The organism is Microbispora sp. CA-102843 (assembly GCF_050936215.1).
GTDB lineage: Bacteria > Actinomycetota > Actinomycetes > Streptosporangiales > Streptosporangiaceae > Microbispora.
The window spans coordinates 1,192,778-1,249,495 of sequence record NZ_JBNJNF010000001.1; the positions used below are offsets into that span (position 1 = coordinate 1,192,778).

Genomic DNA, 56,718 nt, shown 5'->3' on the forward strand with positions numbered 1-56,718 from the left:
CAACGGCGCCAGTCCGTGAGCCGGAGTCGGAGACCTTGTGGGAGGTCTTCCAGATCCGTCACCTTCTCGGAGCGGCGCGATCGTCTCGCAGGAGCCGCTGGACCTGCCTTGTCAGTTCACGCGGTCGTTGTCGTTGCGGTTCCACCAGTTGTTGTCGTTGTTGTTGTTCCAGCAGTTGTTGTTCCACCAGTTGTTGTTGAACCAGGTGTTGTCCTTGTTCGTCTTGTCCTGGAAGCCGATCGCGACGTCCTTGGCGACGAGGCCGAAGCCGGAGAAGTCGTCCCGCTTGTCGGAGAACGCCCCCTGGTTCCAGAAGTTCTGGTTGTTCCACCAGTTGCGGTTGTTGTTCTGGTTGAAGTTGTGGTTGCGGTCGTTCCGATCGAAGTTGTTGTTGTTGTTCGGGTTGAAGAAGACGGGGAAGACGTTCTCCCGCTCACCGCGCTCGCCGATGCCCCTGTTGCCCTGGGCGATGCCGCCCGTGCTGTCGTCGACGCCGTTGGCCAGGCCATCCCGGACGATGGGACGGTCGACGTCGCCGCGCCTGCCGTCGGCACTGGCGGCGCCGGCGCCGAGGGCGAGCGCGCCGCCGACGGCGGCGGTGCTGAGTGCGAGACCGGCGATGATCTTGTAGAGCTTGGACATGCGTGTCCCCCTTGACAGGATTCAGTATCCCTGAATTTGTTTAGGGCATTTCGCTGAATGTGAGAGAAATGTCCTTCGGGCCCTCAATTGGGCCCTAACTTCCTGTGCTGTCATGATTTCCAGCCAGCTGGGCTGACAAACGGGCATCTAAGCCTTTTGATCACTAGTTAGAGTCTTATGGGCTGACTTAGAGATATTGAGAGAGAAATGTCTCGATTGACCGATTTCTGGCGGGGGTGTTCACGCGTCGGAGCTCGGCCGTGAGACGGAAACGGGTGCGGCGGCCTGAGTAGGAGCGGCGTTTCTGGCGTGGTCCGGCCCGTGCCGTCGCCACATGGCTCTGGCCGGTCCGACTGAGCCGGGAAAGGCGTCCTGGCGGGCCGCATACTGTCCGGGACCCGCACCGCGAGCCTGCCGCTTCGGGCTTCGCGGGGATGAGTGGGAGCCGGGCGCCGGAGCACCGGTCGGGGCATGCCCGGAGAAGCTCGCGTCCCTGTGGGGAGACCGCAGTACGGGGGAAAAAGTCAGGGCTCCGGCGAGAGTCTCGCCGGAGCCCTTGTCTCTGCTGGATCGAACGGTCGTTCCCGAAGCGTGGCTCACAGAGCCTTCGATGCCGCGGGAACGTGACTGCGCCTCAGGGCGCCGTTCTCCTGTCAAGGCGGTGGAGGACGGTGTGGCCGGCCGTTTCGGTCATCCCTTCACCTGGCAGGATTCCGAGCGGCACGGTCGTCTCGCAGGCCGTTGCCGGCCCCGCCTTCCTTAGTTGCAGAAGTTGTTATTGTTGTTGTTGTTGTTGTTGCACCAGTTGTTGTTGTTGTTCTGCCAGCAGTTGTTGTTGAACCAGCCGTTGTTGAAGAAGTTGCTCCTGCGGTTGGTCTTGTCGTTGAAGGCGATCGTGGCGCAGGGGCCGACGATGGCGAAGTTGGAGTCGCTGTCGAGGTCGTCACAGAAGGCGCTCTGGTTCCAGAAGCTCTGGTTGTTCCAGAAGTTGTTGTTCTGGTTGTTGTTGCACCAGTTGTTGTTGTTGCAGTTGTTGTTGTTGAAGTTGCCGCAGTTGTTGTTGTTGTTACAGTTGAAGGGAACGAAGTTGTTGTTGTTGCAGGGCATGCCGCCCATACCGAAGAAGCCGTCTCCGCAGCCGGCGCTCGCGGCTGTGGCGCCCATGGCGATCGCGCCCCCCGCGATCGCGGTGCCGAGTGCGAGTCCGGCGAGAACCTTCTTGAACTTAGGCATTGCTGTCCCCCTTGAAAAGGATTGGAATTCCCCGCATCCTTCGGTATTTCTCCGTGGAGATTCGAGAGAAATACCTCTATGGCCCCCGTGGGCCGGGTTCCTGCGATACGTTGATGTCCGGCGACAACACCCGACAAACGCGCCCCTATGGCCTTTGATCAGCTATTAGCAGGCTATGGAACGAATTGGAGACAAAAAGGGCGACTTGTCCCATAATGTCCGATTCGAATGTGGGGTGCCGGGTGGAGGCCGGAGACGCCGCAGAGCGTCAGTGGCAGCCGTGACGGCCGCCGGGGCGGCCGGCGTCCGGCCGCGTGCAGAGGCGACGTGGCGGCGTTCGAGGGGGGCATGGAGCGGCCTGCGGTGGGCGAGGCGGCCCCAGTGGTGGTGGCCCGCGGGGCGGGCTCGGGGGACGCGACTGCGGGCTCCGCCCGCGGCGGGGTGGGGTGGGCGAAACCCCGGAGGCAGCGGCTGAGGGAAACCGGGACCCCGATGACGAACCCTGGGGGCGCGCGCGGCGAAGAGTGGTCGAAGTGGGGGCGACGAAGAGTGCCCGTGCTCACCTGGACGCGGAACTCCACGCCCAGGTGAGCACGGGCACATTCATCCGGCACCCGGGCCGGCGGCCCGGGTCTCATCGCAGCCGGTCATCCCGGCCACGCCACGGACGCCGCGGATCAGGGGATGTCGTACCCCGGCCGCTCGTTGTCGTCCCTCTTCTTCTCCTCTTCCTTCTTCTTGATGTCGGCGTCGACGTCGATGTCGACATCCTTGGTCTTGGCCTGCGGGTTCACCTGGGTGGCCGTGTTCGTGCGCGGGTCGGCCTGCGAGGACTGGTCCTGCCAGGGCCGGTTGTGCATCTGGTTCCAGTCACTGGTGGTCGTCGTCGGCACCGTGGAGTTCTGCGACCACTGGGCGTTCCACGGAACCGCGGCGGAGCCGTTCGACGACTTCTGGAACGGCGTGAGAACGAGCGTGAAGTCACGCAGCAGGAACTGGCTCTGGTTCTCCGACTGACGAGCGTGCTGCCACTCGTGGTTCTTGTTCTTGTTCTTGTTCTTGTTCTTGTTATGGCCCTTCTGCCCCTGGCCCTGCCGGTTGGTGTTGTAGTTGCGGTTGTAGCTCGGCCGGACGTAGCGGACACCGCCGGACGGAGCGGGAATGTACCCGCCCATGACGGTCGCTGCGCTGGCCGTGCCGGCGGTGGCGCCGGCGAGCGCGATGGCCGCGCCGCTCAGCGCGGTGCCGAGGGCGAGAAGCCCGGCGATGTTCTTCAACGCGGACATTTGGGTGTTTCTCCTCTGAATATCGTGACCCCGGCCCGGTCCGGTGTGGGACCAGGGCGGGTGATAGTGGGTTCGGCGCCGTCGTGTGTGACGCGGCGCGATGCGTTCGCCTGGCACCGGCGGTCCTCTCCTCGAACACGCCGCCGGTGCTCTGCTCTCTCAACTGCTCGTTCGACCGCGGACGGAGCGGCGGACGGGTGGCGCCGGCGCCGTGTCTCACGGTCATCCGGTCGCCGTCCGTCCCGCCGGGCGGGTGTGCCCGCCGCTCCGCCGCTCGCGCGTGTCTTCCGTCGCTCGCGGGTTCCGGCTCAGGTGAGGCCGCCGGTCACGAGTACGGGTGGCCGTCCGGTGTCGCGTCACCCGCCATCGCCGGGACGTTCACCGGGGGCCGTCCTGGGACTCGTCAGGGCACGATCTCCGGCTGGTAGTCGCGGTCGTAGTCCCTCTTCTCCTTCTCGATCTTCTTCTCCTTCTCCACGTCCACGTCGATGTCCGCGTTGATGTCCTTCTTCTTCAGGCGCGGGTTGACCTCGGTGGCCGTGTTCGTCTTCGGCTGGGCCAGGGAGTCCTGGCCCTGACGCGGGTTGTTGAACTGGTCGCTGTAGCTGTTCGTGCGGGTCGTCGGAATCGACTGCGAGGTGCCGTACTGCCAGTTGTACGGAAGCGCCCGCGCGTCGGTGTCCGTCTTCTGGAACGGCGTGAGGACGAGCGTGAAGTCACGCAGCAGGAACTGGTTCTGGCCCTGGTTCTGCCGCTCGTGCTGCCACTGCTTCGTCTTGTTCTTGTTCTTGTTCTTGTTGCCGTTCAGACCCTTGTTCTTCTGCCGCTGCGAATTGCGGTTGCGGTTGTAGTTCGCGTAGGGGTAGTAGCCACCGCCGCCCACGTAGCCGCCCATGACGGTGGCGGCGTTCGCGCTGGTGGCCGCGACAGCGGTACCCAGGGTGACGGCACCACCGGTGAGCGCGGCGCTGATCGCGAGAATCCCGACCAGGTTGTTGAACTTGGGCATTTCATGTCCTCCTTGAAGGATTGTTGCCCCGACACTCCGGCGTTTTCCAAGTCGTTCGGAAAATGCCCTTACTGATGATCCTTGGTGGATCATCCCTGCATTGTCTTGTTTTCCTCACCGTCCGAGCGACAAACGGCGATCAGCGGCTTTTGCCATTCACTTATCGCTTTATTGGCATCGTTGGCACCGATAGGATCGCTTTGGTCCGAATTGTGATTCGTATCCGCATTTCGAAATGTCCGGATAAGGGTGATATTGGCCCTATGTCGCTCTCGCCGATCGGGGCGAACCCGGATGATCGCTCCCGCGTCCCCCGGGTAGCGGGAGTGCCGGACGAGGTGGCGGACAGGCAGGGTTATGGTCGAGAAACGCGAGGCGAACAGGGGAGGGCGCGTGGGTGTCGAGCCGATTCCACCGTGGCCGGGCCGGCTCATCGACGTGGGGGACGCGCGCATCCATGTGCGGACGACCCCGGAGGGGCCGCCAGAGACCGCTGTATACGTGCACGGACTGGCGGGCTCGGCGACCAACTGGACCGACCTGATGGGCGAGCTCGCCGACGAGGTGCGGGGGATCGCCCTCGACCTGCCGGGGGCCGGACACTCCCCGGAGCCGGCGGACGGCGACTATTCGGTCCCCGCGCACGCCAGGGCGCTGGTCCGGCTCGTCGAGGCCATGGGAGAGGGGCCGGTCCACCTTTTCGGCAATTCCATGGGCGGCGCGGTCTCGGTGCGGGTCGCGGCCACGCGGCCCGACCTCGTCAGGTCGCTGACGTTGGTCTCGCCGGCGCTGCCCGACCTGCTGCCGAGGTACGGCCCGGCCAGGATCGCCATGTCGGCCGCCCCGCGCCTGGGCGAGCTGGCCGTCCGCTGGCTCGGCGCGCTGCCGCCGGAGCGGCGCGTCCAGGCGACGCTCAGCATGTGCTACGCGGACGCCGGGCGGGTCCACCCCGAGCGGCTGCGCGAGGCGATAGAGGAGCTGCGCCGCCGCGACGGCCTGCCGCACGCGGGGGCGGCCATGGTCGGCTGCGCCCGCGCGATCGTGCGCGAGTACTTCCGCCTGGGCCCCGACAACCTCTGGCGGCAGGCCGAGCGGGTCACCGCGCCCACCCTCGTCGTGTACGGCCTGCGCGACCGGCTGGTCCACGCCCGCATGGCGCACCGGGCCGGACGGGTCTTCCGCGACGTGCGGCTGGTCACACTCCCGCGCGCCGGTCACGTGGCGCAGATGGAGTATCCCGAGCTCGTGGCCCGGGAGGCGCGCCGCCTGCTGGCCTACACCAGGACGCCCCTGCGCCGAACAGCGTGATTGGGGAATGCGGGGCTACCCCGGTTAAGTTGTGAGAAGAGCTTGTGATGGGCCCATGGAGCCGAGCGCGACCATTGGCACGAAAACGGGAGTGGAACTGTGTCGTTGCCACCGCTGGTAGAGCCGGCAGCAGAGCTGACGGTTGACGAGGTGCGCCGCTATTCGCGCCATCTGATCATCCCCGACGTCGGCATGGCGGGTCAGAAGCGCCTCAAGAACGCCAAGGTGCTGTGTGTGGGCGCGGGCGGCCTGGGCTCTCCCGCGCTGCTGTACCTGGCCGCGGCCGGAGTCGGGACGCTCGGCATCGTCGACTTCGACGTCGTGGACGAGTCGAACCTGCAGCGCCAGGTGATCCACGGGCAGTCGGACGTGGGCCGTCTGAAGGCCGAGTCGGCCGCCGCGACCGTGCGTGAGATCAACCCGTTGGTCAATGTCATCATCCACAACGTCGCTCTCACGACCGACAACGTGATGGACATCTTCTCCGGCTACGACCTCATCGTGGACGGCACGGACAACTTCGCCACCCGCTACATGGTCAACGACGCGGCCGTGCTGCTCGGCAAGCCGTACGTGTGGGGGTCCATCTACCGGTTCGACGGGCAGGCGAGCGTCTTCTGGGCCGAGCACGGCCCTTGCTACCGCTGCCTCTACCCCGAGCCCCCGCCGCCCGGCATGGTCCCGAGCTGCGCCGAGGGCGGCGTGCTCGGCGTGCTGTGCGCGTCGATCGGCTCCGTCCAGGTGAACGAGGCCATCAAGGTCATCACCGGCGTCGGCGAGCCGCTCGTCGGCCGCCTGATGATCTACGACGCGCTCGAGATGAAGTACCGCGACGTCAAGGTCCGCAAGGACCCCGAGTGCCCGCTGTGCGGCAAGAACCCCTCGATCACCGAGCTGATCGACTACGAGGCGTTCTGCGGCACGCTCTCCGACGAGGCGCAGCAGGCCGCCGCGGGCAGCACGATCACCGCGGCCGAGCTCGTGGCTATGCGCGAGCGGGGCGAGGACATCATGCTCATCGACGTCCGCGAGCCGAACGAGTACGAGATCGTCAACATCCCCGGCGCCGTGCTGATCCCCAAGGGCGAGTTCCTCAACGGCTCGGCCCTGGAGACGCTGCCGCAGGACAAGAAGATCGTGCTGCACTGCAAGTCGGGCGCCCGCTCGGCCGAGGTTCTCGCGGTCCTGAAGAACGCCGGCTTCTCCGACGCCGTCCACGTGGGCGGCGGCGTGCTGAGCTGGATCAAGACGGTCGACCCCAGCCTGCCGACCTACTGACGCGGAACGGATGACGGCCGCCGCCTCCGGACGAGGCGGCGGCCGTCGCCGTTCACGCTCTAAACGTGTTTGTCCGGCACCACGCTCAGGCCGCTGGGCGCGACGATGCGCTGCAGGTTCTCGACATAGGCGGCGAACGCCGCCCGTCCCTGGTCCGTGAGCTTGAACCACGTCTTGGGCCGCTTGCCCACGTATCCCTTGCGTACGGCGACGTAGCCGGCGCTTTCCAGCGCGCTGCCGTGCTTGGACAGGACGGAGTCGCTGACGCCGACGGTGTCGCGGACGAACCCGAACTCCGCCTCCTCGGCCGCCGCGAGCAGCGAGACGATCTGCAGCCGGGTCGGCGCGTGGATGACGGGATCGAGCTCCATCACGAGCCGTTCTCGATCCCCCGGGCGAGCAGCGCGGCGACCCAGCGCCCGACGAAGGGTCCGGTGACGAGCTGGAACGCCGTCATCACGAGGCCGGCGTACGTCCGGGCATAGGCCACCTCGGCCGCGTGCAAGCGGAAGGCGACGGCCAGGCACATGCCGATGCCCAGCAGGAGCCAGAGGACGAAGACCGCGACGGCGTCCACGCGCATCAGGCTGCGGTGGGTCGTCATCGCGCGCGTCCGGACGAAGACGGCGATCAGCGCGCCCATGCCGGCGGCCAGCAGGACACCCGTGATCACCGTCACCGGAACGGGCGTGCCCGGCTCGGTGACGAACTGCACGCCGGTCACGAACAGCCCGACGGCGACGACGTACCAGGTCGGGAACCAGGGCCGGGATCTGACCGCCTTCGCCTGCGTCTGCCGGATCGTCGCCAGGCTCCGGGCCGCTTCCTCGGGATTCATTCGCCTCACCATCTCTTTCCGATGAGGAAAGTACTTTCTACTTTCCGAAGCGTCAAGTACTTTCCGGGGGCATTTGTGGGGATGGCGGTCGGTAGGTCGCGTTAAGGTCACTGGAGGAGGGAGGCCGCGACGGGACGGAGGCGCAGTGGGCGAGACGCGGACCTGGCCGGCCGTGGCCGTGGCCTCCGCGATCACCCTCGTCTGCGCGATCGTCGGCGGGATCGCGGCCAGCGCCGCCGTCGCCGAACTGACCAGAGGACCGAGCGTCGCTGAGCTGCGGGAGGCCCAGGCGGCCGAGGCGGCGTTGCGGTGGGAGCGCTGGCCGGCCGGCCGGATCTTCCCGGCCACCCTGGCCTATACGAGCGAGCAGGGCGGGCGTGAGCTGGCGCGGCGGGTGGGCGTCTCCTCGCGCACCGACTGCCGCAGCGCCGTCGACACGGCCATCGCCGGCCAGATGAAGGCGGCCGGCTGCCGGGCCATCCTGCGGGCCACCTATCTCGACGCCCTGCAGGGCATCGTGGTGACGATCGGCGTGGCGGCCTTCCCCGACCAGTTCAGGGCGCGCTCGGCCATCCCCATCTTTCCCGGCGACGGGTCGGTCGCCCCCGGGCTGCGCGCCCTCGCGTTTCCCGGCACCGTGACCGACCGCTTCACCGCGAGCGGCCGCCAGGCGCTGACCCTGCGTACGGCCGGGCCGTACCTCGTGATGACGACGGCGGGGCAGGTCGACGGGCGTCCGGCCCGTGCGCTCGGCGAGCAGCGGGAGACCATCTTCTCGTTCACCGATGACCTGGCGGAGGAGGTCGGCGCGATCCTCACCGCGCCGGCGTCCCCGGACTGCGCCGCCAAGGAGTGGCGGTGCTGACCGCGCTGCGCCGCGCGGTCCTCGCGGCGTCCGCCGCCGCGCTCGCCCTGCCGGGCGGCGCGTTCCTCGTTCCCGGCCCGGCCAGGGCCGACGACGTACGGCTCAGCCAGCAGGACGTGCTGCACACGCTCGACGTCGACGACGCCTGGCGGCTGACGAAGGGCAGAGGCGTCACCGTCGCGGTCCTCGACTCGGGAGTGGACCCCGATCATCGCGACCTCGCCGGATCGGTCGTCACCGGGAGGGACTTCACGGCCGGGGCCAACCCGCGCGGGGTGCAGCCGGTGCGCCTGCACGGCACGTACATGGCCTCGCTCATCGCCGGGCACGGGCACGGTCCCGGCGGCGCCGACGGCATCATCGGCATCGCGCCGGAGGCCAGGGTGCTGTCCGTGCGGGTGATCCTTGAGGACGAGGAGCCCGGGTTCCGCACGTTCAACTCCGACGCGCGGTACGAGGCGGTCGTCGCCAAGGGCATCCGCTACGCCGTGGACCACGGCGCCGAGGTCATCAACCTGTCGCTCTCGAAGGACATGCCGACGAAGGACGAGCGTACGGCGATCAGGTACGCGATCTCCAAGGGCGTCGTCCTGGTCGCCGCGGCGGGCAACGACGGCGCGGGCAAGCGGACCGCGCCGTACTCCTACCCGGCGGCGATCCCCGGCGTGATCTCGGTGGCCGCCGTCACGTCCACGCTGCGGCGGGCCTCGTTCTCCAACCGCAACTCCTCGGTGATGGTGGCCGCGCCGGGCGTCGACGTCCTCGGAGCCGGTCCCGGCGACGAGTACTGGGTCGGCCGGGGGACCTCCCAGGCGACCGCGCTCGTCTCCGGCGTCGCAGCGCTGATCAAGTCGCGTTATCCCCGCATGTCGCCCGCCCTCGTCGCGCAGGCGCTCACGTCGTCGCCGGCCCGCCGGGGGCCGTACAACACCGGCACCGGGTTCGGCGTGGTCAACGCCTATCGGGCGCTGAGCATCGCGGCCACCCTCGCCCGCCACCGCGTCACGGCGTCGGGGACGGGCGTGCAGAGCCCCTCGCGTCCCGTCCGCTCGGCCGCGAACGACCAGGACCCGATCGTGGTCGTACGGCGCGACACGGGGTCGATCCTCCTCTACGGCGGCATCGCGCTCGGCGCCTTCGCCGGCTCCGGCGCGGGTGTGGCCGTCCTGCTCGTGCTCACCCGGCGGGCGCGAAGACGGCAGCGGGAGGAAGACGACGCGCTGCCGCCGGCTCCTTGGCCGACGGGCCTGCCGACGTAGCATCGAGGTATGCCGCCCGAGCAGTCCCGCATCCCGCACACGGCGCGGACGCCGTCCGGCCTCCGGCGGGCGGGTCCGCGGGCACTGCCGCTCGGCGCGTCCGCCCGCCGCGCCCGCGCACGGCCCTGGACGGCGTCGAGAGGCCGGGCCGCCGCCGCGCAGGCGGCCAGGGAACGGGCCGAGCTCGCGCGCGGCGTCCGCCTCCGCTCGCTCTACCTGACGATCATGGGCGTCGTCCTCGCCGTCGCGGCGGTGAACGTGCTGCTGGGGTCGGTCGGGCTGATCCGGGAGAACAGGTCCCGGCCGCTCACCGACGCCGAGCGCGCCCGCTACGTGGCCGAGGACGTGGCCCGGCGGTGGCGCGCGTGGCCCGCCGGCATGGTCTTCCCCGAGGAGCTTCCGTACACGGGGCTCGGCCGCACCCAGCAGTACGCGCGCAGGGTGGGCATCGCCCCCGAGGCGGCGTGCGCCGCGGTGGTCGACGCGCCGGTGGCGTCGGTGCTGCGCAAATACGGCTGCCAGGCCGTGCTGCGCGCCACCTACGTCGACCAGACCTCGACGTTCGCCGTCACCGTGGGCGTCGCCGTGCTGCCGAGCGAGCAGGCCCGTGCCGACGCGGCGGGCGAACTGCCCGTGGACGACCGGGTGGGCGTACGGCCCGTGGCCTTCCCCGGCACGGTCACCGACACCTTCGGCGCGGCCCAGCGCCAGCGCACGGGATGGGTGGGCGTCGGGCCGTACATCGTCTTCTCCACTGCGGGGTACACCGACGGGAGGACTCGTGCCTCCGTCCCCCTGGAGGAACAGGTGAACAGCGAGATGTGGCCCGTGGCCGAGACCGTGGCCGGGCGCATCGCGCGCGCCCTCGGAGAGCCCCCGGACGTCCCCCGTTGCACCCAGGGGAACGTGTGCTGAGGCCGGTCTCCCTCTGCGCGGTGCTGACGGCCGTCCTCCTGGGGACCGGGCCGGCGGCCTGGGCGGCGCCGGTACCCGGCGGCGAGGACTCGCGGTGGGCGCTCGACGCCGTCAACGCCGCCGCCGCCTGGAAGGTCAGCAAGGGCGCGGGCGTGACCGTCGCCCTGCTCGGCGGCGGGCAGCCCGACGCCGGCGTGCCCGAGTTGAGCGGCAGGGTCGAGCGCGGGCCGGACATGACGGGCACGACGTTCGGCGACGACACGGTGCGGCCGGGCGACGACGCGACCGCGCTCGCCTCGGTGATCGCCGGAAGCGGGCGCGAGGGAGGGGCGTCCGGGATCGCGCCGGAGGCGCGGGTGCTGTCCCTTCCCGTCGTCAGGAGCCGCCCTGAGGGCGGCTCCGTCGAGCCCGAGGGCCCGGCGGGGGAGACACAGGACAGCCCGCTCGCGCGCGGCATTCGCTACGCGACCGGCCGGGGCGCCAAGGTCATCTGCCTGCCCGTCCCCGCGTACGCCGTGGACCGTGTGGAGCGGGACGCCATCTCCTTCGCCCTGACGAGAGGCGTGGTGGTCGTCGCGGCCGTGGGGGACGCCGGCCAGTCGCCGTACGCCCGGCAGAACGGCACCTCCTACTGGGCGTTCCCCGCGGGCTACCCCGGGGTGGTGGGCGTCGCCGCCGTCGACCGCAAGGGCGCCAAGACCCCGGGCAGCAGTGACAACCTCTCGGTCCTGGTCGCCGCGCCGGGGGACCGCGTGCCCGTCACCCTCGCCGGGGGCCGCCGGGGGGCCGTGTCGGGGACCGGGGTGGCCAGCGCGATCGTCGCGGGCACTATCGCACTAATAAAGGCGAAATATCCGGATTTGCCGCCGGAATTGGTGTCGCGTGCTTTGACGGCGACCTCCCGCCCTCACCCGTCCGCGGGTTATGACGACAAAGTCGGATTCGGAGTCGTGGACGCGGCGGCGGCCCTGCGGAAGGCCGCGGAGCTGACCGCGTATGGCCGCGCGCCGTCCGTCCAGGACGACGCGCATTTCGGCAGGGGCCCGGTGTCGCAGGGTCCCGCGCGCCCGGGGCCGGATCCGGTTAGGCTCTGGATCTACGCCGTCGCCGTCGCCCTCGGAATCGGCGGTTTCTGCGCCGCGGCCGTCGCGCTCGGCCGGCGGTGATCACATGTTGGCCGCCGTTCTGCAGCATTTCGGACGCGGTCATCCCGATGTTCGTGTTTCCGGTGACAAAGCCAGGTCAAGTTTCGCTAGGGTCGCGGCTCATGGGGTACGAGCTGCGCGTAGAGCGGGATGCACCGCTCGCCTACGCCGAACTCGCGAGCGTTTCGGCACGGGCCGGATTCGAGCTGCGCGGGTCGCACGAGGCGGGCGAGATCGTCGCGCGCCACGGCGACTCCGTGCATCAGATCGCGACCTGGTCGGGACGGCTCTTCGGCCAGCCCGGGTCCGACTGGCAGGTCGCCCAGCTGGCACTTCTCACCGATCTCATGGGGGCCCGGCTCATGGGCGAGGACGGCGAGGCGTACGGCATCAGGAACGGCGTCGTCGAGCAGATCAACGGATCGTCGACCTACGAGTTCGGCAAGCTCGAAGAGATCATCGCGGCCGGGCCGACCGAGTGGAGCGCTTGAGGGACGGCCGCGGCCAGCCGCCGCCGTACGCGGAGCGGGTGCTCGACCTGGTCGAGCGGATCCCGCCCGGCAAGGTGATGTCGTACGGAGACGTCGCCGAGTATCTCGGCGAGGGCGGCCCCCGGCAGGTCGGCCGCGTGATGTCGCTGTGGGGTGGAGCCGTGCCGTGGTGGCGGGTGATCCACGCCGACGGCACCCCCGCGCCCGGTCTCGAGGCCGAATGCCTGGCCCGGTGGCGCGAGGAGGGAACCCCGGCCCGCGGCGCCCGTGCCGACATGCGCGCGGCCCGCTGGGACGGCCGCGCCTGACGGTTTCCGGTCTTACCCAAGATCTGACAAGCCGCGCCCCGGGTGGTCGGACGGGCACCCTTCCCCCGGGCGTAGTGCTGCTCGTCACCCGGTGCCACAGGGGCGTCACCCGCTGATTCACAGGAAATCCACAGGCTTCCGCGAGTCAGGTCTGGCAGTGTTCTGAGGGCATTACCATTTTCTGAACACAGGTCTGGCGAAGGGTGGTGCCTCCCGTATGACACCCGCACCCACGAGCGACGCCGTCGCTGAACGACTGCGGGCTGTCCAGGAGCTTTACGACCGAGGCGAGCCGATCGACGCGCTGGTCGCGCTCGTGCGCGCGGAGGGGCTGAGCCCTGCGCAGCGCCGGGAGGTCGACCGTGAGGCGATCGTCGGTCCCCTGGGTCTGCGCCTCGACGCCGCAGCCAAGCGCGGGCCCGCCCGCCGCCGCCAGACTATCGACGCGCTCCGGCCGTACCTCGCGGAGGTCGACCCGAAGGTCAAGCGGGAGCTGCCGGTCGGGCGCCGGGTCGCCTGCCACCTGCTCGAGACGCAGGACCCGGGCGAGCTCGCCGAGAGCGACGCGCTGACCAAGCTCGCCGCCGCCGCGGCCGAGCCCTCGCGCCGGGTCCGGCGGGGCCTGCGGTGGTACGCCGACCTGCCGGTCGAGGTCGGCGACCCCTCGCTGCTGCGCCTGCGGGCGGCCGACCTCGTGCCGGTCACGCAGATCGACGACATCACCTGGGTGGGCAACCGCCTGAGGGTGACCGGGCACGCCTACATCGCGGGCCTGTCGGTCCGCAGCGGGCGGTTCAACCGCGCCACCGTCGTGCTGCACGGCCCCCGCTGGCTGCCCCGGGTCACCATGAAGACCCGCAGGACCTACCGCCCCGAGGCCACCCACGCCGCCCGCGAACCCGGATGCAACTACGACTGGGCGGGCTTCACGGCCGAGGTGCATCCGTTCGCCCTGCGCTGGCGCGCCGCGGTGCGGGCCCTGGTGCGTGGCACGAAGCGGATGCTGCGCCGCCGCCACATCGTCCAGGACACCACCACCTGGCGGGCCGAGATCGTGATCTGGAGCCGCGCCGCCCGTGCCAAGGGCGTGCTGCGCGGTCCGGTGATCGGCCGCACCGAGCGCCCGGCCGGGCTGCAGGTGCGCCCGCGCTGGTGGGTGCGGCCCGTGTGGACCTCCGACAAGGCGCTGCAGGTGGTCTACCAGCCGACCCGCGCCCAGCTCACCGGTGTGCGGCTGGACGGCGACAACATCGAGCTGACCGGCTTCCTGCCGGGCCGGCCCATCACCAAGGGCAAGGCCCGCGTCGGCGGGCACCGCATGTCGGCCGACTTCACCCCGGCCGAGGGCGGGAGCCGCTTCTCGCTGTCGCTCGCGGTCGGCACCCTGCTCAACGCGGAGTCCCGGCGGCTGTGGGTCGAGCCCAAGGGCGACCCCGCCGCGGCCGTCATGCTGGAGGGCGCGGAGGAGACCCGCCTCCTCATCGGCGAGCGCGAGGTCACGGTGCAGGGCGACCGGCGCGACCGGGTCGTCATCTCGGGACACAAGATCCTGCCCGTGATCACCTCGGCCGAGTGGCACGACGAGTCGATCACGCTCACCGGCCGCTATCCCGACCCCGACCAGGGCCCGCGCGACCTCGTGCTGCGGCACCGGGGCGGGCTCACGATCCGCGTGCCGCTCGAGCGCGACGGCGAGCGGTTCACCGTACAGCTGTCGCCCGGCGCGATGCCGCGCTTCGGGTCGGCCATGCCACTGGCCGAGGGCACCTGGAACGTCTCGGTGGCCCCGCCCGGCAGGTACGGCCCCGCCATGGTGCCCGCCCGGTTCGACCACGCGGGCCTCGACGCGCTGGACGAGAGCCCCCGCACCATCGGCGGCCGGGTCTACCGGTTCGTCGCCACCCGCTACGACGTTCCGGTTCTGGTGGCCGCCGAGGACCGGCCCGGCGACGAGCGGAGCGCGGCGGGCGTGTGGGCGCTCAGCCGCACCTTCTACCCGGCCGAGCGCGCCAGGCCGCTGCGCGAGGCCACCGTCTACGTCTCCTTCGACGGCCGCGCGTACTCCGACAACCCGCGCGCCATCTACGAGGAGCGGATGCGGCGCGGCGACGAGGGCGAGCACATCTGGGTCGTCAGGGACGGCGCGTTCGTGCCGCCGGGCTCGCATGAGCTGGGGCTCGGCGACGGCGTGGTGCCCACGGTCGTCCGCGAGGGCAGCCGGGAGCACTACGAGGCGCTGGCCCGCGCCCGCTACATCGTGTCCAACGGCTTCATGCCGCAGTGGTTCCGCACCCGCGAGGACCAGGTGTGCGTGCAGACCTGGCACGGCACGCCGGTCAAGCACATCGGCCGCGACCAGGCCCACATGAAGCGCGAGCCCCGGCCCCCGGTGTGGCACCGCCAGGCCGCGGAGGTCCGCGGCTGGGACCTGCTGGTGTCGCAGAGCCCGTGGGCGTCGTCCGTCCTGCGCAAGGCCTTCGGCTACGAGGGCGAGATCCTGGAGTCGGGCTATCCGCGCAACGACGTCCTCGCCTCCGGCGACCGCGACGTGCTGGCGGCGGAGATCCGGCGGCGGATCGGCATCCCCGAGGGCAAGCGGGTCGTCCTGTACGCGCCGACCTATCGCGACTACGACCGCAGGAACGCCGCGGTCAAGCTCGACCTGGCCGACGCGAAGCGGGCACTCGGCGCCGACCACGTCGTGCTGGTCCGCGGCCACATGATGCAGGCCTTCCCCCACGTGAACGCGCACGACGGCTTCGCGATCGACGTGACGACCTACCCCGACACCGCCGATCTGCTGCTGATCGCCGACGTGCTCGTCACCGACTACTCGTCGGTGATGTTCGACTTCGTGGCGACCGGGCGGCCGGTCGTGCTGTTCACTCCGGATCTGGGCAAGTACCGCTCGTCCCGCGGGCTGTACCTCGACCTGGAGTCCCAGCGTCCGGGGCCGCGCCTGGAGACCTCGCCCGAGGTCGTGGAGGCCCTGCGGAACATCGACGCCGTGACCGCCAAGCTGGCCGACCGTTACGCGGCCTTCGTGCGGACCTACGCGCCGCACGACAACGGAAAGGCCACCGCCCGCGTCATCGACCAGGTGTTCTCCTCCTGACCGGAACCGAGAACGTCGCGGATTTGCGAGGTAGAGGTGCCGGACGGACGAGGTTCGGAGGGGACGAGACCAGGAATGCGACCATATGGGCGGATGCTCGTGCTGGCTGCGGTGGTTCTTCTCGTGGACCAGGCCTCCAAGTTCTGGGCGATCTCCGCGCTCTCGGACGGTGAGAGCATCACGGTGATCCCGCGGCTGATCCGGTTTCGGTTGTTGCTGAACGCCGGTGCCGCCTTCTCGACCGGCACAGGGGTGACCTGGGTGTTCACCCTGGCCGCGGCCGCCGCGGTCGCCGGCATCCTGTACGTCGGGCGGCGGCTGCGTTCGCCGGCCTGGACCTGGGTGCTCGGTGTGCTGCTGGGGGGCGCCACCTCCCATCTGCTCGACCGCCTCTTCCGCCCGCCCGGCTTCGCCCAGGGCCATGTCGTGGACTTCATCGACTACGGCGGCCTGTTCGTCGGCAACGTCGCCGACATCGCGCTCACCGGGGGCTGTGCTCTCCTCCTGCTGCTCAGCCTGCGCGACATCCCCCTCGGGGACGTAGCCGAGAAGGGACGTCCATCCGCGTAGGCCGACCGCCCCGGCGGTTCCCCTCCTGACCGGTAAGCCTTCTAGGGGGCCGCCTACCTCAGCGGCGGGGGCCTCGGCGGCTGGGAGTTCCCCTTCACCGCCCTCGTGGCGTACTGCGCCTACCGCGGCCTGGAGTCGTGGACGTTCATCGGAATCGCCTGGCTGCTGCACACCGGATGGGACATCCTCCATCACCTCAAGGGCAGCCTGATCATCCCCTTCGCCCACGACTCGTCCTTCGGCTGCGCCATCTGCGATCCCGTCATCGCCCTGTGGTGCTTCTGGGGCGGTCCCTCGCTCATCAGCCTCGTCCGGACCCGCGTCACCCGGCCGCACACACCGGATGGGTTTTCCTCGTAGCGGGTGTGCATTTTTCCACTACGCCCCGCGGACGCTTCCCGCTTGCTGTCGCCACCTCTTTCGAATCTGTCACTTTCCGTGTCTCTCGAATGACCATGCGTACCATCGAGGTGTAGGGAGACGGAGAGGATGGCGAGGGGATGACGCTCGCAAAGCCGACGAGACAGGGCAGACGGCGGCATGTTTTCAGATCTGCGGCCTCGGCGCCCGGCGAAGTGCCCGAGCCGGAGCCGATTGACGGCGAGGACGACATCCGGCGGCTGTGTCAGGAACTCAACGACGCAGGCTACTCGGCCGAGATCACCTATGGCCGGGTCGTCGTGAGCCCGAAGGTCAGCCGTGAACAGTCGAACGTCACCTTCCGGCTGATGAACCAGCTTTTCGACTCGGTCCGGGAGAACCGGTGGGTCATCCATTCCAACTGGGGAGTGCACATTCCGCCGTTCCCCGACATGCGGCTTCCCGATCTCATGATCGCGCCCCAGGACGCCGAGCAGTACGACGACATGCACATCCTCGGGCACAGTGCGCTGCTCGTGGTCGAAGTGTGCTCCAGGGGAACGCGGTCGATCGACTGGGACGAGAAGCCACTGGAGTACGCCCGTGCGGGGGTACCGCTTCTCCTGATCGTCGACCCGGTGACCGACCCCGCGACCGTGACGCTGATGAGCGAGCCGCGCAAGGATCTCGCAATGGACGACCTCCGCGAGCCGTACGAGCGGGTCGAGACAGCCCATGCCGGGGAGTCGCTCCGGCTGCCGACGCCGTTCCACATCGAGCTCGACACCCGCACGCTGCTCGCCTGAGGGAGGCTGGGGACAGGTCCGGCTGGGACGGGTCAACAGGCCGGATGGCCCCGGTCACGACCAACCGGGCCTGCTCAGGCCTGGTTCGTCGGCAGGACCCCGACGACCCCGTGCTCGGCTCGCTCGTCGCCGACCTGTCCGCCGATCCGGACTTCGCCCGCCTGTGGGAGGAGCACCGGGTGGCCGAGAAGACCTTCGGGGTCAAGCTGCTGCGGCACCCGGAGCTCGGCGACCTGGACTTCGCGTACGAGACCCTGGCCCTGCCGGGGGAACCCGACCTGCTGGTCGTCATGTACACCGCCGATCCGGCCTCCCCCACCGGCCGCGTACTGGCCCGGCTTTGGCAGGCCCATCGCGGCGATCTCGACAAACCGGAAGTACCGGTGACGGCGGCCGGCTGATCCGCCCTACCAGGACACGGAGTGGGCATTCGGGCACGATCTGTCCCAGTGATCTGGTGGAATGCTGTGTTGTGAGTGGTCAGAACTACCGGCTGGTGCGTCGCGGGGGCGTGGGACGTCGCGCGGCTCCCGTGCTGGACGAACATCAGCGCGCCGTCGTCGAGCACGAGAGCGGGCCCCTGCTTGTACTCGCAGGGCCGGGCACCGGCAAGACCACCACGATCGTGGAGACCGTCGTCGACCGGGTCGAGCGCCGCGGCGTGGACCCCGAGCGCGTGCTGGTCCTCACCTTCAGCCGCAAGGCGGCCGGCGAACTGCGCGAGCGGATCACCGCCCGGATGCGCAGGACCACCAGGACCCCCCTGGCCCTCACCTTCCACAGCTACGCGTACGCGCTGCTGCGCCGTGAGGCGGTGCTGGCCGGTGAGCCGCCGCCGCGCCTGCTCACCGGTCCCGAGCAGTTGCTGGAGATCCGGCGGCTGCTGCACGGCGAACTGGAGGACGGCGCGCGGCACTGGCCCGCGGACATGCGCGAGCTGCTCAAGACCCGGGGGTTCGCCGAGGAGCTGCGCGACTTCCTGTCCCGCGCGGCCGAGCGCGGCCTGTACGGCGACGCGCTGGTGCAGCTGGGCCGCGAGCACGGCAGGCCCGACTGGGAGGCCGCGGGCCTGTTCTCCTACCGCTATCAGGACCGGTTCGACCTCGATCCGGTGCCCGCGCTGGACTACTCGGAGCTGATCCGCGAGGCGGCCGGCCTGCTGGCCGACGGCGAGGTGCGGCGGCGCGAGCGGGACGCGTACGACCTGGTGCTGGTCGACGAATACCAGGACACCGACCCGGCGCAGGAGTTCCTGCTCAGGCAGCTCGCGGGAGACGGCCGCGATCTGATCGCGGTGGGCGATCCCGACCAGTCCATCTACGGCTTCCGCGGAGCCGACGTGCAGGGCATCCTGCGCTTCCCCGAGCGGTTCCCGACGCGGGACGGGCGGGACGCCCCGGTGGTCGCGCTGCGGGTGTGCCGTCGCAGCGGCCCGGCCCTGCTCGAGGCCTCCCGCCGCGTCGCCTTCCGCCTTCCCGCCGTGCCGGGTCACGAGAACAGGACCGGCGGCCACCGCGACCTGATCCCGGTCGGGGACGCGGATCCGGGCGAGGTGAAGGTCCTGCTGGCCGACAGCGCCAGCCAGGAGGCCGCGGTGGTGGCCGACACGCTGCGCCGGGCGCACCTGCTCGACGGGGTGCCGTGGTCGCGTATGGCGGTGCTGGTGCGCAGCGCCGTACGGCACGTGCCGCTGCTGCGGCGGGCGCTGGTCACCGCGGGAGTGCCCGTCGTGGTCGCGGGCGACGAGCTCCCGCTGGTGCAGGAGCCCGGCGTCCGGCCGCTGATCACGCTGCTGCGGATCGCCGTCGCGCCGGCCACGCTCGACGTGGCGACCGCCGAGGAGCTGCTGACCGGTCCGCTCGGCGGCACCGACATGATCGGCGTACGCCGGCTGCGCCGCGCCCTGCGGATCGCCGAGCACGAGGCGGTCGCCGCGGAGGCCGAGGCCGCGGAGGAGGCAGGCCAGCCGGCGCTGCCCTTCACCCCGCGCTCGTCGGACGAGCTGCTGGTCGCGGCGCTGCGCGACGCCCGGGAGCTGGGCGGTGTCGAGCCGCACGTCGCGGCGCCGGCCGAACGCCTCGCGCGGCTCGTCGTGACGGCCCGCGAGGCCGTACGGCACGGCCAGGGCGCCGAGGAGACGCTGTGGGAGATCTGGCAGGCCAGCGGGCTCGCGGAGCGCTGGACGGAGGCCAGCCTCGCGGGCGGGGCGCGCGGCGCCCAGGCCGACCGGGACCTCGACGCGGTCGTCGCGCTGTTCGACCACGTGGCCCGCTTCACCGACCGGCTGCCCAAGGCCGGGGTCGCGGTGTTCCTCGACGACCTGACCTCCCAGGAGATCGCCGGCGACTCGCTGGCCGAGTCCGCCCCCGAGGGCGACGCCGTACGGATCCTGACCGCGCATCGGTCCAAGGGCCTGGAATGGGACGTGGTGGTGGTCGCCGGCGTCCAGGAGGGCCTGTGGCCCGACCTGCGCCTGCGCGGCTCGCTGCTCGGCACCGAGGCGCTGGTGGAGTTCGCGGGCGGCTCGGCGCTGGACACCACGCAGGCCGCGACGGCCGCGCTGGCGTCCAAGCTGCTCGCCGAGGAGCGGCGGCTGTTCTACGTCGCGGCCACCCGCGCCCGCAGGAAGCTCGTCGTCACCGCCGTCGGCGGTGAGGACACCGACGAACGGCCCTCCCGGTTCCTCACCGAGCTGCTGCCCGGCGGCGTGGAGGAGGCGACCGTGGACGACCGGGCGCGGTGGCTCAGCATGTCCGCGCTGGTCGCGGACCTGCGCGCGGCCGTGTGCGACACGACCAAGCCCGAGGCGCTGCGCCGGGAGGCCGCCGCGCACCTCGCCAGGCTGGCGCAGGCCGGGGTGCCAGGCGCCAATCCCGGCGAGTGGTATGCGCTGACCCCGATCTCCGACGACCGGCCGCTCGGCTGGCCCGACGACGTCGTCCAGATCTCGCCGTCGTCCGTGGAGAGCTTCACCAAGTGCGGGCTGCGGTGGGTGCTGGAGGCCGCGGTCGGGGCCGGGTCCGCGAACGTCACCCAGAGCCTCGGCACGGTCGTCCACGCGATCGCCGCGATGGCCACCGAGGACGGCACCGACTACGTCAAGCGGCTCGACGACATCTGGGACCAGTTCGACTTCGGCGGGCTGTGGTTCAACCGCAAGCAGCGCCGCGTCGCCGAGCAGATGGTCGACAAATTCGTCCGCTGGCAGAAGGACAAACCGCGCGACCTGGTCGCGGTGGAGGAGGCGTTCACCGTACGGGTGCCGGGTCACGACATCCAGATCACCGGCCGGGTGGACCGGGTCGAGCGGGACGAGGCCGGCCGGGCCGTGATCATCGACATCAAGACCGGCAGCGGCAGGCCCAAGGACACCGAGATCGACCGGCATCCGCAGCTCGGGGTGTACCAGCTCGCCACGACGCTCGGGGCGTTCGAGCGGCACGGCCTCGTCCAGCCGGGCGGCGCGTCCCTGCTGCACCTGGGCAAGGCGGCGGGCCAGTCGGCGGAGGCCAGGGAGCAGGCGCAGCGGGCGCTCTCCGACGACACCGAGCCCGACTGGGCGGAGAACCTGGTCAAGACGGTGGCGACCGGCATGTCCGCCAACGTTTTCGTCGCCACGGTCAACGACGGCTGCCGCACCTGTGCCGCTAAAATCGCCTGTCCTGTGAACGACAACGGAGGACAGGTGTGCTGACGCCAGGGGAGCTGGCCGTTCGGCTCGGGATCCTCCCGCCCACCCCCGAGCAGGCGGCCGTCATCGAGGCGCCCCTGGAGCCGATGGTCGTGGTGGCGGGGGCGGGATCCGGCAAGAGCGAGACCATGGCCGGGCGGGTGGTCTGGCTGGTCGCCAACGGCCTGGCCAGGCCCGAGCAGATCCTCGGCCTCACCTTCACCCGCAAGGCCGCCGCCGAGCTGGCCGAGCGGGTGCGCCAGCGGCTGGCCGGTCTCGCGGCGGCCGGGTTGGTCGAGCCCGAGCTGCTCGACTCCGAGCCGACGGTCTCCACCTACCACGCGTACGCCGCCCGGCTGGTGACCGACCACGCGCTGCGTGAGGGGCTCGAGCCCACCATGCGGCTCGTCACGCCCGCCGTCGCCTGGCAGATGGCGGCCCGGGTGGTCGGCCAGTACGACGGGCCGATGGACCGGGTGGACCTGTCCCCGCCCAGCGTCACCGCCGCCGTGCTCGATCTCGCCGGAGAGCTGGCCGAGCACCTGCGCGTCCCGGCGGACGTACGCGAGGTCGGCGACTGGCTGCGCGAACGCCTGGCCTCGCTCACCGGGCGCATCGTCAAGGACCAGCGCAAGCCGGTGGAGGCCCAGGCCGTCCGCGAGCAACTGCTGCCGATGGTCGAGGCGTACGAACGGCTCAAGCGCGGCCGGGAGGTCATCGACTACGGCGACCAGATGGCGCTGGCCGCGCGGATCGCCTCGCGGCATCCGGAGGTCGGCGCGTCCGAGCGGTCCCGTTTCTCGGTCGTGCTGCTGGACGAGTATCAGGACACCAGCCACGCCCAGCTCGTGCTGCTGCGTTCGCTGTACGGCGGGGGCCACCCGGTCACGGCGGTCGGCGACCCCTGCCAGTCGATCTACGGCTGGCGCGGCGCGTCGGCGGGCAACCTGTCCCGGTTCCCCCAGGACTTCCCGGCGGCCTCCGGAGACCCCGCGGAGGTGCGGCGGCTGTCGGTCAGCTTCCGCAACGGCGAGCACGTGCTCGGCGTCGCGGCCCGGATCCAGGCGCCCCTGCGCCGGGAGGCCCGTGAGGTGCCGGTGCTGGTCCCGGGCGGCAACCGGGTGGGCCGGGGGCGGGTGCTGTCCGCCTTCCACGAGACGGCCGAGGACGAGGCGGAGTGGATCGCCGAGGGCTTGGCCGGGATGCTGCACGGTGAGGGCGCGCCGGACGGCCTGCCCTGGGGCGAGGGCGAGCGGGCCAAGCGCGGCCCCGCCCTGCAGCCGCAGGACGTCGCGATCCTCGCCCGCAAGCGGTCGCAGTTCCCGGCCCTGCGCCGCGCCCTGGAGGCCCGGGGGGTCCCGGTGGAGGTCGTGGGTCTCGGCGGGCTGCTCACCGTGCCCGAGGTGGCCGACATCGTGGCGACCCTGCGTGCCCTGTACGACCCCACCGCCGGGGACGCGCTGGTCCGGCTGCTCGCCGGGCCGCGCTGGCGGATCGGCCCGGCCGACCTCAAGGTGCTCGGCGACCTGGCCCGCGAGCTCAACAAGGAGATCAGGGCGGCCAGGGGAGGGCCGCGCCCGGAGGACCCGCTCGACCAGGTCGTCGCCGACCTCGCGGAGGAGCGCGGCAGCCTGATCGACGCGCTCGACGAGCTGCCCGACCGGCCCGACTGGCTGGAGCGGTTCTCCCCGCTCGCCCGGGTCCGGCTGCCCGCAGCCGCCCGCGAGCTGCGTCAGTTGCGCGCCCACGCGGGGCAGCCGCTGCCCGACCTGATCAGCGAGATCGAACGCCGGATCGGGCTCGACGTCGAGGTCGCCGCCAGGGGAGGCAGCCCGCTGGCCGCCCGCGCCGACCTCGACGCCTTCCTCGACGCCGCCTCCCGGTTCGCGGGCGACTCGGAGGACCCGACGCTCGGCGCGTTCCTGGCGTACCTGAAGGCGGCGGAGAGCGAGGAGTTCGGGCTGGAGGCCGGGCGCGTCGGCGACAGCAACACGGTCAAGCTGATGACCGTCCACGCGTCCAAGGGGCTGGAGTGGCCGGTCGTGGTGGTGCCGGGCCTGTCGCAGCTCACCTCCCAGAAGGGCGGGCTGATCAAGGGCAGCGTCTTCCCGGCGACCCCGGTCACCAACTCCCGGTGGACGGAGAACCCGCGCAAGCTGCCGTACCCGCTGCGGGGGGACAGCGCGGACCTGCCCGAGCTGGCCGGCCTGGACCGGGAGGCGCTGGGCGCCTTCGACGAGCGCTGCCGCGACCGCGACCTGATGGAGGAACGGCGGCTGGCGTACGTCGCCGTCACGAGGGCGCACTACCTGTTGATCGCCTCCGGCTACCGCTGGGGGACCTCGTCGCGGCCGCTTGAGCCGTCGGAGTTCCTGCGGGAGATCCGCGAGGCGGGCGCCGGCGTCGTCCGCTGGGCCGAGGATCCGGAGAGCCCGGAGAACCCGTTGCTCGCCGAGCCGCCGGTGGCCGAGTGGCCGTCCGTCACGGTGCGCGACGCGATCCTCGACGGCGCCCGCCTCGTGGAGGAGGCGATGATGGGCGACGCACCGCCCGCGGCGGCCGACGGCCACGGGCTCCTCAGGGACCGGGACCGGGAGCGGATGCGGTCCTGGGCGCGCGACACCGACCTGCTGCTGCGCGAGCGGGAGACGAACCGCCGGCGGGCCGGGGCGGTCGTGGAGCTGCCGTCGCGGCTTTCGGTGTCGTCGCTGGTCACGCTGGCCCAGGATCCGGCGGCGTTCGCCCGGCAGGTGCGCCGGCCGGTGCCGCGCAGGCCCGCTCCGCTGGCGCGCAGGGGCACCACCTTCCACCGGTGGCTGGAGTCGCGCTGGGGTCAGCAGCGCCTGATCGACGACCTGGAGCTGCCCGGCGCCGCCGACGAGATGTCGGAGACAGACGTCCAGCTCGCCGAGCTGCAGGAGCGGTTCGAGGAGAGCGAGTGGGCCGCGCGTGAGCCGGTCGACCTGGAGATCCCGTTCGAGACGATGATCGGCGACCGCCTGCTGCGCGGGCGGATGGACGCGGTCTTCCGCGAGGGCGACGGCTACGTGGTGATCGACTGGAAGACCGGGGAACGGCCGCAGGGCAGGGCCGCCGAGACCGCGTCGGTGCAGCTCGCGGCCTATCGGGTGGCCTGGGCCGCGCTGGCCGGGGTGCCGCTGGAGAAGGTCGGGGCGGCCTTCCACTACGTCCGCTCGAACGAGACCGTCCGTCCCGTGGATCTCTTCGACGCGGACGGCCTCACCGCGCTCATTCAGCGGGTTCCTGAGGACTGACCACCGGCTCGTCCTGGTCGAACAGCGCGCTCGTCTCGATCTTGATCCCGAACGGTTCGGGCAGTTCCAGGAGGTCGCCCTCCTCGGCGGTGACGATCTGACGGTACGCCTGCCGGTGGTAGTCGAGGGGCTTCAGGTCGGAGAGGGGATCGCTCATCAGCGTCACTCTGCGCGGAGACGTCACGGGATCCACGATCAGGTAGAGCGGTACGCCCGCCCGCGCGTAGTCGAGCGGCTTCTCCCGCCATGGGGCGCCACGGAAAGTAACAGGGGAGTGATGGGAGGGACATTCTCCGGAAGAGGGAACGAGGTGAAGGAAAGTCCTACTGGAGAGGGGAAAACCGGCTCTGCGAATCGGTCATGGGTGACGTACCTGCCGCAAATGTCCTGCTGCGGTATCTGACTTTTCCGCGAGAGCGATAACTTCTTATGGCCGACGTGCCGGTTCATGATCGGTTATGAATGGCCTATGTCGGTTTTGCGGATGGCGATGGCGGCGGCCTGTCTCGCGGCGGTGACCGGGTGTTCGGCGTTCGCGGCGGTGAATCCCCCGCAACCGCCGGATCTCACCCTCCCTCTGGACGCCTACAGTCTCGGCGCGAAGGATCGCGCCCAGGTGATACGAGCCCGGTTCATGCTGATGGAGGAATGCATGCGCCATGTAGGGCTCGATTTCCGGTTTCCCGCCGTCGAACCGGTGACCGATCTGCGCAACGTCGATCTCCTCGGGTGGCTCGACCCCGGCCAGGCAGCAAAATCCGGATATCTGGGGGAGGGGCGAAATCCGGATGAGATGACCGGCATCCCGTCGTACTCCGTCACCGACGATGAGTTCTATGTGCTGTACGGGAAGGTCCGGCGGTTCCACGGGCGGACGGTGCCGTCCGGAGGCTGCATGGCCAAGGCGGACGCCCTGCTGAACCGTGGAGCAGAGGGCGTGGCCCCGGCCGATGCCGGCAAGAGGTTCGACGACGACGAGGTACCGCGTTACGTCGACAGCGCGGTCGACCTCGCCTTCAAGGACCCGCGCATCGCGGCGGCCGAGCGCGAGTGGAGCGACTGCATGCGGTCGGGGGGCCTCGACTATCGAAGCACCGACCAGGCCGGGGGTGACCCGCGCTGGGCGACGACCGTCAACGACGACCTGAGCCCCAAGCCGCGCGGCACGCGGGCCGAGATCGACACCGCAGTCGCGGACGCGCGATGCCGGGAGGAGACCGGCTACTCCGACGTACGCCGCGCGGTCTTCGTCGAGGCCGAGAACCGGGTCATCGGCCAGAGCCGCGCCCGGCTCGATGCCATCAGGTCGCTCAACCAGGCCCGCCTCGCCAACTCGGCCAAGGTCCTCGACGGCACACTGACCCTGTCCTGGTGATCGGCATCAGTCGGTGCGGCCGGACCGTCCGTCAGGCGGAACTCTCCGGCGCGGACGACCCGCTCTCGCCGTCCGTCCGCCGGCCCGCGGCCGCCTCGATCAGTCGCAGGACGTCGTCCAGGTCGGCCTCGAACTCGGTGGCGAGGTCGGCGGGCAGGTGGAGCCAGGGCTCGAGTCTGGTGTGCGCGGGAAGCTCGCCCTCCGGAAGACGGCCGCGGCGCCCGCGCGGATCGAGGCTGCCGCTTGTGAAGCGGCCTGAGACCTCGGAGGCGACGAACCCGATCACGAGGGTGCTGATCAGGCGCTCCAGCCGGGGCACCTCGCGATCCGGCACCCCGGCCTCGATGAGCGCGGTGTAAATCGCATCCACCGCGCGTGCGGCGTCCGGCGTGACGGCGGGCCGGGAGAACAGCAGGGGCGCCGCCCAGGGATGCCGCCGGACCATCGTCCGGAAGCCGCGCGCGAGGGTGGCGAGCCGTTCGTCCCACTGCTGAGCCCCCTGCTGATCCTGGCCGGCGTTGTGCGGCAGGAGCGCCGAGAGCAGGTGTCCGACCATGGCGTCGAGCAGCTCGGCCTTGCCGCCGACGTGCCGATACAGCGCCATCGGCGTCACCCCGATGCGCTCGGCCACCGCACGCATCGAGACTCCGTCGAGCCCGCGCTCGTCGGCGATGGCCAGTGCCACGTCCAGGATCTCTTCCCGTCTGCCACTCACGGGTATACAGTGTAGACGTATACGCTGTATACATCGGAGGGATCGGATGCTCGCCGCAGAGAGCTTGGTGAAGCGCTACGGCCCGCGCCGCGTGCTCGACGGCTTCGACCTCACGGTCGTGCCCGGCGAGATCACCGGCCTGATCGGCCACAACGGCGCGGGCAAGACCACCTTTGTCGAGATCGTCACCGGCCTGGTGCGCCCTGACGCCGGGCGCGTACGCGTCGCCGGGCGTGACGCGCTCCGCACCGGCCGTGTCGTACGGCGTCTGCTCGGCGTGGCTCCGCAGGAGCTCGCCCTTTACACCCGCGTCAGCGTCCGGGAGAACCTGCGGCTGTTCGCCGGACTCGCCGGGCTGAGCGGGCGGCGCCGGGACGTGGAGATCACCCGCGTCCTGGACGAGCTTCACCTCGCCTCGTTCGCGGACCGGCCAGTCGGCGTCCTGTCCGGCGGTCAGCGCCGCCGCGTCCAGGCGGCCACCGCCATGGTGGGCTCACCGGCGTTGCTTCTTCTGGACGAGCCGACCGCAGGCGCGGACCCGGAGACGCGTGCGGCCCTGCTGGCGGCGGTCAGGGCCCGCGCCGAGGCGGGGGCCGCCGTCCTCTACACGACCCACTACCTGCCGGAACTCGTCGATCTCGACGCCACGGTGGCGCTCGCCCGTGCCGGGCGCGTCATCGCGCGAGGCACTCAGCAGGAGCTCACCCGAGGTCTGCCGGGCGAGCTCAGAGTCACCTTCGACGACCCGGTCGAGCCCGAACTGCGCCTGCCGACCGCGGACCCGGCCGCCGACCTCGCCGCGCTACTCGCGTCGGGCCGTACGCCCGCCTCCGTCGACGTGCGGCGCCCCAGCCTTGACGACCTCTACCGCTCGCTGGAAGCCCCGGTCGCCCGGCAGGACATGGAGGCGCGCGATGCAGCCGAGTGAATCCGTGCGCCGCATCGGCGTCCTGATACGCCACAACCTGCTGCTGATGCTGGGCGAACCCGGCCCGCTCCTGAGCCGGATGATTCTGCCGCTCGTCTTCCTCACCCTGCTGCGCCCGCTCTACGCTGCCGCGCAGGGCAGGGCGGCGGGTACGGAGCAGGCGGTCGTGGGCACGCTGGTGATCTTCTCGCTGCTCGCGCTCAGCATCTCCGGCAGCGCGATCCTCACAGAACGGCTCGGCCGCACCTGGGACCGCCTGCGCGGCACGGCGCTCCATCCCGTGGAGATCCTCGTAGGCAAGGCCGTGCCCGTCTTCGCCGCTCTGCTCGCCCAGCAACTGCTCATCGTCGGCTTCGGCGTGTGCGTCCTGGACCTGCGTGTCCCCCACCCGCTGCTCCTGCTGGGCGTCCTGCTCTGCTGGAGTTGCACCCTGCTCGCCCTCGGGGCCTTGCTCGGCGTGCTCGTACGCGGCATGGGCGAGTTGTCAGCCGCGTACGACATCGGTGGCATGCTTCTCAGCAGCCTCGGCGGCGCGCTCGTTCCGCTCGGCGAACTGCCGCACTGGGTCGCGGTCGTGGCCCCGGTCTCTCCCGGCTACTGGGCCGTGGAAGGGCTGCGCGCGGCCCTCACCGGCGACGCGCGAACCGTGGCGGAGGTCTGCGGCGTTCTCCTCGCCGTCGCGCTGGCCTGCGGCATCCTGGCCTCGGGACGCCTGAGGGGACGCAGCGGGCGGCTGGTGGCGCTCTAGCCGGCCGGCGGCAGGTAGTGGAACGTCGGCTTCGGATGCATGAGGAAGTCGTGGTGGGAGATGTTCCAGGCGTACGCCCCGGCCATGGCGAAGGCCACGACGTCGCCGACGGCGAGTGAGGCGGTCACGCGGCGGGCGAAGACGTCCTTGGGCGTGCAGAGCCGCCCCACCAGGGTCACCGGCCCGTCCTCGCCCTCCTCACCCCTCGGCAGCACGACGAACGGCTGGTCGTGTCCCTTCGTCACCGGGGTCCGCAGGTGGTGTGTGCCGCCGGAGAGCACCGCGAAGCGCTCCCCGTGGACGCGCTTCACGTCGAGCACCGTCGTGAGGTACCACCCGCAGTAGGCCGTCAGGGCGCGTCCCGGCTCCACGCGCAGCGTCTCGCCCGGCAGGGCCAGCGCTCGCAGGCCCGCGCCGTACGCCGCCCAGTCGAACCGCTCCTCCGGGCGGCTGTAGGAGACGGCCATGCCGCCGCCCAGGTTGAACTCGCCCAGGCCGAGGCTCCTGCCGTACGCCAGGACGGCCTCGGCGAGCGCGAGCAGGCCGGGGGCGGCCAGGCCGCTCGCGAGGTGGGCGTGGACGCCGCGCAGCCGCACCGGCGAGGACCCGAGCAGGGCCAGGCACTCGGCGACCCCGCCGGGGTCCATGCCGAACGGCGTGGCGCCGCCGCCCATCGCGAGGGCCGCGCCGGTGACGTTCACGTCGAGGTTGACCCGTAGCAGCACGTCCGCCGGTTGCCGCAGACGCCGCAACTCGGCCGGGCTCTCGACGTGCCAGCGGTACGCCGAGGGGGCGAGGGCCAGCTCCGCGTCGGTCTTCCCCGGCCCGCCGAAGCTCAGCGGGACCTCCGGCAGCACCGCTCTGACGTGCGCGAACTCGCCGCCGGAGGAGACCTCGAAGCCGTCCACGTGCGGGGCGAGCGCCCGCAGCACCTCCGGGTCGGGATTGGCCTTGACGGCGTAGCAGATCTCCGTCCCCGCCAGGGCGGCCCGCACGTCGGCGGCGTGGCGGGCGAGCCCTGCCAGGTCGTAGACGTAGGCGGGGACGTCGTCCAACGACTCGGCGACCTTCCGCACGCCCGCCGGAACCGAGATGCTCATCGGCGCTCTCCCTCCGCCGGGCCGAGCGGGTTCGGGACGGGCACGTATCCGGCGCTCCGGTCGGCCGCCCTCGCCCAGCGCACGCCCAGGTTGGCCTTGGCCGGCAGCGGCGCCCCGGCCAGCAGCCCCGTCAGCGGCGCGAGCGGATCGAGACCGGTCGCGTGGTTCGCGACATAGCGCTCCAGGGACTCCCGGGCGACCGCCCACAACGAACGCAGGACGCCGTCGGCCGTGCCGGCCACCGTCGCGGCCACCTCGGCCAGGTGGTTGACGAACAGGCAGTAGGCGACCCGGTTCCAGCCGCGCGCGGCGTCGTACGACAGGGGGCCCGCCACCTCGCCGGGCAGGCCGGTCAGGTCGTGCCGGCCGGCGACCAGCTTGGCGCCCTCCAGGTCGCGGAAGACCGCTTCGACCGGCCACCCGGCGGCGTCGAACCCGACGAGCACGTTCTGCACGTGGGCTTCGAGCACGACGCCGTGCCGGAAGAAGGCGTCGAGCACCGGGAACGCCACGCGCTCGACGTACGCCTCCCACCACGCGACCGGGTCGGCCGCCCGGCGGGCCAGGACGGCTCCGGGAACCCCGTCCGCACCGGCGGCCAGGGCGCCGGCGAGGACCGGCGTGGTCCCGGGCCCGCACACCGCCCACGGGCCGGTACGCACGATCACCCCCAGCCCTTCGAGTAGCCGGGTGCCGAGGGCGGCCGAGCGGTAGCCGGGCTCGGGCAGCCACCGCGTGCCGGGGAAACGCCGGGCCAGCCGCTCGAAGACGGGGGTCAGCCGCCGGGTCAGTTCGACCGCGCCGGACAGCTCATACCACGCGTTCTTCCGCACGCAGTTGGTGATCCGCACGTCCAGGCTGAACTTCAGGCACATGCCGGTGCCCGGGTCGTACACCGTCCGGACCGAGGACGTGGGCACGACCGCGCGGGGGCCGGTTCCGAGGTCGACCAGCCGTCCGTCCGCGAGCGGCCCGCGCAGCTCGGCGGCCAGCAGGTCGAGCTGCCAGGGATGGGCGGGCAGCGGGACGTATCCCGCCGGCGCGCCGCCGAACGCGTCGAGCGCCGCGGTGTCGCCCTCCTGGGCCACCAGGTCGGCGCGCACCCCGAGCAGGCGCGGCGCGAACCGCGCGTGCGTCTCGGGCGCGTAGTCCAGCCAGCCGTCGCCCTCGCGGGCCTTGGGAGCGGGGTGGAACGGGTGCCCGGCCACGAGGGACTGCTCGGAGGCGAGCCACGGGTCGGCGGGCGGGACGGCCCGTGCGCGGGCGGCCAGGATCGCGGCGACCGCCTCCCGCCCGGCCCGCACCTGGGTGGCGAACTCCTCGTTGCCGCCGTCCGGTTCCCGTCCGAGTTCGCTTTCCACCAGTGCGACGAGCGCGGGCAGGTCCAGGGGCCGCCACCGCCCCTCCGCCAGATGCTCGGGCGGGCCGTCGAAGCGCAGCGCGATGCCGCCGCGGACGCGGACGCGCACGGGCGTCCCGGCCACGCGGAGCGTCAGGTGAGGCCCGGCGGCGTGCACGTGGCCACGGGGGCCGCCGACCTCGCGCAGCCAGCAGCGCAGCAGCGCCCCGAGCGCCGCCTCCTCGGCCGGGGCGGCGTGCGGGCCGAGGGTGTGCGAGTCGAGGGTGTGCGGGTCGAGGGTCTGCGCGTCAAGGAGAAGGCGGTCCATGGCTCAGGCACCCCTCAGGTAGTTGGGGCCGGTCGTGCCGTAGAACTTGTTGACGTCCCTGGCCCCGGTGCGGTCCTTGGCCACGAGCGTCCCGGCGACGACCATCGACTTGCCGGTGAGACGGGCGGCCTCCAGCGTGCGGGCCCGCAGCAGCCGGGCCATCGGGTCGTCGCCGTACGGCTCAAGCGCGGCCGCGAGAGCCCGTCCGACGAGCGTGGCGGCGGAGCCGGGCAGCGCGCCGTGGGCCACGGCCATGGCGGCCAGGTGCAGGGTGATCGTCACGAAGACGTCGGCGAGCGCGTAGGGGTCGTCGGTCAGCATGCGCTCGTCGCCGAAGCCGGGCGCCTCGATGCCCGCCGCGTGCAGCCGCCGGGGCGAGGCCAGCAGCCCGTCGTTGTCCTTGACCAGCAGTCGCATGGGCCCGTCGCCGAACACCAGCGCCAGGTTCTGCTGGTGGGCCTCCAGCGCGACGCCGTACCGGACGAACAGCGTGACGTTCCACGCGAACAGCGCCGTGAGGTAGTCGCGCAGCAACGCCTCCGCGTCGCCGCCGTGGTGGCGCCCGGCCACCTCGTGCAGGACGAGCCGCCCGTCCGCCCCTCCCTCCGGCGGCTCGGGGAGCGGCGCGAGCAGGGCCGCGACCGGCACGATCTCCCCTTCGGGCAGGTCGCGGACGAGCCAGCCCAGGTATTCGTGCTCCGCGTGCCCGTAGGTCTGCTCGTCCGCGAGGCGGACCCGCAGGCCGGGCTCGCGCGCCAGGATCTCGCGCAGCAGCGACTCGGCCACCGCGCCGTCCCGCAGGGTGCCCGGTTTGATCGACCGGCGATTGCGCAGGCCGAGCGTGCTGGCCGGGAGCGGCACCTTGAGATGGACGCGCTCGCAGACCTCGACCGTTCGGGTCGACAGGGTCGGCCGCACGGTCACATATGGCCTGCGTCCCGGCACCAGCCCGGGAAGCCCGGCTACCAGCGGCTCCGTCAGCGGATGGACGGGAAGGAGCACGTGCGTGCGGGCCAGGCCGGGCGGCAGCCCGACGTCGCCGGGCGCGGGCCACCACCCCGGAAGATCCGGCCGGGAGAGCGTCACCCGCTCGCGCGGCGCCGCCGTCCACCGCATGCCGAACTCGGGGGCGAACTCCGGGGCGTAGGCCGCCAGGCCGGCGGGGGAGACCCCGAGGCGGCAGCGGGCCGTCGGGTAGAGCGGATGGTCCACCACGGCCGCCAGCGACTCGTAGCGGATGAGGCCGTGACGCCTCCGCAGCCGCCGGGCCACCTCGCCGCGCATCCGGTGGTGGGCCTCCAGGGCCGCGAGCGTCTCCTGGCACTCCCGCTCGAAGGCGGCGACCCCCTCGGCGTCGGCGGGGTGGGCGACGTCCTCCAGCGTCTCCAGCACCTCGGCCAGGCGCAGGCGCTCGTACGGCGCCGTGGCGAAGTCCTGGAACGGGTTGCCCGCCGAGAGCCCGACCCGCCGTCCCGAGGCGAGGACGATCGCGACGCCGTCCTTGTCGTGCGTGACCCTGGCGGAGATCCCGGCGTAGTCCTCCCGCAGCAGGGCGTTCAGCACCCGCGCGGCCAGGTAGTGCTCCCGGCCTGTGGCCTCCCCCTGAGCTGCCTTCTGATGATCGCGGGCTGCCGGGATCATGCGAGCACCCAAGGGTGCTCCTTCCCGAAGGTGCCGATCGCGGCGTCGACGCTCGCGCGGTCCGGGCCGACGGCGCGGAGCAGGCCCAGGTAGTCGCGGTTCGTACCCGTCACCTCGACATGATCGCCGATCTTGCGCAGCGCCCGGTGCCACAGCCGTACGCCGTCCTCCGTTTCCGGCTGGGACAGGTCCGGCGGTGCGGCGGTGACCGTGCCGGAGCGCTCGGCCACGAGGCTCACCACGGATCCGTACGCCGCGCGGAGGCCGTCCGGATCGAACACCGGCAGCGGTTCGCCCGCGTGGACGCGCAGGATCCACTGATGCAGGGGCACACCGAGGAGGTCCGCCAGCAGGAAGTCGCAGTTGTCGCCGATCAGCCGATAGTTGATCTCGATGACGCGGGGGCCGTCCCGGGTGACGGCATACTCGGTGTGGCACACCCCGAAGCCGACCCCGGCCACGTCGAGCGCCGCGCCCAGGTGGGCCAAGTGGTCCGCGTCGGGGAGCCGCCAGTCCAGGCGCTCCTCCACGAAGTGCGGCAGCGGGCCGAGCGTCGTGGCGAACCCGCCGACGACCCGCCGGGAGGCGCCGTCGCCCAGCGTCTCCAGCGTGCGGACCGGCCCTTCGAGGAACTCCTCCGCGACCAGGACCTCCTCCGGGCGTCGCTCCCTGATCGCCGCGACGGCGGCGGCCAGCGCGTCCGGGCCGTCCACCAGCACGACGTCCTCGCTGGCCACGCCCAGCGCGGGCTTGACCACGACCGGGTACGGCAGGTCGTCCGGCACCCGCCCGCCCGGCGGCAGCCGTACGGACCTGACGGGTTCGACGGCGGCGAGGGCGCGTCGGGCGAGCGCCTTGTTCTTGGCGGTCACGCAGGCCCGCCAGTCCTTGCCGGGCAGGCCGAAATACTCGGCGGCGAGCGCGGTGGCGGCCTGGAGATGGTCGGAGTTCGAGAAGATCACATCGGGCCGGTGATGGGCGGCCACCGTGTCGATCACGGCCCTCGGGTCGCGGACGTCCGCCGCCACGACGTCGTACCCCGGATACCGATCAGGCTGGTCGGTGAGTATCGTCACGTCCCAGCCCAGCGCGGCCGCGGCGGGGAGGAACCCGCCGGTCACGGAGTCGGTCGGGTTGAGCGTGGTGAGGTACAGCCGCACCGGCCCTCCATAGGTAAGGCTAACCTAAGCGACTGCATCCTAGCCCGGACGTCGATCATTTGACCGGCGAACGGCCATGGGCGGGGAGATTGCCGGGGCGGCGGCAGTGGAAGGATGACGACGTGGAAATCGCGGACGGACTGCTCGGCCCCCTGCTCCTGGCGAGGAACGCCATCGACAGATCGGCGGCCCTGCGCGGCGACGAGGAATGGCTGCGGCGCGCGTGGGAGGCGGAGAAGACGAGAGTCCTCCTCATCCACGACGGCCGCACGCTGGTCCGCCGCTTCACCGACGGCGCGGCCCTGGTGCTCACCTCGCCGGCCGAGGCGCCGGAGGGCACGCGTTACCTGCTGGGCGTGGACGAGGACGGCGTGCCCTACTTCGCGGTCAACGCGCCGCTGTCCGAGGGCGACGTGGTGGGCCTCAGGGAGGCCGCGGTGCTGCTCGACGACCGCGACGCCGGGCTCCTCGTCTACGCGGTGGCCCTGGAGGCGTGGCACGCGAGTCACGAGTACTGCCCGAGGTGCGGCAGCCGTACGGACGTCACCGCGTCCGGCCACATGCGGGTGTGCCCGCGCGACGGCAGCCAGCACTTCCCGCGCGTCGATCCCGCGGTGATCATGCTGATCCACGACGACGAGGGCCGCATCCTGCTCGCACGCGGCCCGGAGTGGCCCCTGGGCCGGATGTCGGTGCTCGCCGGGTTCGTCGAGCCGGGGGAGTCGCTGGAGCACGCGGTGGTCCGCGAGGTCCTGGAAGAGGTGGGCGTCGCCGTCACCGCGCCGCGTTATCTCGGCAGCCAGCCCTGGCCGTTCCCGCGCAGCCTGATGCTCGGCTTCTTCGCCCAGGCCGTCACCACCGACCTGCGTCCCGACCTGGAGGAGATCGCGGAGGCCCGCTGGCTGTCCCGCGAGGAGCTGGAGATCCAGGTGCGTTCTGGCGATCTGGTGCTGCCCGGCCAGGTCTCGATCGCCCGGCGGCTGATCGAGACCTGGTACGGAGCGCCGATCCCCGACACCGACTGGTGAATCAGCAGGCGCCTTCGAGGTGCCGCCTCACCTCGGCGACCGAGGGGTTGGTCATGGTGTGGCAGTCGGCGACCACGGTGGGGACGACCTGGTTGCCGTTGTTCACACTCGCGACGAAATCGGCGGCGTCCGGGTGGCGCTCGATGTCGACCTCGCTGAAGACGATGCCCTCACGAGTGAGCTGGCTCTTCAGCCGCTTACAGGGGCCGCACCAACTCGTGGTGTAAACCGTCAGCGCCATCTGTCGTCCCTTTCGTGCGCATCAGTGTTGCCGAGAGCAGTCATGGCAACATCGCGAGCGCGCCGCGTGTTCCCGCCTACCCGGCCACGCGTCCGAGCCGGGAGACGATCCAGGCCTGGACGGTCTCGGCGACCCCCGGCTCCCGGTACAGCGGGGCGCTGTGCTGGGTGCCGGCCATCGTCTTGACGGTCATCCGGACCCCGACGCTCTCCAGCGACTCCTTGAGCATCTCGCTCTGGTAAGGCGGGACGAACTCCTCGGAGGAGTGGAAGGTGAGCATCGGCGGGTCGCCGGGCGAGGCGTGGAACGCCACCTCCATACTCGACCAGACGCGCGGGCACTTGGCGGGCGTGCAGCCGCCGGCCAGCTTGATGGCGGCCCTGCGCAGCTTCTGCTGCTCCTTGGTGCCGAACGCGCTGCCGTCCTCGTACGCCGACAGCGGCGAGACGGGCGGGGAGATCCCGACGACCCCGCGCAGGCCCGGCCGGCCGTCGCCGTACGCGCCGACGGCGGTGGCGAGGTGGCCGCCCGCGGAGAACCCGACCAGGACGTAGCGGCTGGGGTCGGTGTTGAAGAACGCCGCGTGCCTGCGCACGGCGTTGACGGCGGTCAGCACGTCGGTGCGCTGCGCCGGCCAGGCCGCGTCGCCCGACAGCCGGTAGTCGAGGTTCACGACGGTGTAGCCGAGCTGGGAGTAGCTGCGGCTGATCGACGTCATGTACTTCTTGTCGCCCGCGGACCACCAGCCGCCGTGGATGACGAACACGGCCGGGCGCCGCGGACCGGCGGTGTGCCACCACACGTCCATGATCTGGCGCTCGTGCGAGCCGTACGCGTAGGTGCGGATCCGGACGTCGGACGGCGTGAGCGCCGGCGAGGGCGAGGCCGAGGCCGAGGCCGAAGGGGACGGCGAGGGTGACGGGCCCGCGGAGGCCGTGGCTGATGGCGTGACTGAGGGTGTGGCGGACGGAGTTGGGGAAGCGGAGGGGCGGTGGACGGGGTCGCCCGCCGAGGTGGCCGCCTGGGCGTCCGGCGAGGCGAGCATGAGGGCGGCGAGGGCGGCGCCGCCCATCCCTAAAGCAGTTCGGACCGCGGTAGCCACGGCGTGTTCCTCCCCGATGTCGCGTCGTGCGCCGACCGGTCCCCGGGACACGCTCGGTCGGCTGCTGGAAGGATGATGCCAGTAACAACGTCCGCAACGCATGTTGGGAGCCGCTCCTTGGACGTCCTGGACGGTCTGGATCCCGAGCAGCGCGAGGTCGCCCAGGCGGTGCGCGGACCGGTGTGCGTGCTCGCCGGGGCGGGGACCGGCAAGACCCGCGCCATCACGCACCGCATCGCGTACGCCGTGCACACCGGGGTCGTCGAGCCGCAGGGCGTGCTCGCCGTGACCTTCACGACCCGCGCGGCGGCCGAGCTGAAGCAGCGGCTGCGCGGTCTCGGAGCGCCCGGCGTGCAGGCCCGCACGTTCCACGCGGCGGCCCTGCGTCAGCTCAGTTACTTCTGGCCGCGGGTGATCGGCGGCGACCCGCCTCAGGTGGTCGAGTCGAAGCTGCCGCTGCTCGTGGAGGCGGCCCGGCGCCTGCGCAGGAACCCCGACCGCGGCGAGCTGCGCGACGTCGCGAGCGAGATCGAGTGGGCGAAGGTCACCCAGATCGGCCCCGAGGACTACCCGGCCGCCGCCGTGAAGGCCCGCCGCACCCCGCCGATCGCGCCCGAGGAGGTGGCGCGGCTGTACGAGGGGTACGAGAGCCTGCGCCGCCAGCGCAACCTGATCGACTTCGAGACGATCCTGGAGCTCACGGCGGCGGTGATGACCGAGCACCGCGAGGTCGCGGGGCAGATCCGCCAGCAGTACCGCTACTTCGTGGTCGACGAGTTCCAGGACGTCAACCCGCTGCAGAAGCTGCTGCTCGACACCTGGCTCGGCGGGCGTGACGACGTGTGCGTGGTCGGCGACCCCAACCAGACCATCTACTCGTTCACCGGCGCGACGCCCCACTACCTGACCAACTTCGCCGTCGAGCACCCTTCGGCGGCCGTGATCAGGCTGGTGCGCGACTACCGCTCGACCCCGCAGGTGGTCACACTGGCCAACCGCGTCATGGCGCGCTCGCCCCATCGGCTGGAACTGGTCGCCCAGCGGCCGGAGGGGCCCGAGCCGGTCTTCACGGAGTACGACGACGAGCAGGCCGAGGCGCTCGGCGTCGCGCTCACGGTCAAGAAGCTGATGGCCGACGGCGTGCCCACCCGCGAGATCGCCGTGCTGTTCCGGGTCAACGCCCAGTCGGAGGCGTACGAGCAGGCGTTCACCGACGCCGGCGTGCCCTACCTGCTGCGCGGGGCGGAGCGGTTCTTCGAGCGCCCTGAGGTGCGCCAGGCCGTGGTGCTGCTGCGCGGCGCGGCCCGGTCGTCGGCCGACGAGCCGCTCGCGCCCGCCGTGCACGCGATCCTCTCGGGCATCGGGCTGACCGCCGAGCCGCCCGGAGGCGGCAAGGCCAGGGAGAAGTGGGAGTCGCTCAAGGCGCTCGCCGACCTGGCCGAGGACATGGCGGCCGAGGGCGCCGACCTGCCCCGATTCGTCGGCGAGCTGGAGCGCAGGGCGATGGAGCAGCACGCGCCGCCGGTCGAGGGTGTGACGCTCGCCTCCCTGCACGCCGCCAAGGGCCTGGAGTGGGACGCGGTCTTCCTCATCGGACTCACCGACGGCATGGTCCCGATCGTCTACGCGGAGACGCCGGACCAGGTCGAGGAGGAACGGCGGCTGCTGTACGTCGGGATCACCCGGGCCCGCGAGCACCTGCACCTGTCGTGGGCGCTCGCCCGCTCGCCGGGCGGCCGCCGCTCCCGCAAGCCGTCGCGCTTCCTCGACGGGCTGTCCCCCCGCACGGCGAGCCCGGCCAGGGCCGAGCGGCCGGGAGTCGCGGGCGGACGGGCGAAGCGGTCGGCGGTGCCGCTGCACTGCCGGATCTGCGGCAAGACGCTCTCGGTCGCGGCCGAGCAGAAGCTGGGCCGCTGCGCGACCTGCCCGGCGGACTACGACGAGGCCCTGCTCGAACGGCTCAAGGCGTGGCGCACGGCGGCGGCGAAGGAGGCCAAGGTGCCGGCGTACGTCGTCTTCACGGACGTCACCCTCCAGGCCATCGCCGAGCGGGTGCCGACCTCTGAGGAGGACCTGCTCGCGATCGCCGGAATCGGACGCGTCAAACTTGAGCGATACGGCGACGCGGTCCTCGAGCTCTGCCGCGGCGCCGATAGTGTTACCGACGAGTAATACCCGCGTGTGCTGGAGGCCCCTGTGAACTCGGCCCTGAAGGAGCTGCTGGACCTGCTCGACCTCGAACCGATCGAGCTCGACATCTTCCGGGGACGCAGCCCGGAGGAGCGCATCCAGCGGGTCTTCGGCGGCCAGGTGGCGGCGCAGGCGCTCGTGGCGGCCGGCCGTACGGTGCCGTCCGACCGGATGGTCCACTCGCTGCACGCCTACTTCATCCGGCCGGGCGACCCGGCCGTCCCGATCGTCTACAACGTGGAGCGGGTGCGCGACGGGCGGTCGTTCACCACCCGGCGCATCACGGCCATCCAGCACGGCAAGGCGATCTTCTCGATGTCGGCGTCGTTCCACATCGAGGAGCCGGGAGTGAGCCACCAGGCCGCGCGCATGCCGCGGGTGCCGGACCCCGAGACCCTGCCGACCTTCCAGGAGCGGATGCTCGACGTCGTGGGCGACGAGCCGGGCTGGCGCGAACTGCTGGCCAAGCCGCGCCCGGTGGACGCGCGGTATGTGAACGCGCTGACGTGGGAGGCCGCCCACGATCCCGCCCTGGTCACCCCGGAGAACAACGTCTGGTTCCGGTACGACGCCGACCTGCCCGACGACCCGCTGCTGCACGTCGTGCTCGCGGCCTACGCCAGCGACTTCACGCTGGTGGACACCGTGCTGCTGGCCCACGGGCTGGCCTGGGGGTCCTCGGCGGTGTCCGGCGCGTCGCTGGACCACGCGATGTGGTTCCACCGGCCCTTCCGGGCCGACGAATGGCTGCTGTACACCCAGGAGTCGCCCTGGTCCGGGGCGGCGCGCGGGCTCGCCCGCGGGCAGATGTTCACCGCCGCCGGGGAGCTGGCCGTCTCCGTGGTCCAGGAATGCTTGATCCGGGTGTCGCCCGCGCTGCATCCCGATGTCACGAAGTCGTGAAAATCGCAGGTAGAAAATAGGTTGCCCGCCCTGCTGCGGCGGTTTAGGGTCTTGGACAAGTCAGCCGGGCGCTTCGGTCCGGCGCGATCACTGAAATGGAGGTGAGTCCAGTGAGGAACATCACGACGTCCCGCGCGCTGTGGCTCGCCTCCGCATGCCCGGCCGCCACTGTCATGCCGACGAAACTGCGGCGTGGCGAGGCCGCCCCTGCCCAGGCTCCGGTCGCAGGAGTCGTGGGCTCGGCCGCCTTCGGCGCGTTCGCTCGCCTGGCCAGCCACAGCAACCCCGCCCACCTTCCGGTCTACGTGAACCGGCCGATGGGTGATGAGCAGATCCGCACCGCCGCTCGCGGCGGTGCGCAGGGTCCGCACGATGCCTGGAGAGAACCAGTCATACCCTGACCGGTCTCCACTCCAGGCCGCGGATCCGCACCAGGATCCGCGGCCTTCTTGTTTGTCGGCCACGAATCCACACCCCACAACGAGGACACCCAGACCAATCCATTCAAAGAGGTGACGCAGATGGCGGCCCCGGTCATGGACCTGATCGAAGCCGAAATCCCCTGTCGTACCGACCCCGACCTGTGGTTTGCCGAGTCTCCCGAGGACGTGGAGTTCGCCAAGGCGCTCTGCGGCGGCTGCCCGATCCAGAAGGCCTGCCTGGCCCGTGCGCTGGAGCGCGAGGAGCCGTGGGGAGTCTGGGGCGGGGAGCTCATCCTGCGGGGGGTCGTCGTGCCCCGCAAGCGTCCCCGTGGACGCCCGCGCAAGTCTCCTGTCGCCGCCTGACCAGCAATCACAGCAATTCCGGAAGGAACCGATCCAGATGAGCATCTCCCCGATCACCACCCTGTATCTGCATCAAGAACTGGCGCACGAGCGAATACGGACCCTCCAGGAGGAGGCAGCGCAGGAGCGGCTGGCCGGCCGGATCAGGAGCGTGCAGAAGGCACGCCGGCAGGCCGAGCGCGCGTCCCGTCGGCTGAGTTCCGCGCTGGCGCGCATCTGACGCGAGCCTGACGCGACACCAACGGTGTGATCTGATGACGAAGGCCCGGGCCGGGCGAACGGCCCGGGCCTTCGTCCGTTCCTGCAGAGGTCGTTCCTGTAAAGGCCGTTCTCGTAAAGAAGAGATCACCGAACGCACAGAAGATCGCCTGCGAAGGGAGCAGGTCAGGACCACGGGGTATGAGCCGGAGCGCCGCGGTGTATGGCCACACGGGCGGCAGGCGGAGCGATGCGCGAGCGGTGGGTGGGACTGGATGGGCGACCGGACGTCAGGCGCGCTTGATCTCGCGGCGGGTGCGCGACGGCTCGCCGTCGGCGTACTCGTCATCGGACTGTGGGGTTCGGTCATGCCGGGGGCCGAGGCCGCGCCGGTTCCCGGAGCATTCCGGGTGGCCCGCCACGGCAGCGGCCACGGTCATGGCGACGGTCACGGCGACGGAGCGACCCAGGTCACCGGGGGCACCGACACCTCGAACTCGCCCACCATCAAGAGCCCGCCCAAGCAGATATCGGGGGGGCGGCGCAACGTGAACGCTCCCGCGGCCAACAGCGCCGTCACGTTCGCGGGCATCCAGCAGGTGTCGAGCGTCAGCGTCTTCACCAACACCCTCAACGGCAACTGCAAGAGAGGGATCAACCGCTGCGTCATCAACCAGAACCTGCGGACGGTTGAAAGCCGGAGCGCCGGCGTCGGCCGATAGCCCGGAGGGTGCCGGCTCAGGTCAGGGCGAGCGCGCTGTCCTCGGACTCGCCCGTCTCGTCGCCGAAGCCGGGGACCCAGCGCACCACCTCGTCGCGGAAGCGGGCGGTGGCGCCGAGCTGGCACAGCACGCCGACGCCCGCCGCGTGAACGCGGTGGATCAGCACGTACGACGCGGGCAGGTTGAGCTGGCGGACCACGTTGGTCGGCCGCAGGTCGGCCACGGTCGCCGCTTGCTCCCGCAGCCACTCCCTGCTGAAGGCGAACTCCTCGACCCGGGTCGGTTCGACGTACGGCGCGAGGAAGGCCCGCAGGGCGTCGACGTCGACCTCGATGTGCGGGCGGATGAACCCCTCCGCGCGCAGCCCGTGTACGACGGTGTCCATGTCGCCCTGGTTGAAGATGCGCGTGAGCCTGCCGAAGGCGACGGGGTAGCCGTCGGGCATGCGGTTGACCGCCCCGAAGTCCAGCACGCCGAGCCGCCCGTCCTCCATCAGCCAGAAGTTGCCGGGGTGCGGGTCGGCGTGCAGCATCCCGACCCGGGCCGGAGAGCAGAACAGGAAGCGGACGAACAGCAGGCCGACGTGGTTGCGCTCCTCCTGCGTGCCATCAGTGATGATCTTGGAGAGCGGGGTTCCCGTCATCCACTCGGAGACGAGGATCTGCTCGTTGGCCGCGATCACGGCGGGCACGTGGAAGTCCGGGTCGTCGTGGAACTCCTCGGCGAACGCGTGCTGGGCCTCGGCCTCCTTGAAGTAGTCGAGCTCCTCGGACACCCGCTCCTTCAGCTCGGCCAGGACCGGCTTGATGTCCAGGCCGGGCAGTATCGCGCCGAAGAGCTTGCCGAGCCGCGCGAGCTGGTTGAAGTCGGAGATCAGGGCCTTGCCCGCCCCCGGATACTGGATCTTCACGGCGACCGGGCGGCCGTCGTGCCACACGGCGCGGTGCACCTGCCCGATGGAAGCCGCGGCGCTCGGCCGGTCGTCGAACTCCAGGAAGTTCTCCCGCCAGTCGTCGCCCAGCTGCTCGGTCAGGACCCGGTGGACGGTGGCGGCCGGAAGCGGCGGCGCGGCGTCCTGCAGGCGTGTCAGCGTCGCCCGGTACGGCCCGGCGATCTCGGGCGGCAGCGCGGCCTCGAAGATCGACAGGGCCTGGCCGAGCTTCATGGCCCCGCCCTTGAGCTCGCCGAGCACCTTGAAGATCTGGTCGGCCGTACGCTGCTGGATCTCCTGGGCGACGAGTTCCGCGGAGGCGCCACCGAGTCGCCTGCCCAGTCCGAGCGCGGTGCGGCCGGCGAACCCGAGGGGGAGTGTCGCGAGCTTTGCCGAGCGAGTCACGGCACGGTGGGGAAGGTCACTCACCCAACCATTCTTAGCGATGGCGGGGGCTTTCGACCACAATTTACCGTTCTGATCCCCAGGTGGCGGGCGGTGACGCCAACGGGGGCCGAGGAATGGGTCAAATGTGTTCTTCCTCACATGCCGCCGTCGTCACGCGGTGCGGCCGGCGACGTCGCCGCGCAGGCATCCGCACCTGTCGTGCGCGTCCAGGCGGCGGTGCCGCCAGCGCCATCCGGGCGACACTTCGAGTAGGCCGTCGGGCACGCGTCCCTCGTCGAGATAGGCCAGAGCCTGACCGGCCGCCTGCGCGGCGACCAGGCAGGACAGCACCACGTCGCAGGCGATCTCGCCTGCCGGGTAACCCCCGAGCCGGGCGCCCACGAGCGGCCAGGAAGGGTCCCGGTCGTGGCGGGTGAGATCGAGGCAGCGCAGGCAGGGGGTGAGCCCCGGGACGACGAAGGGCCCCACCGAGCCGTGTCCCTCGAAGGCGCAGACGAGCAGGTGCGCCACGCCCTCGGTGACGATCTCGTGGACCAGCGTGGCGTCGAGCGGGTCGGCGGGCGCGAGGATCACGAGGTCGGGGCGCACCCCGCCGTCGGACAGGCGGGAGGCGGCCCGGCCGGGCCAGGCGTTGACGGCGGGGGAGATCCGCCGGGCCGCGAGCACGGCGGCCTCCTCGCGGGTCTTCCCCGTCTCCGCGCGGCCGAGCCCGCCCGGGACCACGTCCCCGGCGGTGGCCGTGCCGGGATCGACCACGCAGATGTGGCCGACTCCGGCCGCGGCGAGCAGGGTGACGACCCGGGCGCCGACCCGGCCCGCGCCGTACACGCGGACCCGCGCCGCCCTCCGTGCCGACAGGGCGCTCATGCCGCCGTCGGTGGAGGTCAGCGAGAGCCTGTCCAGTTCGGGGCGGAGGCGGTCCCGTTCGGCCAGCGGCAGGCCGGCGAGAGGCTCCGGCCGGGCCGCGGCGTCCTCGATCAGGCCGTGCGCGGCGAGCCGGGCGACCACCTCCTGGGCGGACGCCTCGTCGAGGCCGCTGCCGGCCACCGCCTGCCGGAGGGTGCGGGTGCCGTCCAGGCCGTCGATCAGGCGGCGTACGGGCGGCTCGACGCCGGTCAGCACGACGGCCCGCAGCGGATGGACGCCGAACTGCAGCGTGCGGCCGTCCCGTTCGACCCGGCGCAGGACGGGCTTGAGGCGAGGTCTCATAGTCGCCAGACCTTGCCATACGCCGGGAAGGCGCGGCGTCGGAACCAGCGGGGCTGTGGATAATTACCGGGGTGATCGTGGTTGGTGAATATCCGCAACCCCGTAGTTTTCACGCCCGCAAGGTCACGTTCGCCCGATTGACCAGGGAGAACGTGTACCACCCCCTGTGGAATTCGGCGCGTGTCGGCTACCTTTCATATGTGCCCCCCGAGACAGTCGAGGTTCGTCGGAGCGCACGACGGCGGCGAACCGTTTCCGCGTACCGCGATGGAGACAAGACCATCGTGTTGCTTCCGGCTGGTCTGAGCACGACCGACGAGGAGCAGTGGGTACGCCGCATGCTCGACCGCCTTGCGGCCAAGGAGCAGCGAAGACGCCCGAGCGACGACGACCTGCTGGAACGGGCGGCGGAGTTGTCGGCGCGCTACCTGGACGGAAAGGCCCTGCCGACCAGTGTGCGCTGGGTGGAGAACCAGCTCCACAGGTGGGGTTCGTGCACCCCCGACAACGGCACGATCAGGCTGTCGGTCCGGCTGCGGGGCATGCCGGCCTGGGTCGTCGACTACGTCATCATGCACGAGCTCGTCCACCTGCTCGTGCCGAGTCACGGCCCGCGCTTCTGGGCCCTCGTGGAGCGCTACCCCCGGGCGGAACGTGCCAGGGGCTTCCTGGAGGGTTTCTCGATGGCGGCCAACGGCGCCCTGGAGGAGTGTTGACCCGGGTCGCGGCGGTGCTGGTCACGCCCGGTATGGCGGACGCGGCTCCGCCCGGCGTGGACCCGGCCGAGTTCCTGACGGCGATGGCCGAGGACACCTACGAGATGGTCGCCGGGCTCGAACTGGTGCGGCCGGTGATCCTGTCCGCCGGCGTGCCGGGGCTCGAGGACATCGCCTGGCCGGGCACGCCCGTCCTGCAGATCGCCTCACCCGCCGACGCCTTCGCCGCGCTGCCTCCGGAGGAAGAGGGGGTGATCGTCAGTGCCGACGCCCCCGACCTGCCGCCCCTGCTGATCGGAAAGCTCTTCAGGGAACTCGGGCGGGCGCACCTCGCGGTCTGCCCGGCCGAGGGCGGCGGCGCCGTCGCCGTGGCGGCGCGCCTGCCGGTCCCTGAATGGGCCGCGCCCGACCTCGACGAACCCGACGTCGTCGCGGCGATGCGCCGCCGGGCGCCGGGGCCCCGCATGGTCGCCACCGGTCCCGGCTGGCACCGGCTCAGGAAACCGCAGGACGTGGCCCGCCTCGACCCCGGCCTCGAAGGCTGGGACAACACCCGGGCCCTGCTGACCTGAGTCACAGGCGTGCGGGCAGGCGAAGCTCGGCGAAGAACGCCCGGTGGTCGCTGCCCGGGATCTTGTAGACGCCGGTGCTCACCGCCGACGCCCTCTCGTCGTACAGGACGTGGTCGATCGTGATCAACGGCGGGAACCGCCTGTTGGCCGGCCAGGTGGTGGTCAGGCCGTCGCCGGTCGCGTCGGCCGCGTCCGCGTATCCCCGTCCGAGCACCGCGCGCAGGGCCGAGTGATCGAGGCTCGCGTTGAAGTCGCCGGCCAGGACGCGTACGACGCCGGGGGACGCCGCCGGGAGCACCGCCAGTTCAGTGGTCCACTGGGCCACGTCATGGCTGTTCAGCGGCGAGAGGGTGTGCACGTCGACGATCTCCACGGGCGGCCCGGACGGCAGGGCGAGCCGGGCCCTCGGCATGTTGTGGCTGCCCTCGGGGGCGAAGTCCGGCGCCTCGGTCAGGGGGTGGCGCGCGTAGATCCCGCTGCCCGAGGATCCCGGTCCGTCCTCCAGGTGCCGGTACGGCAGCAGCCTCCCCACGCCCGCCGCGTCCAGCGCCTCGACGGCCTCGGGGGTGAGTTCCTGGGTGTTGAGCACGTCCGGTTCTAGCCTGCGCGCGAGATCCACCACGGTCGCGGCGTCACCAGCGCCGTAGAAGAGGTTGACCGTGAGGATCCGCAGCGACGGCCCGGTGGCCGTGGGGGTCGAGCCGACCGCGCGGGGCAGGACCATGGCCGCCAGGAGGACCGACGTCGCCACCGCCACCGCGATCACGGCCGCGCGGCGGGCGGCCAGCGCGATCAGGACCGCCAGGAGCGACGCGGCCGCGACATAGGGCGTGCCCGTCATCAGCGCGACGCCCAGGCCCCTTTCGACGCCGGCGAACCGGGCCGCCGCCCAGACCGCGAACGGCGCCACCGCTATCCACGCCAGGAGCGGGGAGACCCGGAGCCTCCGGCGCGGGGGAGAGACGATCTCACCGCCCACGTCAACCTTGGTCACGTCACGACACTAGCCACCGGTTGCGAAAGGCGGTGTAAGCGTGACGTGCGCAAACCGTGCAGAAGTCACGCGCGGCACAGCGACCGGGCGCGGCGGGCCAGCCGCCGGGTGGCCTCGTCGCTCAGCTCCGGGATCTCCTCCACCGGGAACCAGCGCAGGTCGAGGGACTCGTCGCTGATCACCGCCTCGGCCCCCGGCGGCGCGACCGCGCCGTATTCGACGTCCAGATGCCAGCTGTGCGGCGGGTGGCACCAGACCCTGTGGCGGTCGAGGGCGAGCGGGCCGTCCAGCAGGACCAGCCCGGGGATGCCCGACTCCTCGGTGGCCTCGCGCAGGGCGACCTGCGCGAGCGTGGTGTCGGTCGCCTCGCAGTGCCCGCCCATGGGCAGCCACATCCCGGCCTTGGCGTGCAGGGTCAGCAGCACCCGCTCGCCGTCGTGCGACAGGACGGCCGTCGTCGCCGTGAGATGGCCGGGTGCGCACTCGCGCCACATCGCGTCGTCGTGGCCGCGCAGGTGCGTCAGGAACTCCTCGCGGAGCCGCTCCTCCTCAGGGGTGGGCGCGACCCATCCGGCCAGTACGGCTTGCGCGTCACGATGCAGGCTCACCGGCGCAGCCTACCGACAGTCGGCGAACCTACTCGCCGGTCTCCCCGTCGGAGCCGGGCTCCTTGGGCTCTTCCAGCGCGGACAGGTCGAACTCGGCCTCGCCCTTCACGAACGACTCGGGGTTGTCCAGATCGTCCGCGGTGGGCATCAGGTCGGGGTGACCCCAGACGGCGTCCCTGCCCTCGATCCCGCGCTCGTCACCCAGGGCCTTCCACAGGGCGGCCGCCTCACGCAGCCGTCTCGGGCGCAGCTCCAGGCCCACGAGTGTGGCGAAGGTCCGCTCGGCCGGGCCGCCCGTGGCACGGCGGCGCCGTACGGTCTCGGCCAGCGCAGCGGCGGACGGGAGCTTGCCCTCTGCGGCCGCGTCGACCACCGTGGCCACCCAGCCCTCGACCAGCGCGAGCGCGGTCTCCAGCCGGGTGAGCGCGACCTTCTGCCGCTCGGTCTCCTCGGGCTTGAGCAACTCGCCGCCGCCCAGGACCTCCTGGATCCGCTCGGGGTCGCTGAGGTCGAGCCCCTGGAGCTTGTCCTGCAGGGCGGACACGTCCACCGTGATGCCCTGGGCGTACTCCTCGACCGCGCCGAGCAGGTGCGCCCGCAGCCACGGGACGTGCTGGAAGAGCCGGTGGTGCGCCGCCTCGCGCAGCGCGAGGTAGAGACGGATCTCGTCGGAGGGCGTCTCCAGGCCCTTGCTGAAGGCGGCGACGCCTCCGGGCAGCAGGGCGGCGGTGTCGGACAGGGGCAGGCCGATGTCGGAGGAGCCGACCACCTCGCGGGCGAGCGAGCCGAGGGCCTGGCCGATCTGCTGGCCGACCATCATGCTGCCCATCTGTTTGAGCATGCCCATGAGCGGCCCGGCCATGGCCTGCGCCTCGGGCGGCAGGCCCGACCCGCCGAGCGTGCCGCCCATCGTCTCCACCATCTGGGCGGCGACGGGATCGCACAGCTGTTTCCAGACCGGGACCGTTTTCTCGATCCACTCCGACCGGCTCCAGGCCTGCGGGGTGGTCACGCCGCTCGGCAGCGTGGTCACCTCGTTGAGCCACAGGTCGGCCAGGTTGAGGGCCTCGACGATCTGACGTCGCTCGCCCTCCATGACGCTCGGATCGCCCTCGGCGACCACGGCGTGCCGTGCGATGTTCTTCGCCATGTCCCAGTTGACGGGCCCGGCCTCCGGTGAGGCGGACAGCATGTCGGCGAACTGCCGCATGGCCGCGGCGATCTGCTCCGGGCTGCCGAACATGGCGAACGGATTGTCGTTGGGGTCGTTTTCGCGACCTGGCAGGTCAGTCACCGCGCCACCTCGTGCAGGATGGAGGAGTCCACATCCGCCACGTTATCCGCCGTGGGGCGGATCAGTGCAAAGTGAGGACCTCGTGCCTACCTCGAAACGCCTGCGTCCCCCTGTCGTCGCCGTCACCGGCGCCGCCTCCGGTCTCGGCCGGGCGTTCCTCGCGAAGGTGGCCTCGTCTGCGGATTTCCGTCGCGTGGTGGCCATCGACGAGCAGCGCGGCGACATCCCGGACGTCACCTGGCGGGTCCTCGACATTCGTGATCCGCTCTTGGCGAACCGGATCTCCGATGTGGACGTCCTGGTGCATCTCGGCATGGACGAGTCGCTCGACACCGACCCCGCCGAGCGCCGCCGCTACAACCTGCGCGCCGCCCAGACCGTGCTCACGGCCTGCGCCGCGGCCCGGGTGCGGCGGGTCGTGCTGGTGACGAGCGCGATGGTGTACGGCGCAGCCGCCGACAACCCGGTGCCCCTGCCGGAGGACGCCCCGGTCGCGGCCGAGCCCGACACCGGCCTGGTGGGCGACCACCTGGAGATCGAAGCCCTGGTGCGGCGGTCGCTGCGGGCGCACCCCGGCCTGGAGGTGACCGTGCTGCGGCCCGCCGCCCTGGTCGGGCCGGGCGTCGACACCGTCATCACCCGCCACTTCGAGGCGCCGCGGCTGCTGGTGGTGAAGGGCTGCCTGCCGCGCTGGCAGTTCTGCCACGTCGACGACCTGGTGTCCGCGTTGGAGGCCGCCGCCCTTGGCAGGGTCGGCGGGGTCGTGGCGGTCGGCTCGGAGGGCTGGCTGGAGATGGAGCAGGTGGAGGAGCTCTCCGGCCTGAAGCGGTTCGAGCTGCCGGCGGGTCTGACGTTCGGCACCGCGCAGCGGCTGCACCGGCTCGGCATAACGCCGACCGCCGCGACCGACCTGCACTACGTGGTCTACCCCTGGGTGGTCGACGGCGTGGCGCTGCGGGAGGCGGGCTGGAAGCCGGCCTGGACCAACGAGGCCGCGCTGCGGGAACTGCTCGAACTGTGCGAGGGCAGGCACGCGGTCGTCGGCCGCCGTCTGTCGGGCAAGGAGGCCACGATCACCGCCGCCGGCGCGACCGTCGCGGTCATCGGCACGGCCGCGATCGTCCGCGCCGCCCGCCGCAAGCGCCGCACCTGATCGGGCCCAGGCACTAACCTCGGGGACGTGGACGTCATCCGATTGCTGGCCATTCGCGACACCCCGCTGTCCGTGGACGAGGTGCTGGGCGCCGTGGAGGACCACGCCGCCGGGGGCACGGCGGTCTTCGTCGGCACCGTGCGCGAGCAGGACGGCGGCAGGCCGGTGACGCTCCTGTCGTACTCGGCGCACCCGTCCGCCGAGGAGCACCTGCGCAGGGTCGCCGAGAAGGTGGCGTCCGACCACCAGGTGACGGCGCTGGCGGCCGTCCACAGGGTGGGCGACCTGCGCCTGGGGGAGATCGCCGTCGTCGTGGCGGCCGCCTGCCCCCACCGCGGCGAGGCGTTCGAGGCCTGCCGCAGGCTGATCGACGACCTCAAGCACGAGGTGCCCATCTGGAAGCACCAGGTGTTCGCCGACGGGGACGCCGAGTGGGTCGGCGCCTGCGAATAGCCGCCTGTGAACAGCGCTGTGGAATCCGTGGAGCCCGGAACGCATAGAGTTCGTCCATGTCCCGACGCGCTCTGACCCTGCTGGTCGCGGGTTTCCTCGCGCTCGCGTTGGCCGTGATCGGCGCCATGCTGCCGGTGCCGTACGTCGTGCTGAGCCCCGGCCCCACCGAGAACACGATCGGGGACGTCAAGGGCAAACCGGTCATCACGATCTCGGGCCACGAGACCTATCCCACACAGGGCAGGCTGAGCCTGGTCACCGTCGCCTACCAGGGCGGGCCCGACAACCGTCTCGACCTGCTCACCGCGCTGCGGGGCTGGCTCGACCCGACGGTCGCCGTGGTGCCGGAGGAGACGCTGTTCCCGAAGACGACCTCGGCCCAGCAGGTCGAGGAGCAGAACACGCAGGAGATGACCGACTCGCAGCAGTCGGCCACCGCCGCCGCGCTGAACGCGCTCAAGATCCCCATCGAGAAGATGGTCACGGTCGCGGCGACCGACAAGGGGGCGCCGGCCGACGGGAAGCTCAAGCCGGGTGACGAGATCACGGCGGTCGACGGCACGGCGGTGGGCGAGCTCGGGTCCGTCGCGGCGTCCGTGCAGAGCCACAAGCCCGGCGAGCAGGTGACGTTCACGGTCAGGCGCGACGGCGCCTCGTCGCAGGTGCAGGTCGGCACCGTGGCGGGCAAGGACGGCAAGACCAAGGTCGGCGTCCAGATGCGTTCGGGCTACCGTTTCCCGTTCAAGGTCGACATCAGCGTGGGCGAGGTCGGCGGGCCGAGCGCGGGCCTGATGTTCTCGCTGGGCATCTACGACAAGCTGACGCCGGGGGCGCTCACCGGAGGCATGTCGATCGCGGGCACCGGGACGATCGACCCGGCCGGCAAGGTCGGCCCGATCGGCGGGATCGAGCAGAAGATGGTCGGCGCGCGCCGGGCCGGGGCGACGGTCTTCCTCACGCCCGCCGGCAACTGCGCCGACGCCGTCAAGGCCGCGCCCGCCGGGCTGCGCCTGGTGCGGGTCGAGACGCTGGACGGCGCGATCAAGGCGGTCGACGCCCTGCGCGACCACTCGGGCGAGGTCCCCGCCTGCCCGGCCGGCTGAGCGTACGCCGCGGGCGCGGCGGTCGTGACCTGCCCGTCTTGAGGCGGGGGCGTCACGAGAACGATCAGATCTGTTACCACGACCACGCCGGTCGCAGTGTAGGTTTCCAAGCACGGACCGTTGCCCTCTGACAATCATGGCCCTGCCAATCTGAGACAAGGGGTTGAGCGTTGAGCTTCCGGAGCCCCGGAGCCGGACGGGCGGTGCGCTTGCCCCGACGGCCGCGCCTTCTGATACCTGTGCTGATCGCCGTTGTGGCGATCGTCGTGTTACTACTGGTCTTCTCGGGGATCTACACCGACTACCTCTGGTACGACTCGGTGAACTTCTCCTCGGTGTTCTCCACGATGCTGCTCACGCAGGTGGTGCTGTTCGTCGTGGGCGCCGCCCTGATGATCGCCATCGTGGGCGGCAACATGGTGCTCGCGCACCGCACCCGCCCGATGTTCGGGCCGGGGATGTTCGGGGCGCCCCAGGGCGCCGACCGCTACCGGGTGGCCCTCGACCCGCACCGGCGGCTGGTCTTCCTGGTCGGCATGGGCGTGCTGGCCCTGTTCACGGGCTCGTCCACGGCGGGACTGTGGAGGACCTGGCTGCAGTTCGTGAACCGCACGCCCTTCAACGAGAAGGACGCGCAGTTCGGCCTCGACCTGTCGTTCTTCGTGTTCACGATCCCGTTCCTGCGGATGCTGCTGAACTTCCTGTTCACGGCCGTGGTGCTGTCGATCATCGCGGCCACGGTCGTGCACTACCTGTACGGCGGCTTCCGGATCTCCTCGCCCGGCGGCGTGCACGCCACCCGGGCCGCCCGGGCGCACCTGTCGGTGCTGCTCGGCGTGTTCGTCCTGCTCAAGGCCGCGGCCTACTGGCTCGACAGGTACAGCCTGGTCTTCTCCGACCGCGGCAAAACCTTCGGCGCGTCGTACACCGACGTGCACGCGGTGCTCCCGGCCAAGGGGATACTCGCGGTCATCTCCCTCATCTGCGCGCTGATCTTCTTCGCAGGCGTCATCAGACCGGGCGGGATGTTCCCGGGTGTGGCGTTCGGGCTGCTCGTGCTGTCGGCCGTTCTGATCGGCACCGTCTATCCCTCGCTGGTCGAGCAGTTCCAGGTCAAGCCGAACCAGCAGAGCAAGGAGCAGGCGTACATCCAGCGCAACATCGACGCGACTCGAAAAGCCTACGGAGTCGATACGGCGAAGGTCACGGAGTACAGCGCCAAGACCGACGCCGACGCCTCCGTGCTGCAGACCGAGGCGTCGGCCATCCCCGGCATGCGCCTGCTCGACCCGAGCCTGCTGTCGCCGACGTTCCAGCAGAAGCAGCAGATCAAGGGCTACTACCAGTTCCCCGAACAGCTCGACATCGACAGGTACCCCGTCGACGGCAAGCCGCGTGACACGGTGGTGGCGGTCCGCGAGATCGGCCGCCCGCCGGACGGGCAGCGCAACTGGATCAACGACCACCTGGTCTACACGCACGGTTTCGGCTTCGTCGCCGCGCCCGGCAACAAGGTGGACAGCAGCGGTCTGCCGGAGTTCAGCGAGCGCGACATCCCCCCGGTCGGCGACCTCGGCGACTACGAGCCCCGCGTCTACTTCGGCGAGAACTCGCCCGACTACTCGATCGTCGGCGGTCCCGAGTCGGGCAAGAAGATCGAGCTCGACTACCCGCAGCAGGGACAGTCGGGCGCCGACCAGCAGAACACCACCGGTCAGGTCAACAGCACCTACGAGGGCAAGGGCGGTGTCTCGGTCGGGAACTTCTTCCGCCGGCTGCTCTACGCGGTGAAGTACGGCGAGACCAACCTGCTGCTGAACTCGAACATCAACTCCGAGTCGCGCATCCTGTACAACCGCGAGCCGGTGGAGCGCATCCAGCAGGTCGCGCCGTTCCTCACGCTGGACCGCGACCCGTACCCGGCCGTGGTGAACGGGCGGATCGTGTGGATCGTGGACGCGTACACGACCTCGGACTCCTACCCCTACTCCGAGCGCAAGAGCCTGGAGTCGCTGACCACCGACGTGCAGTCGAGCCGCCTCGGCGTGCCGCAGGTGCCCAGGGACGAGGTCAACTACATCCGCAACTCGGTCAAGGCGACGGTGGACGCCTACGACGGCACGGTGACCCTGTACGCCTGGGACGAGTCCGACCCGGTGCTGAAGACCTGGGAGAAGGCCTTCGGCGGGGTCGTCAAGCCGGCCTCGCAGATCAGTCAGGCGCTGCGCGCCCACCTGCGCTACCCGGCCGACCTGTTCAAGGCCCAGCGGGAGATCCTCACCTCCTACCACGTCACCGACGCCAACGCGTTCTTCGGCGGCCAGGACTTCTGGAAGGTCCCGGAGGACCCGGCCACCGGCAAGAGCAAGCAGCCGCCGTACTACGTGACGATGAAGATGCCGGGCAGCGAAACCGAGCGCTTCTCGCTGACGACCACGTTCGTGCCCAACCAGCGGCAGAACATGGCGGCGTTCATGGCGGTCGACGCGACGGCCGCCACGCCGAACCCGTCACTGGAGATCCTCCAGCTGCCGAGCACGACCGCGGTCCAGGGGCCGCCGCAGGCGCAGAACCTGTTCGAGTCGAACCCCACGGTCTCGGAGCGGCTCAACCTGCTGCGGGGCACGGCCGGCGCGACCGACGTGCTGTACGGCAACCTCCTCACGCTGCCGTTCGGCAACGGCCTGCTCTACGTCGAGCCGGTCTACATCCAGCCGCGCGCGGAAAGCTCCGGCAAGTACCCGACGCTGCGCAAGGTCCTCGTGCTGTTCGGGGAGAAGGTCGGCTTCGGCGACAACCTGAGCGGGGCGCTGGAGCAGGTGTTCGGCGGCACCGTGGCCACGCCGCCGGAGCAGACACCCGACCAGCCGCCCGGTCAGGTCACCCCGCCGGAGAACTCCTCGGCGCTGACGTCGGCGCTTGGCCAGGCCCAGCGGGCGTACGAGGACTCGCAGAAGGCGCTGTCGTCGAACCCGCCCGACTGGAAGGCGTACGGCGACGCGCAGACCGCGCTGAAGAAGGCGCTGGACGACCTGGCCAAGCTCAAGGGCGGGACGCCCGCCTCGACGGCGTCCCCCGCCCCGAGCGCGAGCGCCAGTCCGAGTGCGAGCGGGAGTCCACCGGCCAGTGCGACCCCCAGCTCCACACCGAGCGGCTGAGCCCTTCCGGAGCCCCGCGTCCCCACGGGCGCGGGGCTCCGGTTTGCCTCCCGCCCGATACCGGGATACGCTCGTAGAGCCGACGCGGGGTGGAGCAGCTCGGTAGCTCGCTGGGCTCATAACCCAGAGGTCGCAGGTTCAAATCCTGTCCCCGCTACCAAGAGTCAGAGGCCCGGTCTCCGGAAACGGAGGCCGGGCCTCTGATCGTTTGTGGGCGGCCTGTCCCCGACGGCGCCGCCGCGGTCCGCCGCGTAGTTGTTCATGCCGGGCGGTAGTCGAACCAGTCGACGTGCGCCCGTCCCCGGCCGGCGTGGCCGTTGCTCGTCGCGTACAGGCCGAGGTAGACCCCCACGAACCCGCCCGCGCGCTCGGTGCTGAAGAGCGACCGCTCGAGGGTGCCCAGGCTGATCCACCGGCCGGTGCCGGGGTCGTCGAGGCGGAAGGTGTAGCCGGCTTCGTCTCCCTCGACCGCCAGCGACACCTCGTCGGCCGCCGCTACGGAGGCCAGGCGCCTGCTCGTGCCCCCCTCCCGGACCGTCAGCACGACGCGCGCCCGTCCGCCGTCGTCCACCGTGAGGGCGAGCGTGGCGTGGTGGTCCTGGTTCTGGAAGACGGCCAGCCCGGCCTCGTGTGACGGATCTGCCGCGGCGAAGCGGATCCGGGTCCGCGCGCGGAAGCGGACGTGCTGCTGGCGCCGGCCGAGGAAGGCAGGTACGCCGGTGGAGGCGAGGGTCTCGGGGGCGAGGTCGATGTCGAGCCCGCTCCCGCCGGGCGAGCGTCTGACGCGGTCGGAGACGGGGCCGCGGAGGCTGTTCCACTCCAGACCCGGCTCCGGCGCGTCGAAGCGCTCCCGGCCCACCACGGCCGCGTCGTCGTCTTCCGTCCTCCCGGAGGCGATCGACGGGAGTTGCTCCGACAGCCGCACACCGCCGGACTCCGGAGCGAAGACCGGCCCCTGGGGACTCCAGGTGACGGGCACCAGGAACACTTCGCGGCCCAGTGTGTGGGTGCCGTCGATCGGCCGCACTCCGAGCGTCACCGCCCAGGTCTCGCCGTCGGGGGTCTCCACCAGGTCGGCATGGCCGACGTTGTGGATCGGTTCGCCGGGGCCGCGGTGCCGGTGGGTCAGCAGGGGGCTGCGCGGGTCGGTGACGTAGGGCCCGGTGACGACGTCGGAGCGCGCGGCGGTGACGCTGTGGTTGTCTTCTGTGCCGCCCTCGGCGGCGATGAGGTGGTAGACGCCGTCGCGCTTGTAGATGTGCGGCGCCTCCACCCAGGCACCGCGTACGGCGCCATGCCAGAGCACGTGAGTCGGGCCGACGAGCTTCAGACGGTCGAGGTCGAGCTCGCGCATCCACAACTCGCCGGGTCCGTCGCCGCCCGGATGAGCCGCGTCACGGGTGGCGGTGAGCCAGCAGCGGCCGTCGTCGTCGAAGAACAGCGACGGATCGATGCCCTCGGCCTCCAGCGGGACCGGGTCGGACCACGGCCCGGCGGGGTCGTCGGCGGTGACGACGAAGGTGAGGCCGCCCTGCCGGTTTCTGGCCAGGGTGGAGACCACGTAGAACGTGCCGTCGTGATGGCGGATGGTCGGCGCCCAGATGCCGTCGGAGACGTCCAGGCCCTCCAGAGACAGCCGGCCCGGCCGGTTCAGGACATGCGTGAGCTGACGCCAGCCGACCAGGTCCCTGCTGTGGAAGAGGGGGATGCCGGGAAAGTAGGCGAACGACGAGGTGACCAGGTAGAAGTCGTCGCCGACCCGGCAGATCGACGGATCCGGATAGCAGCCGGGCAGGACCGGGTTGCGGAAGGTGCGCACGGGGAGGCTCCGAAGCGTGTGTCCGCTCTGTTACCGAGCAGGGGGCGTACCACGAGGGGCTGACCCTGCGGGTGTACCCGGGACCGGACGGCGAGACCACCCTCACGCTCACTGGCCACGCCTCCGGCTGGACGTACGAACTCGCCTGGCTCCACCAAACGATTTGGCACCGGCCCCCGGCGGCGGGTAAGCTTCAGAACACAACGACGCGGGGTGGAGCAGTTCGGTAGCTCGCTGGGCTCATAACCCAGAGGTCGCAGGTTCAAATCCTGTCCCCGCTACCAAGAGTCGAGGGCCCGATCTCCGAAACGGAGACCGGGCCCTCGGTCTTTCACGGGTCCAGTCCAGTGCGGTCCGGTACGGGCACGGCCGTCGGCCTCGGACGGGGAGTAGCGCATGATCACGTTGGATCGCCTGGTCAACGTGCTGGGCGCGTACGGCGTACGGCTGTGCGGGCGGCCCGAGAGGCGCTCGGCGCGGCTGCGCAGCGTGGCGATGCCGGACGCCACCGACGGCCGGGTCACCGGTGACGTGCTCGTGGCCGTGGGAGCCGGGTCGGTGACCGAGGCGGTGCGGTGGGCGGTCGCGGCGCAGGCCACGGTGGTCCTGGTGCGGGCGGGAGCCGAGTCGGCCCGCGAGGCGGCCGTGGCCGGCGAGAGCCACGACGTGGCGGTGATGCTGGTCGACCCCGCGGTCTCGTGGAGCCACCTCGTCGGGGTGGTCTACGGACTGGTGCTGGAAGGGCGGGAGACCGAGTCGGGGCGGGGGCCCACGGACCTGTTCGCGCTGGCCGACAGCCTGGCCGACACCGTCGGCGGCGCCGTGACCATCGAGGACCCGCTCTCGCGGGTGCTCGCGTACTCGCGCTCGCAGCAGGCGGGCGACCCGGCCCGGCTGGAGACGATCCTGGTGCGGCAGGTTCCGGAGCGGCTGCGGGAGATGTTCCGGGCGCAGGGGGTGCTGGCCCGCCTGGCGGCGTCGGACGAGCCGATCTTCGTCGAGCCGGATCAGTCGCACGGCATGACGGGGCGGATGGTGGTGGCCGTGCGAGCCGGCCGCGAGCTGCTCGGGTCCGTGTGGGTGACGTGCGGCAGTCCCCTGACCGGGGCGCGGCACACCGCGCTGGCGAACGGCGCGCGCACCGTGGCGTTGCACCTGCTGCGCTCCCGGGCGAGCGCGGATCTGGAACGGCAGGTGGAGTCCGACCTGGTCGTCCGGCTGCTGGAGGGCACCGCCGACGCCGCGACCGTGGTCAGCCGCCTGGGGCTGGCCGTGCGGGAGATGCGGGTCGTCGCGGTGCGCACGCACACCTCCGAGGAGCCGCACGCCATGCTGCTGCTGGCCTTCGAACGGGCCACCACCGGTTTCGGCTGGTCCAGGCCAGGGAGAAGCACGCTGCTCGGCGACACCCTCTACACGATCCT

General features: G+C 71.4%; 51 protein-coding genes, 2 tRNA genes and 1 pseudogene (1 of these 54 running past the window's edge). 34 read left to right on the forward strand and 20 right to left on the reverse strand.

Annotated features, from left to right (window positions below; genetic code table 11):
- Positions 1–111: 111 nt before the first annotated feature.
- The 4 genes from ACQEVJ_RS05570 to ACQEVJ_RS05585 form a co-directional block, all read right to left on the reverse strand.
- A complete protein-coding gene (locus tag ACQEVJ_RS05570) occupies positions 112–642 on the reverse strand; it encodes a hypothetical protein (RefSeq protein WP_433097838.1) in 531 nt (176 codons plus the stop codon).
- A gap of 759 nt (positions 643–1,401) precedes the next feature.
- A complete protein-coding gene (locus tag ACQEVJ_RS05575) occupies positions 1,402–1,875 on the reverse strand; it encodes a hypothetical protein (protein ID WP_433097840.1) in 474 nt (157 codons plus the stop codon).
- A 677-nt stretch (positions 1,876–2,552) separates the two neighbouring features.
- Entirely contained in the window at positions 2,553–3,161 is a 609-nt protein-coding gene (locus ACQEVJ_RS05580) for a hypothetical protein (RefSeq protein ID WP_433097842.1), read from the reverse strand.
- Positions 3,162–3,564: 403 nt separating this feature from the next.
- Positions 3,565–4,170, reverse strand: coding sequence for a hypothetical protein (locus tag ACQEVJ_RS05585; RefSeq protein ID WP_433097844.1), 606 nt, complete (start codon positions 4,168–4,170; stop codon positions 3,565–3,567).
- Between the two features lie 393 nt (positions 4,171–4,563).
- On the opposite strand from ACQEVJ_RS05585, the gene ACQEVJ_RS05590 reads away from it, so the two are divergent.
- Entirely contained in the window at positions 4,564–5,478 is a 915-nt protein-coding gene (locus ACQEVJ_RS05590) for an alpha/beta fold hydrolase (protein ID WP_433097846.1), read from the forward strand.
- 99 nt (positions 5,479–5,577) lie between these two features.
- Positions 5,578–6,756: an adenylyltransferase/sulfurtransferase MoeZ gene (moeZ, locus tag ACQEVJ_RS05595; protein ID WP_433097848.1), complete on the forward strand. Its 1,179-nt coding sequence runs from the start codon at positions 5,578–5,580 to the stop codon at positions 6,754–6,756.
- Between the two features lie 59 nt (positions 6,757–6,815).
- Here moeZ and ACQEVJ_RS05600 read toward each other — a convergent pair whose 3' ends face one another.
- Together ACQEVJ_RS05600 and ACQEVJ_RS05605 are read right to left on the reverse strand one after the other, a co-directional pair.
- On the reverse strand, positions 6,816–7,127 hold the full coding sequence (locus ACQEVJ_RS05600; protein ID WP_433097850.1) for a winged helix-turn-helix domain-containing protein: 312 nt from the start codon (positions 7,125–7,127) through the stop codon (positions 6,816–6,818).
- Positions 7,127–7,594, reverse strand: coding sequence for a hypothetical protein (locus ACQEVJ_RS05605; RefSeq protein WP_433097852.1), 468 nt, complete (start codon positions 7,592–7,594; stop codon positions 7,127–7,129). Before ACQEVJ_RS05605 ends, ACQEVJ_RS05600 begins: the two co-directional genes overlap by 1 nt.
- A gap of 145 nt (positions 7,595–7,739) precedes the next feature.
- Here ACQEVJ_RS05605 and ACQEVJ_RS05610 point away from each other — a divergent pair, with 145 nt between their 5' ends.
- The 13 genes and pseudogenes from ACQEVJ_RS05610 to ACQEVJ_RS05670 all read left to right on the forward strand — a co-directional run bounded on the left by ACQEVJ_RS05610 (position 7,740) and on the right by ACQEVJ_RS05670 (position 24,373).
- A complete protein-coding gene (locus ACQEVJ_RS05610; protein ID WP_433097854.1) occupies positions 7,740–8,459 on the forward strand; it encodes a hypothetical protein in 720 nt (239 codons plus the stop codon).
- Positions 8,453–9,718: a S8 family peptidase gene (locus tag ACQEVJ_RS05615; protein WP_433097856.1), complete on the forward strand. Its 1,266-nt coding sequence runs from the start codon at positions 8,453–8,455 to the stop codon at positions 9,716–9,718. Before ACQEVJ_RS05610 ends, ACQEVJ_RS05615 begins: the two co-directional genes overlap by 7 nt.
- A gap of 9 nt (positions 9,719–9,727) precedes the next feature.
- Positions 9,728–10,633, forward strand: a complete 906-nt coding sequence (locus ACQEVJ_RS05620; protein WP_433097858.1) for a hypothetical protein — start codon at positions 9,728–9,730, stop codon at positions 10,631–10,633.
- Positions 10,627–11,799 (forward strand): S8 family serine peptidase, encoded by a 1,173-nt coding sequence (locus ACQEVJ_RS05625; RefSeq protein WP_433097860.1) that lies wholly within the window; start codon positions 10,627–10,629, stop codon positions 11,797–11,799. The genes ACQEVJ_RS05620 and ACQEVJ_RS05625 overlap by 7 nt, the downstream gene beginning before the upstream one ends.
- Positions 11,800–11,900: 101 nt before the next feature.
- Positions 11,901–12,269 carry a hypothetical protein gene (locus ACQEVJ_RS05630; RefSeq protein ID WP_433097862.1) on the forward strand — a complete coding sequence of 123 codons (369 nt, stop codon included), beginning with the start codon at positions 11,901–11,903 and terminating at the stop codon, positions 12,267–12,269.
- On the forward strand, positions 12,266–12,577 hold the full coding sequence (locus ACQEVJ_RS05635; protein ID WP_433097864.1) for an MGMT family protein: 312 nt from the start codon (positions 12,266–12,268) through the stop codon (positions 12,575–12,577). The genes ACQEVJ_RS05630 and ACQEVJ_RS05635 overlap by 4 nt, the downstream gene beginning before the upstream one ends.
- A 217-nt stretch (positions 12,578–12,794) precedes the next feature.
- Positions 12,795–15,692: a CDP-glycerol glycerophosphotransferase family protein gene (locus ACQEVJ_RS05640; protein WP_433097866.1), complete on the forward strand. Its 2,898-nt coding sequence runs from the start codon at positions 12,795–12,797 to the stop codon at positions 15,690–15,692.
- Between the two features lie 93 nt (positions 15,693–15,785).
- Complete coding sequence (locus ACQEVJ_RS05645; RefSeq protein WP_433097868.1) at positions 15,786–16,262, forward strand: signal peptidase II; 477 nt, start codon at positions 15,786–15,788, stop codon at positions 16,260–16,262.
- Positions 16,263–16,319: 57 nt separating this feature from the next.
- A pseudogene (locus ACQEVJ_RS05650) lies at positions 16,320–16,622 on the forward strand (DUF6010 family protein); the annotation flags it as partial.
- Positions 16,623–16,837: 215 nt separating this feature from the next.
- Complete coding sequence (locus tag ACQEVJ_RS05655; protein ID WP_433097870.1) at positions 16,838–17,428, forward strand: Uma2 family endonuclease; 591 nt, start codon at positions 16,838–16,840, stop codon at positions 17,426–17,428.
- A gap of 44 nt (positions 17,429–17,472) precedes the next feature.
- Positions 17,473–17,829 (forward strand): hypothetical protein, encoded by a 357-nt coding sequence (locus tag ACQEVJ_RS05660; RefSeq protein ID WP_433097872.1) that lies wholly within the window; start codon positions 17,473–17,475, stop codon positions 17,827–17,829.
- Positions 17,830–17,900: 71 nt separating this feature from the next.
- Complete coding sequence (locus ACQEVJ_RS05665) at positions 17,901–21,122, forward strand: ATP-dependent helicase (RefSeq protein ID WP_433097874.1); 3,222 nt, start codon at positions 17,901–17,903, stop codon at positions 21,120–21,122.
- Positions 21,116–24,373, forward strand: coding sequence for an ATP-dependent helicase (locus ACQEVJ_RS05670; RefSeq protein WP_433097876.1), 3,258 nt, complete (start codon positions 21,116–21,118; stop codon positions 24,371–24,373). The genes ACQEVJ_RS05665 and ACQEVJ_RS05670 overlap by 7 nt, the downstream gene beginning before the upstream one ends.
- On the opposite strand, the gene ACQEVJ_RS05675 is transcribed toward ACQEVJ_RS05670, so the two are convergent.
- Entirely contained in the window at positions 24,348–24,530 is a 183-nt protein-coding gene (locus ACQEVJ_RS05675) for a hypothetical protein (RefSeq protein ID WP_433097878.1), read from the reverse strand. The two genes, ACQEVJ_RS05670 and ACQEVJ_RS05675, sit on opposite strands and share 26 nt — an antisense overlap.
- A 495-nt stretch (positions 24,531–25,025) precedes the next feature.
- Between ACQEVJ_RS05675 and ACQEVJ_RS05680 the strand changes: the two genes are divergently transcribed.
- Positions 25,026–25,748, forward strand: coding sequence for a hypothetical protein (locus ACQEVJ_RS05680; protein ID WP_433097880.1), 723 nt, complete (start codon positions 25,026–25,028; stop codon positions 25,746–25,748).
- Positions 25,749–25,779: 31 nt separating this feature from the next.
- Here ACQEVJ_RS05680 and ACQEVJ_RS05685 read toward each other — a convergent pair whose 3' ends face one another.
- On the reverse strand, positions 25,780–26,463 hold the full coding sequence (locus ACQEVJ_RS05685) for a TetR/AcrR family transcriptional regulator (RefSeq protein WP_433097882.1): 684 nt from the start codon (positions 26,461–26,463) through the stop codon (positions 25,780–25,782).
- 46 nt (positions 26,464–26,509) lie between these two features.
- Here ACQEVJ_RS05685 and ACQEVJ_RS05690 point away from each other — a divergent pair, with 46 nt between their 5' ends.
- Together ACQEVJ_RS05690 and ACQEVJ_RS05695 are read left to right on the forward strand one after the other, a co-directional pair.
- A complete protein-coding gene (locus tag ACQEVJ_RS05690; RefSeq protein WP_433097884.1) occupies positions 26,510–27,391 on the forward strand; it encodes an ABC transporter ATP-binding protein in 882 nt (293 codons plus the stop codon).
- Positions 27,378–28,139 carry an ABC transporter permease gene (locus tag ACQEVJ_RS05695; RefSeq protein WP_433097886.1) on the forward strand — a complete coding sequence of 254 codons (762 nt, stop codon included), beginning with the start codon at positions 27,378–27,380 and terminating at the stop codon, positions 28,137–28,139. The genes ACQEVJ_RS05690 and ACQEVJ_RS05695 overlap by 14 nt, the downstream gene beginning before the upstream one ends.
- On the opposite strand, the gene ACQEVJ_RS05700 is transcribed toward ACQEVJ_RS05695, so the two are convergent.
- The 4 genes from ACQEVJ_RS05700 to ACQEVJ_RS05715 are packed head-to-tail and all read right to left on the reverse strand — an operon-like array spanning position 28,136 to position 33,707.
- Positions 28,136–29,239 carry a type III PLP-dependent enzyme gene (locus ACQEVJ_RS05700; protein WP_433097888.1) on the reverse strand — a complete coding sequence of 368 codons (1,104 nt, stop codon included), beginning with the start codon at positions 29,237–29,239 and terminating at the stop codon, positions 28,136–28,138. The two genes, ACQEVJ_RS05695 and ACQEVJ_RS05700, sit on opposite strands and share 4 nt — an antisense overlap.
- Positions 29,236–30,906: an IucA/IucC family protein gene (locus tag ACQEVJ_RS05705; RefSeq protein ID WP_433097890.1), complete on the reverse strand. Its 1,671-nt coding sequence runs from the start codon at positions 30,904–30,906 to the stop codon at positions 29,236–29,238. Before ACQEVJ_RS05705 ends, ACQEVJ_RS05700 begins: the two co-directional genes overlap by 4 nt.
- Before the next feature lie 3 nt (positions 30,907–30,909).
- On the reverse strand, positions 30,910–32,559 hold the full coding sequence (locus ACQEVJ_RS05710) for an IucA/IucC family protein (RefSeq protein WP_433097892.1): 1,650 nt from the start codon (positions 32,557–32,559) through the stop codon (positions 30,910–30,912).
- Positions 32,544–33,707 carry a siderophore biosynthesis protein gene (locus tag ACQEVJ_RS05715; RefSeq protein WP_433097894.1) on the reverse strand — a complete coding sequence of 388 codons (1,164 nt, stop codon included), beginning with the start codon at positions 33,705–33,707 and terminating at the stop codon, positions 32,544–32,546. Before ACQEVJ_RS05715 ends, ACQEVJ_RS05710 begins: the two co-directional genes overlap by 16 nt.
- A 128-nt stretch (positions 33,708–33,835) precedes the next feature.
- Between ACQEVJ_RS05715 and nudC the strand changes: the two genes are divergently transcribed.
- Entirely contained in the window at positions 33,836–34,735 is a 900-nt protein-coding gene (gene nudC / locus ACQEVJ_RS05720; protein WP_433112581.1) for an NAD(+) diphosphatase, read from the forward strand.
- A 1-nt stretch (position 34,736) separates the two neighbouring features.
- Here nudC and ACQEVJ_RS05725 read toward each other — a convergent pair whose 3' ends face one another.
- Together ACQEVJ_RS05725 and ACQEVJ_RS05730 are read right to left on the reverse strand one after the other, a co-directional pair.
- Complete coding sequence (locus ACQEVJ_RS05725; protein ID WP_142571384.1) at positions 34,737–34,976, reverse strand: mycoredoxin; 240 nt, start codon at positions 34,974–34,976, stop codon at positions 34,737–34,739.
- Positions 34,977–35,052: 76 nt separating this feature from the next.
- Complete coding sequence (locus ACQEVJ_RS05730; RefSeq protein WP_433097896.1) at positions 35,053–36,078, reverse strand: alpha/beta hydrolase; 1,026 nt, start codon at positions 36,076–36,078, stop codon at positions 35,053–35,055.
- Positions 36,079–36,153: 75 nt separating this feature from the next.
- Between ACQEVJ_RS05730 and ACQEVJ_RS05735 the strand changes: the two genes are divergently transcribed.
- The 6 genes from ACQEVJ_RS05735 to ACQEVJ_RS05760 all read left to right on the forward strand — a co-directional run bounded on the left by ACQEVJ_RS05735 (position 36,154) and on the right by ACQEVJ_RS05760 (position 40,876).
- Positions 36,154–38,250: an ATP-dependent DNA helicase UvrD2 gene (locus ACQEVJ_RS05735; RefSeq protein ID WP_433112584.1), complete on the forward strand. Its 2,097-nt coding sequence runs from the start codon at positions 36,154–36,156 to the stop codon at positions 38,248–38,250.
- A gap of 24 nt (positions 38,251–38,274) precedes the next feature.
- A complete protein-coding gene (locus tag ACQEVJ_RS05740; RefSeq protein WP_433097898.1) occupies positions 38,275–39,171 on the forward strand; it encodes an acyl-CoA thioesterase in 897 nt (298 codons plus the stop codon).
- Between the two features lie 110 nt (positions 39,172–39,281).
- Positions 39,282–39,572, forward strand: coding sequence for a hypothetical protein (locus tag ACQEVJ_RS05745; RefSeq protein WP_433097900.1), 291 nt, complete (start codon positions 39,282–39,284; stop codon positions 39,570–39,572).
- A 120-nt stretch (positions 39,573–39,692) separates the two neighbouring features.
- On the forward strand, positions 39,693–39,956 hold the full coding sequence (locus ACQEVJ_RS05750) for a WhiB family transcriptional regulator (protein WP_079315495.1): 264 nt from the start codon (positions 39,693–39,695) through the stop codon (positions 39,954–39,956).
- 37 nt (positions 39,957–39,993) lie between these two features.
- On the forward strand, positions 39,994–40,176 hold the full coding sequence (locus ACQEVJ_RS05755) for a hypothetical protein (protein ID WP_433097903.1): 183 nt from the start codon (positions 39,994–39,996) through the stop codon (positions 40,174–40,176).
- 253 nt (positions 40,177–40,429) lie between these two features.
- Positions 40,430–40,876, forward strand: coding sequence for a hypothetical protein (locus ACQEVJ_RS05760; protein ID WP_433097905.1), 447 nt, complete (start codon positions 40,430–40,432; stop codon positions 40,874–40,876).
- A gap of 16 nt (positions 40,877–40,892) precedes the next feature.
- Here ACQEVJ_RS05760 and ACQEVJ_RS05765 read toward each other — a convergent pair whose 3' ends face one another.
- Positions 40,893–42,212: an ABC1 kinase family protein gene (locus ACQEVJ_RS05765; protein WP_433097907.1), complete on the reverse strand. Its 1,320-nt coding sequence runs from the start codon at positions 42,210–42,212 to the stop codon at positions 40,893–40,895.
- 153 nt (positions 42,213–42,365) lie between these two features.
- Positions 42,366–43,424 carry a ThiF family adenylyltransferase gene (locus tag ACQEVJ_RS05770; RefSeq protein ID WP_433097909.1) on the reverse strand — a complete coding sequence of 353 codons (1,059 nt, stop codon included), beginning with the start codon at positions 43,422–43,424 and terminating at the stop codon, positions 42,366–42,368.
- A 200-nt stretch (positions 43,425–43,624) separates the two neighbouring features.
- Here ACQEVJ_RS05770 and ACQEVJ_RS05775 point away from each other — a divergent pair, with 200 nt between their 5' ends.
- Together ACQEVJ_RS05775 and ACQEVJ_RS05780 are read left to right on the forward strand one after the other, a co-directional pair.
- Positions 43,625–44,140 carry a M48 metallopeptidase family protein gene (locus ACQEVJ_RS05775; protein WP_433097911.1) on the forward strand — a complete coding sequence of 172 codons (516 nt, stop codon included), beginning with the start codon at positions 43,625–43,627 and terminating at the stop codon, positions 44,138–44,140.
- The gene (locus tag ACQEVJ_RS05780; RefSeq protein WP_433097913.1) at positions 44,137–44,712 is read left to right on the forward strand and encodes a DUF2064 domain-containing protein; all 576 of its coding nucleotides are present in this window, start codon (positions 44,137–44,139) and stop codon (positions 44,710–44,712) included. Before ACQEVJ_RS05775 ends, ACQEVJ_RS05780 begins: the two co-directional genes overlap by 4 nt.
- A 1-nt stretch (position 44,713) precedes the next feature.
- On the opposite strand, the gene ACQEVJ_RS05785 is transcribed toward ACQEVJ_RS05780, so the two are convergent.
- The 3 genes from ACQEVJ_RS05785 to ACQEVJ_RS05795 all read right to left on the reverse strand — a co-directional run bounded on the left by ACQEVJ_RS05785 (position 44,714) and on the right by ACQEVJ_RS05795 (position 47,608).
- On the reverse strand, positions 44,714–45,706 hold the full coding sequence (locus ACQEVJ_RS05785) for an endonuclease/exonuclease/phosphatase family protein (RefSeq protein ID WP_433097915.1): 993 nt from the start codon (positions 45,704–45,706) through the stop codon (positions 44,714–44,716).
- A gap of 65 nt (positions 45,707–45,771) precedes the next feature.
- Positions 45,772–46,314: an NUDIX hydrolase gene (locus ACQEVJ_RS05790; RefSeq protein WP_433097917.1), complete on the reverse strand. Its 543-nt coding sequence runs from the start codon at positions 46,312–46,314 to the stop codon at positions 45,772–45,774.
- A gap of 28 nt (positions 46,315–46,342) precedes the next feature.
- On the reverse strand, positions 46,343–47,608 hold the full coding sequence (locus tag ACQEVJ_RS05795) for a zinc-dependent metalloprotease (RefSeq protein ID WP_433097919.1): 1,266 nt from the start codon (positions 47,606–47,608) through the stop codon (positions 46,343–46,345).
- Positions 47,609–47,690: 82 nt separating this feature from the next.
- Between ACQEVJ_RS05795 and ACQEVJ_RS05800 the strand changes: the two genes are divergently transcribed.
- The 5 genes from ACQEVJ_RS05800 (at position 47,691) to ACQEVJ_RS05820 (ending at position 53,635) form a co-directional block, all read left to right on the forward strand.
- Positions 47,691–48,761, forward strand: a complete 1,071-nt coding sequence (locus ACQEVJ_RS05800; protein WP_433097921.1) for an NAD-dependent epimerase/dehydratase family protein — start codon at positions 47,691–47,693, stop codon at positions 48,759–48,761.
- A gap of 27 nt (positions 48,762–48,788) precedes the next feature.
- A complete protein-coding gene (locus tag ACQEVJ_RS05805; protein ID WP_433097923.1) occupies positions 48,789–49,214 on the forward strand; it encodes a molybdenum cofactor biosynthesis protein MoaE in 426 nt (141 codons plus the stop codon).
- Positions 49,215–49,270: 56 nt separating this feature from the next.
- Complete coding sequence (locus ACQEVJ_RS05810; RefSeq protein ID WP_433097925.1) at positions 49,271–50,317, forward strand: YlbL family protein; 1,047 nt, start codon at positions 49,271–49,273, stop codon at positions 50,315–50,317.
- Positions 50,318–50,556: 239 nt separating this feature from the next.
- Positions 50,557–53,475 (forward strand): UPF0182 family membrane protein, encoded by a 2,919-nt coding sequence (locus ACQEVJ_RS05815; RefSeq protein ID WP_433097927.1) that lies wholly within the window; start codon positions 50,557–50,559, stop codon positions 53,473–53,475.
- An 83-nt stretch (positions 53,476–53,558) separates the two neighbouring features.
- A tRNA-Met gene (locus tag ACQEVJ_RS05820) sits at positions 53,559–53,635 on the forward strand.
- Between the two features lie 99 nt (positions 53,636–53,734).
- On the opposite strand, the gene ACQEVJ_RS05825 is transcribed toward ACQEVJ_RS05820, so the two are convergent.
- On the reverse strand, positions 53,735–55,294 hold the full coding sequence (locus tag ACQEVJ_RS05825; RefSeq protein WP_433097929.1) for a glycoside hydrolase family 43 protein: 1,560 nt from the start codon (positions 55,292–55,294) through the stop codon (positions 53,735–53,737).
- A gap of 207 nt (positions 55,295–55,501) precedes the next feature.
- Between ACQEVJ_RS05825 and ACQEVJ_RS05830 the strand changes: the two genes are divergently transcribed.
- Both ACQEVJ_RS05830 and ACQEVJ_RS05835 read left to right on the forward strand, forming a co-directional pair.
- Positions 55,502–55,578 (forward strand) — tRNA-Met (locus tag ACQEVJ_RS05830).
- A gap of 112 nt (positions 55,579–55,690) precedes the next feature.
- Positions 55,691–56,718, forward strand: the 5' portion of a protein-coding gene (locus ACQEVJ_RS05835; protein WP_433097931.1) for a PucR family transcriptional regulator. The gene runs 514 nt beyond the window's last position; only the first 1,028 of its 1,542 coding nucleotides appear in the window; it begins with the start codon at positions 55,691–55,693; the stop codon falls past the right edge of the window.

Bases quoted from the DNA above. Each gene is read 5' to 3' on its own strand.
- ACQEVJ_RS05640 (WP_433097866.1), top strand. From the start codon at position 12,795: ATGACACCCGCACCCACGAGCGACGCCGTCGCTGAACGACTGCGGGCT.
- ACQEVJ_RS05810 (WP_433097925.1), top strand. From the start codon at position 49,271: ATGTCCCGACGCGCTCTGACCCTGCTGGTCGCGGGTTTCCTCGCGCTC.
- ACQEVJ_RS05630 (WP_433097862.1), top strand. From the start codon at position 11,901: ATGGGGTACGAGCTGCGCGTAGAGCGGGATGCACCGCTCGCCTACGCC.
- ACQEVJ_RS05600 (WP_433097850.1), bottom strand. From the start codon at position 7,127: ATGGAGCTCGATCCCGTCATCCACGCGCCGACCCGGCTGCAGATCGTC.
- ACQEVJ_RS05755 (WP_433097903.1), top strand. From the start codon at position 39,994: ATGAGCATCTCCCCGATCACCACCCTGTATCTGCATCAAGAACTGGCG.
- ACQEVJ_RS05580 (WP_433097842.1), bottom strand. From the start codon at position 3,161: ATGTCCGCGTTGAAGAACATCGCCGGGCTTCTCGCCCTCGGCACCGCG.
- ACQEVJ_RS05690 (WP_433097884.1), top strand. From the start codon at position 26,510: ATGCTCGCCGCAGAGAGCTTGGTGAAGCGCTACGGCCCGCGCCGCGTG.
- ACQEVJ_RS05620 (WP_433097858.1), top strand. From the start codon at position 9,728: ATGCCGCCCGAGCAGTCCCGCATCCCGCACACGGCGCGGACGCCGTCC.
- ACQEVJ_RS05750 (WP_079315495.1), top strand. From the start codon at position 39,693: ATGGCGGCCCCGGTCATGGACCTGATCGAAGCCGAAATCCCCTGTCGT.
- ACQEVJ_RS05705 (WP_433097890.1), bottom strand. From the start codon at position 30,906: ATGGACCGCCTTCTCCTTGACGCGCAGACCCTCGACCCGCACACCCTC.
- ACQEVJ_RS05680 (WP_433097880.1), top strand. From the start codon at position 25,026: ATGCGCCATGTAGGGCTCGATTTCCGGTTTCCCGCCGTCGAACCGGTG.
- ACQEVJ_RS05760 (WP_433097905.1), top strand. From the start codon at position 40,430: ATGGGCGACCGGACGTCAGGCGCGCTTGATCTCGCGGCGGGTGCGCGA.
- ACQEVJ_RS05770 (WP_433097909.1), bottom strand. From the start codon at position 43,424: ATGAGACCTCGCCTCAAGCCCGTCCTGCGCCGGGTCGAACGGGACGGC.
- ACQEVJ_RS05645 (WP_433097868.1), top strand. From the start codon at position 15,786: ATGCTCGTGCTGGCTGCGGTGGTTCTTCTCGTGGACCAGGCCTCCAAG.
- ACQEVJ_RS05585 (WP_433097844.1), bottom strand. From the start codon at position 4,170: ATGCCCAAGTTCAACAACCTGGTCGGGATTCTCGCGATCAGCGCCGCG.
- ACQEVJ_RS05675 (WP_433097878.1), bottom strand. From the start codon at position 24,530: ATGAGCGATCCCCTCTCCGACCTGAAGCCCCTCGACTACCACCGGCAG.
- ACQEVJ_RS05575 (WP_433097840.1), bottom strand. From the start codon at position 1,875: ATGCCTAAGTTCAAGAAGGTTCTCGCCGGACTCGCACTCGGCACCGCG.
- ACQEVJ_RS05660 (WP_433097872.1), top strand. From the start codon at position 17,473: ATGGCCCCGGTCACGACCAACCGGGCCTGCTCAGGCCTGGTTCGTCGG.
- ACQEVJ_RS05570 (WP_433097838.1), bottom strand. From the start codon at position 642: ATGTCCAAGCTCTACAAGATCATCGCCGGTCTCGCACTCAGCACCGCC.
- ACQEVJ_RS05605 (WP_433097852.1), bottom strand. From the start codon at position 7,594: ATGAATCCCGAGGAAGCGGCCCGGAGCCTGGCGACGATCCGGCAGACG.
- ACQEVJ_RS05695 (WP_433097886.1), top strand. From the start codon at position 27,378: ATGCAGCCGAGTGAATCCGTGCGCCGCATCGGCGTCCTGATACGCCAC.
- ACQEVJ_RS05725 (WP_142571384.1), bottom strand. From the start codon at position 34,976: ATGGCGCTGACGGTTTACACCACGAGTTGGTGCGGCCCCTGTAAGCGG.
- ACQEVJ_RS05700 (WP_433097888.1), bottom strand. From the start codon at position 29,239: ATGAGCATCTCGGTTCCGGCGGGCGTGCGGAAGGTCGCCGAGTCGTTG.
- ACQEVJ_RS05735 (WP_433112584.1), top strand. From the start codon at position 36,154: ATGCCAGTAACAACGTCCGCAACGCATGTTGGGAGCCGCTCCTTGGAC.